Below are 56,594 nucleotides of genomic sequence, written 5' to 3'. Positions count from 1 at the left end.
CATTTCCTTCACGAGCGCGATACCGTGCTCGATCGTCTTTCGCGTGCCGCCGCTGTCCTGAATCGTGAAGCTGCGCAGCCTCTCGCCGTCCTTCAGCCCGCTCGATTCGAGCACGCCCGAAATCTGGTTCGTCTCGCATCCGAGGCCGACGAACAGCACCGAATGAAAGTTCGGATGCACCGCGTACCCCGCCAGCGTGCGGCGCAGGATGCCGAGACCTTCGCCCTGCATGTCGATGCCGCATCCGAGACCATGCGTTAGCGCGATCACGCCATCGACGTTCGGATAGTCCGCAAGTGCTTCCGGATGCACGTCGCGCCGGAAGTGATCGGCGATCGCGCGTGCGACCGTCGCCGAGCAGTTCACGCTCGTCAGCACGCCGACGAAATTGCGTGTCGCCACGCGGCCATCGTCGCGACGGATGCCCATGAACGTCGCGGGTTTATCGACGAACGGCGTCGGGTGCAGGTCGACGCCGAATTCGTGCTCGCGCGCGAAATCGGCCATCGACAGATTGTGCGTGTGCACGTGCTGCCCGCGCGAAATCGCCTCGCGCGCCACGCCGATGATCTGGTTGTAGCGCTTCACGGGTTGGCCCGCGGCGATGTCGCGCGTCGCGATCTTGTGACCCGGCGGAATCAGGCCGGCGACGACGAGATCCTCCGACGCGATCCGCGCGCCGGAGAGCAACTGACGCGTCGCGATGACGACGTCGTCGTTGGGATGCAGCCGGATGACCGCATGGTCGGTGGATGTGGTGGACATGGTTTTATTCTCAGACCGTTGAAGGTGCGCGGCCGTCGTCGCGCCGGGCTTGCTCTTCGTCGGCGCGATTCAGCGGCTCGATCTTGCCGACAATCACAAGATAGCTGAACGCACCGAGGAAGCAGAAGCCGCCCGCGACGCACAGCGGAATCACGAACGAGCCCTTGGTGATCGCGAGCATCACGCCGGTGAAGGTCGTGATCACGATACCGGCCAGGTTCGACGCGAAGTTCTGAATGCCGCCGATCGATGCGACGTGATCGGGCGTCGGCGCGACGTCGCTCGGCAGCGACCAGATGCTGGCGGCGGCGAACGCAAGGCTCGCGTAAGCGATGCCGAAGAACGCGAGCATCAGATAGATATTGGTCACGAAGGCGCACAGCGTGATGACCGACGACAACAGCATGCCGCCGACCATGCAGGTCTTGCGTGCCGCCGTCAGGCTCCAGCCGCGCTTGAAGAGCGAGTCCGACACGACGCCGCCGAGCCAGCCGCCGGGAATCGACATCAGCGCGGGAATCGTGCCGAGCGTGCCGAGCGACTTGAGCGAGAAGCCGTGCGCTTGCACGAGATAGCTCGGGAACCAGGTGATGAAGAAGTAGATCACGAAGTTCAGGCAGAAGAAGCCGAGCATCATGCCCCACAGCGTGCGGTACTTGAAGAGCGACGCCCAGGACACCTTGTTTCTCGGCGCGACCGGCACCGGCGCGACATCGGTTTCGCCCGTCAGATCGCCTTTCGACTTGTTACGGTAGATCAGGAACCAGCCGAGAATCCACACGAAGCCGATCACGCCGGTGATGACGAACGACGCTTCCCAGCCGAACGAACTGATGATCAGCGCGACGACGGGAATCGACAGCGCGGAACCCACGCGAGAGCCGGAATCGAAGATGCTGGTCGCGAATGCGCGTTGCGATTTCGTGAACCATTGCGACACGAGCTTCGCGCACGACGGATACGCCCCCGCCTCACCGATGCCGAGCATCAGACGGCAGCCGAACATGCCGACGACGCTCGTCGCAACCGCGGTCAGCGCTGTGAACACCGACCACCAGCCCACTGCGAGCGGCAGCGCAATGCGCGCGCCGACGCGATCGACGAACCAGCCGAACGGCATCTGCATGAGCGCGTAGCTCCAGAAGAAGCCGCTCAGGATGAAGCCCATTTCGGCCGGGCCGATGTTGAGCGCTTTCTCGATCTGCGGTGCGGCGACCGCGAGGTTGGCGCGATCGATGTAATTGATCGCGATAGCCAGAAAGGCCAGAAATATCACTACCCAACGCATTTTGCGCATCGTTTGTCTCCTCAATGGGGCGGCACTTCGTTTCATTCCGGCTTGATCCGCGATGCCGGCGCGGCGAGCCGTGATTGCAAAAACGTGGTTTCGTTCTTCAGGCGGATTCGAGAGCGTCGCGCAGCCGCTTCTGCTCGATGTCGAGCTTCAGCTCGCGCGCGAGTCCGATGACGGGCTGGAAGCGCCGAACCTTCTTCTCGTCGTGATTGCGCGCGATATCCGCGAGCCGATGCACGAGAAACGGGTTCTCGAAGCGGTCTCGCACGCTCGCGACGTATTCCGTCGCGACGTCGCGCTGGCCGAGCGCCGCGAAAACCGGCAGCACTTCGTCGCGCCACGTCGCTTCGAGCGGATCGCGATAGGCCGGATCGCGCATTGCGTCGAGCACGGTCATGTCGGGCGAACCGTCGCGCGTGCGCCAGAGCTGCGCGAGCATCGTGTGGCCGAGATTCAGCAGCAGAAGCTTGAGACGTTCGTAATGCGCGAGATCGTCCGTGACGACGATGTCCTCGTGCTCGCACGGCAGCACCATGCCCGCCTGCCGCTCGATCGCCCACAGCGCGTACGGTTCGGCGATCGCGCCAACGGGCTGGATCGGCTCCGCAACGATGCGGTCGACGAGCGAATTCACCCACACGCAATCTTTCCTCAGATAGCCGATGAACGTGTCGTCGGCATTCCATCCGCGCGCAACGCCGACGACCAGATCGCGCAGCGTGTCGCCGTTGCGCGAAACCAGCTCGCACGGCAGGAGCGTGATCGGCGCCGCGCCCGCCTGGAAACGCGCGTGCAGCAGCACCGCGAGCTTCGCCGCGAAACCGCGCGGCGTGCGCTGGCCAGCGAGCAGATCGGCGGTGTCCTCGTCGAAGAGGGCGTAGCCTGCGTCGGCCGTATTCGAGACGATCACCTTCACGTCGCGCTTCGCACGCTCGATCAGCAATGGCCAGTCCTCGTTCGCGTGCAGCGCTTCGGTGATCGAATCGCACTCGACGGTCGTATCGATGGTTTCGTCCCAGCGGCGCCCGCGAATGCGCACCGGATAGCGCCCGGCGGAGCGCAACGCGTCGATGCGCGCGCGGCTGTCCGCGCTGGACGTGGTCTGCACGACCGTGATCTTGCCGAGCGCCGACGCCGGATCGCGGCGCGCCGCAACGGCCACAAAGAAATCGACGTGCGCCTGAAGGAAACGGCTCGTGCCGAATTGGAGAATCGGATTGCTCATCGTCGCGCGCTATGGGGAAAATCGAGTGGAAACGGTTCCAGATGGCCGTAAAAAAATGGGCCACCTGGCCTTACCGGATTGCATACTAGTGTCTTGAAATAGAATTGGTCAAGCCACTTATAATCGGCTGAGGAACGGCAAATCCGCGCTGCCCGGAGCGTTCGCCCTCCTGCTGATTACAATCCACGTTTTCCCCGACACAAAAAGCAGGAGCCAGCACGTGAGCGTGAAACCAGCCGAGACGCGCCGCCTCTATCTACAGATCGCCGACAAGCTGCGCGGCTTGATCGAGCAGCAGGATTTCGCGCCGAACGGCCGGTTGCCGTCGGAGCGTGAACTGGCGCAGACGCTCGGTGTGTCGCGGCCGTCGGTGCGCGAAGCGCTAGTCGCGCTGGAATTGGAAGGGCGCGTCGAAATCCGCATGGGTTCGGGCGTCTATATCGTCGCCGCGCCCGCGTCCAAACCAGCGGCGGCCGAAGCGGAACTGGGCGAAAGCCCGATCGAGATCATGAACGCGCGCAGCGTGATCGAAGGCGCGATCGCGGCGAGCGTCGCGCCGTTCGCGAGGCCGAAGGAACTGAAAGCGCTGCGGGCCGTGTACGAGACGATGGCGCGGGAAGTCGAACACGGCCAGGTGCCGATGGCCGCCGATCGCGCGTTTCACATCGCGATCGCGCAGATGACGGGCAACGACGTGCTGGTGCGCACGGTCGGTAGTCTGTACGACGAACGGCACAGCCCGCTGTCGTCGACGCTGCGTGGACACTTCGAAGGGGAGGAAACGTGGGCGGCTGCGCTCGGCGAGCATCGCGAGATTCTGGAAGCTCTGGAAGCGCGGGACGCAGTCTGGGCGCAGGCCGCCATGCAGCGGCACATGCGTCAGTCCGCGGCGCGCCTGATGACGAGACGCAAAAGCTGAGCACGGCGCGCGCCCGGAGCACGCGCCGGCGTCGAAAGGATGACCGCGTCAGCCCGGATAGGCTTCATCGACCTTCAGACCCGCCAGCTTGAAGATCACGCGCAGCGTTTGCGGCGCGATATCCCGGCGCGAGGCGAGCGTCGTCAGGACGAAGTCCATCACTTTGGCGTACTTCAGCATCGTCAGGCACGATTCGATGTCAGTGGAGCCGTCGCGCATCGACTCGGCGAGGCGCAGCATCTCCACGGAAATCTCTCGGGCCATTTCGAGTTCGAGTTGCTGCTTTTCACTCCACGCGGGCATCGCGGTCAGTGCCGCGAGCATCTCCTGGAATTGTTTCTCTGCTTTCTTGTCCGGGATCGCATCCATCGCCGTCCTCTCATGTTCATGGCGCCGGCGAGTCGCATTCGCCGCGCTGTGCGTTAGGTGTTACGTAACAAATACCGGGCGCGGGTGACGACGCTTTGCGTGTCGAGGCGCGGGATCGTTACCAGCTTGTTGCTCCTGCTTGCTGCATCGGTACGTAGCCCGAAGCCACGTCGTGTCGTCTTTTCCAATGGCCTATTGTCGGGACGATGCACAAACCGTTCCATGCGTTCCATTCCACGCATTCGCCGATGAGCCGGTCATGGGAACAAAGAGCGTCTTTGCGCTTTTGGGTAAACTTCCTCTTTTGAGACGGCAGAACCAGCGGTTAGCGCACATTCGGCGCGAACATGCTCCGCTTTTTTATTCGACACACCTTCACGATGACCAGGAATTCTTCCGCGTCGGCTCCGGGCACACCCGACCCCTCCACCAAACACGACATCCGTCCAGGCCAGTCGATCGAACTGCTGAAGGAACTTCACATCCTCACGCGCGACGGCAAGATGAACCAGGACAGCCGTCGCAAGCTGAAACAGGTCTATCACCTCTATCAGTTCATCGAACCGCTTCTCTCCGAAGTGCATACGCGCCAGGGGGCCGTATCACTCGTGGATCATGGAGCGGGGAAGTCCTATCTTGGGTTCATTCTCTACGATCTCTTCTTCAAGACTCTGCGCGATCGGTCACACATCTTTGGTATTGAGACGCGTGAAGAACTCGTAAGAAAATCCGAAGAATTGGCGGAGCGCCTCGGGTTTACCGGGATGTCGTTTCTGAATCTGTCGGTGGCCGAATCAATCGGTTCGGATCGTTTGCCGGAATCGATCGATATCGTCACGGCGCTGCACGCGTGCAATACCGCAACCGACGACGCCATCCACTTCGCTCTGCAAAAGAATGCGAAGTACATCGTCGTGGTGCCGTGCTGTCAGGCGGAAGTCGCTTCGGTGCTGCGCAAGAACAAGGGGCATTCGCTCTCGAAGAATGTGCTGACCGAGATGTGGCGGCATCCGTTGCACACGCGCGAGTTCGGGAGTCAGATCACGAACGTGCTGCGCTGCCTGCAACTCGAATCGCACGGCTATCAGGTGAGCGTGACGGAACTCGTCGGCTGGGAGCACTCGATGAAAAACGAGCTGATCGTCGCGCAGTTCAAGGACCTGCCGCGCGGACGGCCCGCGCAAAGGCTCTCCGACGTGCTCGAAACGCTGGGACTCGACGAATTGCGCGAGCGCTTCTTCACGCCCGCGCATTGATCAGCGTTTGTCCATCCATGCCTTGAAGCCGTCGTGCCCGAGGCGGCGGAGCGTTTCGATATTGCGTTCGTAGATATCGGACGCATCGGGAAACGCGGCGACGGCGCGATCGATGCTCGCTTCGCGAATCAGATGGAACGTCGGATACGGCGCGCGGTTCGTGTAGTTGTCGATATCGTCAGGCGCGCTGCCTTCGAACTGGTAGTCCGGATGAAAGCTCGCGATCTGCAATTCACCCGCGAGCCCCAACTGATCGAGCAGGCGCTCGGCGAAGAAGAGGGCGTCGTTGTAGTCGGCAAAGTTCGGGAACGCGTGCGGCGTGATGAAGAGCGTCGTGTCGATGACTTCCGGATCCGTGTCACGCAGCAGGCGAAGTTCGTCGGTCAGTTCCACGACCAGATCGTCGACACCGCGCGCCTCGCTTACCACATAGCGAATCTGCTTTTTGACATGCACGCTCTTCGCGAACGGGCACAGGTTCAGGCCGATCACCGCGCGGGTGAGCCAGTGTTCGGTCGCCGCGATCACGTCGTCGCGGGTGCTGCTGTCACTCATGAATCTTCCTGTTTTCGATGCGCGGGGCAGGCCGCCGCGATCAGGGTTCGCGCGATGCGCGGCGCTGCGAGCAACGGGCCGGAGCCGGGGCCGTAAGTCTGGCTCGTCGCGTAAATGCCGTCGACCAGCAGCGCCAGCGATTCCGCCAGCTCGGCGGGTTTATCCGCTTTCGCCGCCGTCGAAATCTCGACGAGGCGCGTCATCAGATAACTCTTGTTGCGATCGACCGATTGCCGCGCGGGATGCGCCGGATCGCCGAATTCGCACGCGATGTTCACGAACGGGCAGCCGCGATAATCCGGCGCCGACGCCCGCTTCACCAGATCTTCCAGCGCCTGAACGATCTGCTTTGCCGGGTCGTCCGGATGCTTCGCGACGCTCGCCTCGAAACGCTGCCGGAAACCTTCGTCCATGCGATCCAGATACGCGACGACGAGCTCGTCCTTCGACGCGAAACGCCGATACAAGCTCATCTTGTTGACGCCCGCGCGCTCGACGACGGCATCGACACCGATCGCGCGGATGCCGTCGCGATAAAACAGCTCCTGCGCGGCGTCGAGCAATTGCTCCTGCGCCGTCGCGCCGTCGGTGCGGACACTGCGGCGGGCGTTGGGTTTCGGCTGGTCGTTCGTTGATCGTGCCAAAGTCAGTTCCTCGAATTCTTGCTACATGCTTGACATGTTACCGATCGGTAACTAAGCTCGCAACTCTGATGTGACAGAGCGGTAACGTCGCGGGACAAAAATCAACGGAACGGAGCAGCGATGAATTGGGTAGCGAGACGGCTGAACGGCCGGATGCATTACGGCTGGATCGCGGTGGGCGTCGTGTTTTTCGTCTTGCTCGCCGCCGCCGGCACGCGCGCGACGCCGAGCGTCATGATGCTGCCGCTCGAAAAGCAGTTCGGCTGGTCGCGCGGCACGATTTCGCTGGCGATCTCGATCAACCTCGCGCTGTACGGTCTCGCGGGCCCGTTCGCCGCTGCGGCGATGCAGCGCTTCGGCGTGCGTCCGACGGTGCTCGCCGCGCTCGCGACGCTGGCGGCGGGCGTCGGCATTTCGTCGATGATGACCGAGCCGTGGCAAATGGTGCTGGTCTGGGGCGTGATGGTCGGCAGCGCGACGGGCGTTGCGGCGCTCACGCTGTCCGCGACGATCGTGAACCGCTGGTTCACTACGCATCGCGGTCTCGCGATGGGCATTCTCACAGCCAGTTCCGCGACCGGCCAACTCGTGTTCCTGCCGTTTCTGGCGTCGATTTCCGAGCGCTTCGGCTGGCGGCCGGTCGTGCTTCTCGTCGCGGCGGCGGCGGCGATCGTGCTGCCGCTCGTTGCGTGGCTGCTGCCCGAGCGTCCGGCGGATCTTTCGCTGCGTCCCATCGGCGAAAAGGCCGATCTGCCGCCCGGCGCGATTCCGCCGCCGAAGAATCCGATCAAGCTAGCGTTCAGCACGCTCGCGTCGGCCAGCAAGACGCGCGATTTCTGGCTGCTGTTTTTCAGCTTCTTCGTTTGCGGCGCGAGCACGAACGGTTACGTCGGCACGCATCTGATCGCGATGTGCTCCGACTACGGCATGACGCAAGTACAGGGCGCGACGCTGCTCGCCGCGATGGGCATCTTCGATCTGTTCGGCACGACGTTGTCCGGCTGGCTGTCTGACCGCTTCAATGCGCGCGTGCTGCTGTTCTGGTACTACGGTCTGCGCGGGCTGTCGCTGATTTATCTGCCGTACGCGTTCGGTATCGATTTCTTCGGCCTGCCGCTCTTCGCCGTGTTCTACGGGCTCGACTGGATCGCCACCGTGCCGCCGACCGTGCGCCTCGCCACCGATGTCTACGGCAAGGAATCGGCGCCGATCGTGTTCGGCTGGGTCGTCGCGGGCCATCAGCTCGGCGCTGCGTTCGCGGCGCTCGGCGGCGGAATGCTGCGCTCGAGCCTCGGCAGCTACACCGTCGCGACGATGATCTCGGGCGGCCTGTGCCTCGTCGCGGCCGTGACCGTGCTGCGCATCAATCGCGCGGGGCGATCGGTGGGCGTCGCCGCGACGTGACATAACGTGACGCGATCTGCACGCGGGCGTGGGCTTGCTATCCTGTCGTTCTTTTATCCATCGAACAAGGAAACATGCCATGTCCGCGAAGCCCGCTCCGACCGATGTCGACATCCACGAACTGATCGCCGGCCGCTGGAGCCCGCGCGCCTTCTCCAATGCGCCGATCGAGCGCGCGCAGTTGCATCGGCTGCTGGAAGCGGCGCGCTGGGCGCCGTCGTCGAATAATCAGCAGCCGTGGCGCTTCGTCGTGTTCGACCGTCAGCGCGACGAAGCTGCGTTCAAACGCGCATTCGACACGCTCATGCCGGGCAATCAGAAGTGGAACGTGACCGTGCCGCTGCTCATCTGCGTGACGGCGTCGACGCTCACGCCGAAGGGCGAAACGAACCGCACCGCCAGTTACGACACCGGCGCGGCCGCGATGGCTCTCACGCTCCAGGCGCATGCGCTGGGACTGGCGACGCATCAGATGGGCGGCTTCGATCGCGACGCGTTCCGCCAGGCGTTCTCGATTCCCGCGGACATCGAAATCATCGCGATGATGGCGATCGGCCATCACGGCGACGCCAGTCAGCTCGACGAAACATTGCGCGAGCGTGAAGTGGCGCCGCGCGCCCGCCGGACGCTGGGCGAAACGGTCTTCGAAGGCGCCTGGGACAAAAGCTTCGAATAAGAAGCGTCAAAGCTCGTCCGCCGCCGAAAGCGGACGAGCGACATCTTCGAGCGACTTGCGCTCGGCCGCGACGCCCCAGATTCCGGCGACGATCGCGGCCGCGATCATCAGGAACGAGCCGATCAGATAGCCCGCGAACACGGGCCCGCGCTGATGCGTATCGATCAGTTGCCCGAACAGCGTCGGCCCGATGATGCCGCCGAGCGCCGTGCCGAACGCGTAGAACACAGCGATCGCGAGCGCGCGAATCTCCAGCGGGAAGGTTTCGCTCACCGTCAGATAGGCCGAGCTCGCCGCCGCCGACGCAAAGAAGAAAATCACCATCCATGCGATGGTTTGCGTCGTCACGCTGAGCATGCCGTGCATGAACATCCAGCCGCTGATCGTCAGCAACACGCCGGACATCGCGTACGTGAACGCGATCATCCTGCGCCGGCCGAGCACATCGAAGAGTCGGCCGAGCAGCAGCGGACCGAGAAAATTGCCCGCCGCAAACGGCAGCACGTACCAGCCGATGTGATCGCCGGGCACGTGATAGAAATCCGTCAGCACGAGCGCGTAGGTGAAGAAAATCGCGTTGTAGAAGAACGCCTGCGCGGTCATCAGCGTGAGCCCGACGAGCGAGCGGCTGCGATGCGCCCTGAAAAGCGTATGAAAGACCTCGCGCAGCGGCGTCGCGTCGCGCGCATGCAGGCGCAGCAGCTTGACCGGTGTATCCGGAATCTCGACGCCGTGCTCCCGGAAATGCGCCTCGATTTCGTCGACGATCTGCCGTGCTTCGTCCGCGCGATTGTGCGTGATGAGCCAGCGCGGGCTTTCCGGCACCCACATCCGCATGAGGAGAATCGTCAGGCCGAGCAATGCGCCGATGAGAAAACACGCACGCCATCCCCAGTCGGGCGGAAGCAGGCCGGGATCGAGCAGCACGATCGAGCCCGCCGCGCCGATGCCCGCGCCGACCCAGAACGTGCCGTTGATCGCGAGATCGGTCCAGCCGCGCAATCGGGCGGGCGTGAACTCCTGAATCGTCGAATTGATGGCGGTATATTCGCCGCCGATGCCCGCGCCCGTCAGAAAGCGAAACAGCACGAAGGTCGCGAGATTCCACGAGAAAGCGGTGGCGGCGGTGGCCGCGACGTAGAGAAAGAGCGTGATGAAGAACAGCTTGCGGCGTCCGAGCCGGTCGGTGAGCCAGCCGAAGCCCAGCGCGCCCAGCACCGCGCCCGCGATATACGCGCTGCCCGCGATGCCGACATCGGCATTGGAAAACTGCAGTGCGGGGCTCGACTTGAGTGCGCTCGCGACCGCGCCCGCAAGCGTGACTTCGAGCCCGTCGAGCAGCCAGGTGATGCCGAGCGCGAGTACGATCAGCGTGTGAAAGCGCCCCCACGGCAGACGATCGAGACGCCCAGGCAGATCGGTTTCGATGATGCCCGGCCGCGCGCTGGCTTTATCGCTCAAACGGTTCTTCTGTTGCGCGTCGGTTTCGCTCATGGTCTGAAGCGTGCTTCACTGCGACTGCGCACGCAAAAAAGTAAAGAGATTGCCGCGGGTCGAGCAAACTGCATTCCGCTTTTGATGAATAAACTCAGTGGTTTAAAAATATCTGAAACGCGGTTGATACGCTTGCCGGAACATGTTAAAAACGCCGTCCATGTTTGAATGCGGCGTCCTCAAACGACACCGCCGATGCCCATGACTTATTGCGCAATCGATTTCGGCACGTCGAATTCCGCTGTTGCGCTGCCGGACGGTTTGTCGGTCCGGCTGGCGCCCGTGGAAGGCGACGCGACCACGCTGCCCACCGCCGTTTTCTTCAACACCGACGAGAATAACCAGTCCTACGGCCGCGCGGCGCTCGAGGCGTACATCGATGGCTTCGACGGCCGCCTGATGCGCTCGATGAAGAGCATCCTCGGCTCGCCGCTCGCGGACAACAGCACCGATCTCGGCGACGGCTCGGCCATCAAATACACCGATGTCATCACGCTCTTTCTGCAGCATCTGAAGCAAAAGGCGCAGGCCATCGCCGCCGAGCCGCTCACGCGCGCGGTGCTCGGCCGCCCGGTCTTTTTCGTCGACGACGATCCGCGCGCGGACCATCTGGCGCAGAAGCAATTGGAAGCCTGCGCGCACGCCGTCGGTCTGCGCGAAATCCACTTCCAGTATGAGCCGATCGCCGCCGCTTTCGACTACGAAGCGGGCCTGACGAACGAAGGTCTCGTGCTGGTCGCGGATATCGGCGGCGGTACGTCGGACTTTTCGCTCGTGCGCGTCGGGCCGGAGCGCGCGCGTCATCTGGAGCGCAAGGACGACGTGCTCGCGCATCACGGCGTGCATGTCGCGGGCACGGACTTCGATCGCCGCGTCGAACTCGTGACCGTACTGCGCGAGCTCGGCTACCAGTCGCTCGATCCGAAAGGGCGCGAACTGCCCAGCCCCGTTTACTTCGATCTCGCGACCTGGCATCTGATCAATACCGTCTATACGCCGAAACGCGTGAGCGAATTGCAATTGATGCGCCATCTCTACACGGATACGCGTCAACACGACCGGCTGATGCGTGTCGTGGATCGACGGCTCGGTCATGCGCTGACGGCGCACGCGGAAGAAGCGAAGATCGATGTCGCGGCGGGCGGCACGACGGAAATCGACATGGAAGAGGTGGAAGAGGCGCTGCGCGTGGCGTTCGACGAGACGCAACTGATCGCGGCGGGCGCGGATGAAACGCGGCGGATCGTCGAGGCGGCGCAGGAAACGCTCAAGCGCGCTGGTGTGGCGCCCGCCGACGTGAGCGCCGTCTATTTCACCGGCGGCACGACAGGGCTGCGGTTCCTGTCGGAAGCGCTGTCGACAGCATTTCCCGATGCGCAGCCGGTGTTCGGCGACCGCCTGGCCAGCGTGGCGAAGGGACTTGGGATCTACGCGCAACGCGTATTTGCCTGACGCCGCACGTTGGCCGTAGCCGCAAAAGAAAAGCCCCGCCGAGGCGGGGCTTTCTCATACGAATTCTAGCGGTGCGCTGAGACTTAGACCGGCTTGATGTTCGCTGCTTGCTTGCCCTTGGGGCCAGTCTTCACTTCGTAGGAAACCTTTTGGTTTTCCTGAAGCGTCTTGAAGCCTTCGATGCGGATTTCCGAGAAGTGCGCGAACAGATCTTCGCCGCCGCCATCCGGAGTGATGAAGCCAAAGCCCTTTGCGTCATTGAACCACTTGACGGTACCGGTTTCCATGTTACTTGTTCCAAAAAAATGATGAATAAGGCCGAAGCCCAGGGGTGCGGAAAATCAAGGAAGGGGCAATGGGACCAACCGGAGTACCGTGATGGCGAACTCGAAAGAACCAATTCACTCGCCACTTGAAATCCTGCAAGAAGGTTTATACGGCGAAACAGTATCCCGGTCAATTAATTTCCGACAACTCTGAGGGGATATTTTCGAGATGCGTAAGCAAAGATTACATAACTTGCAATTCGCGTTTCGATTTGCCTCAAAAAAGTGCCTTTCAGGATCATTTTCTTCCCCGTAAGCGCTGCATTCGAAAGGTGCAACCGTTACACTACGCGCCGACCTAAGGGTTGCACCGGCATCGCCGGATCGTCAGACAGGTTTGCTGCTCGCTCGCGCGGTGGCGCCGGGCCTTTTTCGTCCCGGCGATGGGAGACATTTGGAGGAAATGTGACAGAGAAGTCGATTCAACGAAACATCGGTCCGTTGGCGCTGATGCTGACAGGCCTCGGGTCCATCATCGGATCGGGATGGCTGTTTGGGGCGTGGAAGGCGTCCCAGATTGCCGGGCCCGCAGCAATTTGCGCGTGGATCATAGGCGCCGCGGTCATTCTGGCGATCGCGCTGACTTACGCGGAACTCGGCGCGACGTTCCCCGAATCGGGCGGCATGGTGCGTTACGCGCGCTACTCACACGGCGCGCTGGTCGGATTCATCAGCGCGTGGGCGAACTGGATCGCGATCGTCTCGGTCATTCCGATCGAAGCGGAAGCGTCCATCCAGTACATGAGCACGTGGCCATACGAATGGGCGCACGAGTTGTTCGTCGGCCATACGTTGACGACGACCGGCCTCCTCTTGTCGGCCTTACTCGTCATCGTTTATTTCCTGCTGAACTATTGGGGCGTGAAGCTCTTCGCGCGCGCGAACTCGATCATCACGATCTTCAAGTTCCTGATCCCGGGTCTGACGATCGCCGGCCTCGTCTTCTCCGGTTTCCACACGGAGAACTTCGGCACGACGTCCAGCTTCGCGCCGTTCGGATGGTCCGCGGTGCTCACCGCCGTGGCGACGAGCGGCATCGTGTTCAGCTTCAACGGTTTCCAGAGCCCGGTGAACCTGGCGGGCGAGGCGCGTCATCCGTCGACGAGCATTCCGTTCGCCGTGATCGGCTCGATTCTGATCGCGCTCGTGATCTACGTGCTGCTTCAGGTCGCGTACATCGGCGCGGTGAATCCGGCGGACGTGGCGAAGGGCTGGCAGCATTTCAATTTCGCGTCGCCGTTCGCGGAACTCGCGATCGCGCTCAATCTGAACTGGCTCGCGATCCTGCTCTATATCGACGCGTTCGTCAGTCCGAGCGGCACCGGCACGACCTATATGGCGACGACCACGCGCATGATCTACGCGATGGAGCGCAACAACACGATGCCGAAGATCTTCGGCAACGTGCATCCGTTCTACGGCGTGCCGCGTCAGGCGATGTGGTTCAACCTGTTCGTGTCATTCGTGTTCCTGTTCTTCTTCCGCGGCTGGGGCACGCTCGCGGCGGTCATTTCGGTGGCGACGGTCATTTCGTATCTAACCGGTCCGGTCAGCCTGATGGCGTTGCGTCGCGCCGCGCCGGATCTGGATCGTCCGGTCAATATTCCGCTGATGGGCCTGGTCGCGCCGTTCGCGTTCGTATGCGCATCGCTCGTGCTCTACTGGGCGAAGTGGCCTTTGACCGGCGAGATCATTCTGCTGATGGTCGTCGCGTTGCCGGTGTACTTCTACTTTCAGGGCAAGACCGGTTTCGCGGGATGGGGGAAGGACCTGAAAGCGGCGTTGTGGCTCATCGCGTACTTGCCGTCGATGGCGGTCCTGTCGCTGAACGGCAGCCACGAATTCGGCGGCAACGGAATTCTGCCGTACGGCTGGGATATGGCCGCGGTCGCCGTGCTCGCGCTGATCTTCTACTACTGGGGCGTGCATACGGGCTATCGCACGTCGTATCTCGACGAACGCGAAAGTCGCGAGGACATTCTTCACGAAATCGGCGCCTGACGATTTCGTGTTCCGCGAGTGAAAACCGCCTGAGCGATCAGGCGGTTTTTTTGTTTAGTCGTCCGCGAACACGTAGTTCGTCATCGCGAGCGCGCGCTGGAAGGTGCCGAGCGACTGGATCGCAAGCCGATAATTGTCCGCCGCCGCGCCCAGCGCACTGAAGACCGGCAGCAAATGCTCGTCGGTGGGATGCATCAGCGCCGCATGCGGCGCGCGGGCGCGATAGTCCAGCAGGGCGTCGATGTCGCGTTCGGCCATGCTTCGCTCGAACCAGTCGGTGAATTCGGTCACGCGCGGATCGGCGTCTTCCGGGCGCGCGCTGAAATCGGCCATGCGCAGGTTGTGCGTGATCTGGCCCGAGCCGACGATCATCACGCCGTCATCGCGCAAATCACGCAGCGCTCGGCCGATCCGGAAATGATGTGCGGCGTCGAGACGTGGCTGAATCGAAAGCTGCGCGACCGGAATGTCCGCGTCGGGGAACATCAGCAGCATTGGCACCCACGCGCCGTGATCGAGCCCGTGATCCGTCATGGCGGCAGGAATGCCCTGAGCGCGAAGCAGCGCGGCGGCACGCTTCGCGAGATCGGGCGCGCCGGGCGCCGGGTAGCGCAGTTCGTAGAGCGCGCGCGGGAAGCCGTAGAAATCGTGAATCGTTTCCGGACGTTCGGCCGTGCTCGCGACCGGCTGCGCCGTGCCCCAGTGCGCGGACAACATCAGAATCGCGCGCGGACGCGGCAGGCTTTGTCCAAGCGTGGCGAATTCAGCGGAGGGCATCGACGGGTCGATCGGCAGCGTCGGCGCGCCGTGGGAAATGAAAACGGTAGGCAGTCGGCTCATGGCGGCAAATTCCTGTGGTATCTGCCATCCAATGTAAGGCCGCGAGCCGCGTTGATAAACAGTCCGCGCGGCAACGAATTGTGTCGCCGGTGTTGTTAATCCGAGGCTTCGCTGCGCAGTCCGCGCCACGCCGGAGCGACGGGCTGAGCGAGACCAAAGAGATCGATGACGCGCGCAACGGTGTGATCCACCATCTCGTCGATGCTCGCAGGCTTTTGATAGAACGCCGGCAGCGGCGGAAAGATCACGCCGCCCATTTCGGTGACGGCCGTCATGTTGCGCAGATGCGCGAGATTGAGCGGCGTTTCTCGCACGAGCAGCACGAGACGGCGGCGCTCTTTCAGCACGACGTCTGCGGCGCGGGTGATGAGATTATCGGAAAGGCCGTGCGCGACGCTCGCGAGCGTGCGCATGGAGCAGGGCGCGATGACCAAGCCGTCGGTCGCGAAGGAACCCGATGCGATGCTCGCGCCGACATCGCGCACGCTATGGACGACATCGGCCAGCGCGTGGACGGTGGCTTTGTCGAGATCGAGTTCGTGCTGGATATTGAGCCAGCCGGCGCTGGAGACGAGCAGATGCGTCTCCACGCCGCCCAGCCGGCGCAGCGTCTCGAGCAGACGCACGCCGTAGATGGCGCCCGTTGCACCGGTAATCGCGACGATGAGCCGTCGCTTCGCGGCAGCGGGCGCGCTCACGTGCGGATAAGACTCAGGCCGCGGCGAAGAGCTGTTGCAGTTCGCCCGACTGATACATCTCCATCATGATGTCCGAGCCGCCGATGAACTCGCCCTTCACGTAGAGCTGCGGAATGGTCGGCCAGTTCGAGAATTCCTTGATGCCCTGGCGGATCGCGTCGTCTTCGAGGACGTTCACGGTCATGATCTGATCGGCGCCGCACGCCTTGAGCACTTGAATCGCGCGGCCGGAGAAGCCGCACATCGGGAATTGCGCCGTGCCCTTCATGAAGAGGACGACCGGGTTTTGATCGACGATCTGCTTGATGCGTTCTTGCGTGTCCATGTCTTTCCTGCGCTTGAGATTTCGGTGAGAGTTCTTGAAATGATAGCGGATTTCGAATACGCGAGCGGAGGCGGCTCACGCGATGAAAAGACCGCCCGAGCAGCGTTCGATGCCGGCGAGATCGCGCATCGAACGGACATCGGTGAAGCCGCGCGCCTCGAGCAGGCCGCGCACGGCCTGGGCCTGATCGTAGCCGTGCTCCAGCCACAACGCGCCGTGGCTCGCGAGCAGAAGCGGCGCAGTCTCGATGATCGTGCGAATCGCCGACAGACCGTCGGCGTCATCGGTGAGCGCGCCGCGCGGCTCGAAGCGCAAATCGCCTTGTTCAAGGTGCGGATCGTCGCTCGCGATATACGGCGGGTTGCTGACGATCGCCTCGAAGCGCAGCGATGGATCGATATTCGCGGTCCAGTCGCTCTGGATGAACGTGACTGCGCTTTTATCCAGAAGGCGCGCGGCGTTATCTCGCGCGACTTGCAATGCGGCGGCTGAGCGATCCACAGCCCACACACGCGCGTCGGGCCGCGCATGCGCAATCGACAGCGCAATCGCACCCGTGCCCGTGCCGAGATCGAGCACGCGCGCATTCGGTGTATCGACGATGGCTTCGAGCGCGAGTTCCACCAGCAATTCGGTTTCCGGGCGCGGAATCAGCACGTCCGGCGTCACGTCGAAATCGAGGCCGAAGAATTCGCGCTTGCCCGTCAGTTGCGCGATGGGTTCGCCTGCCAGACGTCGCGCCGACAACGATTCGAACCGCGCAACAGCATCTTCCGCAAGCGGCAGAAGATCGCGCGTGATGAGTTCCGTGCGCCGCCAACCGAGCACGTGCATCAACAGAATGCGCGCTTCGAGCTGCGGCAGCGACGACGCACGCAGCAAATCGGCAACCGTCACTCCGCTTCCCCGAGCGCCGCGAGCTGCTCCGCCTGATGCTCGGACACAAGCGCGCCGATGAGCTCGTCGATATCGCCGTCCATGATGTATTCGAGCTTGTAGAGCGTCAGATTGATGCGGTGATCCGTCATGCGCCCTTGCGGGAAGTTGTACGTGCGGATGCGCCCCGAGCGGTCGCCCGAGCCGATCAGACTCTTGCGCGTCGCGGCTTCCTTCGCGTGCTGCTCGTGATACTGCTTGTCCTTGATGCGCGCGGCGAGCACCTTCAGCGCGCGGTCCTTGTTCTTGTGCTGCGAGCGGTCGTCCTGACATTCGACGACGATGCCCGTCGGCAAGTGCGTGACGCGCACGGCGGAATCCGTCTTGTTGATGTGCTGCCCGCCCGCGCCCGACGCGCGGAACGTGTCGATGCGCAGATCCGCCGGATTGATCACGACTTCGCTGATTTCATCGGCTTCCGGCATGACGGCGACCGTGCACGCCGACGTGTGGATGCGCCCCTGCGTTTCCGTCGCCGGGACGCGCTGCACGCGATGCCCGCCCGATTCGAACTTGAGCCGCGAAAACGCGCCTTGCCCCGCGATGCGGACGATCACTTCCTTGTAGCCGCCGAGATCGGAGACGCTTTCCGACATCGTTTCGGCCGTCCAGCGATTGCGTTCCGCGTAACGCAGGTACATGCGCAACAGATCGCCCGCGAACAGCGCCGACTCGTCGCCGCCCGTGCCCGCGCGGATTTCGATGAAGATGTTGCGCTCGTCGTTCGGATCTTTGGGCAGCAGCATCGTCTGCAAGTCGCCTTCGATCTTCACCATGCGCTCGCGCGCCTCGCCGATTTCCTCTTCGGCGAAATCGCGCATCGACGGATCGGCGAGCAGTTCCTGCGCGGTCGCTTCGTCGGTGAGCGCCTGACGCCAGAGCGCGTATTGATCGACGATCGGGCTGATTTCCGCGTGCTCGCGCGTGAGCTTCCGGTATTGATCCATATCGGCTGTCACGTCTTCGCGGCTCAACAAATCGTTGAGATCGACCTGCCGTTTTGCAAGCTGGTCGAGCTTGCTTTGCATGCTCGTTTTCATCGGACGGAGAAGGAGCTCGGTGCTCCTGAGAAACTGCGAATTCGGGGACGCCGCCGCGCTAACCGCGCGTGGCATTGGAGAATAGCAAACGGAGGGCCGCTAACGTTCCGACGAATCGGACGGCGAGCCGTGGCGGTAGAAGCCGCTCATCAGGTCGATGAGCTGGCCGCGCTCTTCGCGCGTCGCGCGGTTGAGCGCGTGCGTCGGGCCGTGAATCAGCTTGTTGGTCAGCGATTGCGACAGTGCTTCCAGGACGGCGGCGGGATCGTCGCCGCGCGCGAGCAGCTTGCGCGCGCGCTCGACTTCGGCGCGGCGCAGCGCGTCGGCCTGCGTGTGCATATGGCGAATCACGGGCACAATGCTGCGTGCGTCGAGCCACTGCATGAAATTCGCGACGCGCGTCTCGATGATCGCTTCGGCCTGCGCGACCGCCGCCTGACGCGACGCGTTGCCTTCGCGCACGATCGCGCCGAGGTCGTCGACGGTGTAGAGGAACACGTCTTTCAGGTCGCCGACTTCCGGTTCGATGTCGCGCGGCACGGCGAGATCGACCATGAAAATCGGCCGATGACGGCGCGCGCGCACCGCACGCTCGACCGCGCCGAGGCCGATGATCGGCAGCGTCGACGCCGTACACGACACGATGATGTCGAACTCGTGCATGCGCGCGGGCAGTTCGGAGAGCGGAATCGCGCGGCCATTGAAACGTCCGGCGAGCTTCTCGCCACGCTCGGCGGTGCGGTTCGCGACGACTAGCTCACGCGGATTCTGCGCGGCGAAGTGCGTCGCGCAGAGCTCGATCATTTCGCCCGCGCCGATGAACAGCACGCGCTGGCTCGCGACGTCTTCGAAGATGCGCTGCGCGAGACGCACGGCGGCGGCGGCCATCGACACGGATTGCGCGCCGATTTCGGTCGTCGTGCGCACTTCCTTGGCGACGGCGAACGTGCGCTGGAACAACTGGTTGAGATACGTGCCGAGCGCGCCGGCCTCGGAGGCCGTCCGCACGGCATCCTTCATTTGTCCGACGATCTGCGTCTCGCCGAGCACCATCGAATCCAGTCCGGACGCGACGCGGAACGCGTGGCGCACCGCTTCCGACTGCGGCAGCGCATAGACATGCGGCGCGAGCTCGGGAACGGGAATGTGGTGATACTTCGAGAGCCACTGGAGTGCGGCTTCGCGGGCGGCGGAGTCGTCAGTGGCGCAGTAGAGTTCGGTGCGATTGCAGGTCGAGAGGATCGCCGCCTCGGGCGATACCTTCGCGAGCGGCCCCAGCCAGATGTCCTTCAGCGCGCCCAAGGCGGGCTTGATCTGCTCGAGCGGAAACGCCACGCGTTCGCGCAGGGCGACAGGCGCAGTGTGGTGATTGATTCCGATCGTGAGGAGCTGCATTGTTTTGGACTGATGCTTTGGGCCTAAGCCGATGGCCATTCAGATAGCCCAATATTATAGCCTTTTGCGTTTTTGTTCATTTATAGGTGGCATTTGGGGCGCGAACGCTGCCTTCTTACGCACAGGCCGGTGCGTCGGGCGGTGGATGCGAGGCAACGAAAACACGGCGCGCGGCCTGTGACAGAAGGCCGCGGCGTGTTCTCAGCCAAAATATTTCGACAACTCGGCCGCGCGCGCTTCCAGTTCGTCGATCGGTATCTCGCCTGTGCGAAATGCTCGTTGCCGGTTCTTCGCAATGTCTTCGTCGTCGAGGGACAGCTCGCGGGAAGCGGAGTCGTGATTCAGATGAAACAGAGCCGCATGGGCGCCGGTAAACGAATGCCAGCGTACGCCGAGACGTCCGGCGCGAAGCAGCAGATCGTCGTCCTCACCGCCCCATCCGATGAAAGCCGGGTCGAGTCCCCCGACGCGGACAAATTCCGCGCGCCTGAAAAGATTGATCGCGCCCGGGGTGTTGTCGTACAGCAAATTGATGTCAGCGGGTAGCTCGCCATCGAGAAACGGCGACAGTTGATTGAAATCGCCCGATTCGATGAACGACTTGCGCGGATCGCCAGAGACGTTCAATACACGCATGAACGGGCAAAGCACGTCGCTTTTATCTTCATCCATGAGCGCATTGACCGCGGCGCTGAAATAAACCGGATTCGCGATCATATCGGCGTCGTGCATGCAGATAATCGGGCTTTTCGCCATGAGCGCGCCGAGATTGACGAGCCGCGCTTTCGGGAACGGGCCGCTGTCGTGCAGGAATACATGCCTGATCTTCGGATCGTGGAATTCAGACCAAACGAAGGTCGGCGCGGCGTCAGCCTCCATTAGCCAGACCTGATAATCCGAATAGGTATGGTGCAGGTGTCGCAGCACGCCGCGCAGATTGTCTCGCCTCTCCTCGCTGCGACCGCGATACGTAATGATCAACTCGAGGCCACGCAGCGAAATAAGGTTGGATTCTGTCATATGGAAAATCAAGCCTCGAAAACGCTAGTCCGCTTTCACAGCGATCAGGCGATATTGATAAGGAACGCGATTGAGATATGAGACCCAAATTCGAGGCCGAAGTTTATTTATGCCGCGTTCATTCAAGTCTCGAAATGAATGAGTACGGCATTTTTGGGAAAAATCCTAGCAGTCGAATCGATTCGCGGAAATCGGGAGGTTCGCAGATCGATCTTGAACGGCTCCTTGCCGAAGTCAACACACCCGAGCGGCACGCAAAGACCGAGTCTTGCCTTCCCCATATCCGGCCCCTAAACTCATCCGCTACGCTGGCGCGCGCCTGCAACCATCCGGAATTGCCCAACCCATGTCCGTTACGCCGAATGTCCCACGCCGAAGAGAACTCAGTCCGATGAGGCGCGGCCGCTGATGGGCTGGATGGGGCTGATTTTCCTCGGCGCGGTCATCGGCGCGGCGGGCTGGTGGCTGCATCCGTTGCGGCGTGCGGGACGCGTCGCACGCGGTCCGGCCGGCCGCATCTGGACGGCCATCGCCGCTGGCATACTGGCGACGGTCGTCGCGCGCATGCTGGGCAATATCGTCGATGTCTATCACGACGGCGATACGCTCGAATGGCTGGCATGCTCGGTCTTCGCGTTCCTGGTTGTGACGACGACCGTCGGACTGGCGGTGCGCCGCTGATCTCTTTATCTGACGGGCGATGAGCGATCCTCGCCGCCCGCCGTGCTCTTCGCGCCCCACGCGGGCCTTCACGCAGGTGATTTCATGAACGATCGCATCGCAGATTCAGCCATTCCAGAGCCCGCCATGTTCGCACGACGAATCGAGTCGCTGCGCGGCCAGATGGCGCTCGAAAAGCTCGCCGCCGTGCTCATTCCGTCGGCGGACCCGCATCTTTCCGAATATCTGCCCGAACGCTGGCAAGGACGTCAGTGGCTTTCGGGCTTCACCGGCTCGGTCGGCACTCTCGTGGTGACGGCGGATTTCGCGGGCGTCTGGGTCGACAGCCGTTACTGGATGCAGGCCGAGACGCAGCTTGCGGGCACCGGCATCGAATTGATGAAGATGATGGGCGGCCAGCAGACCGCACCGCACATCGACTGGCTCGCGGACAACGTGCCGGCGGGCGCAACCGTCGCGGTCGATGGCGCCGTGCTCGGCGTCGCGGCGGCGCGCGCATTGTCCGATGCGCTGACCGCGCGCGGCATCGTGTTGCGCACCGACCTCGATTTGCTCGATTCCGTGTGGCAAGCACGCCCCGGCTTGCCGGAAGCGCCCGTCTACGAACATGCTGCACCGCACGCGAGCGTCGCACGCGCGGAAAAGCTCGCGACCGTTCGCGAGACGATGCGCGCAAAAGGCGCGCAATGGCACTTCGTGTCCACGCTCGACGATCTCGCATGGATCTTCAACCTGCGCGGCGGCGACGTGAGCTACAACCCGGTGTTCGTCGCGCACGCGCTCATCGGGCTGGATAACGCGACCCTTTTCGTCGCCGATGGCAAGGTTCCCGCCGAACTCGTCGAATCGCTCGCGCGCGATGGCGTGCGCGTCGCCGCTTACGCCGGCGCGCCCGACGCGCTCGCGTCGCTACCCGCGGGCTCGACGCTTCTGGTCGACCCGCGCCGCATCACGCACGGCCTGCTGGAAAAAGTGCCCGCAACGGTTGCGATCGTCGAGGCGGTGAATCCGTCGACGTTCGCGAAATCGCGCAAGACGGCGGCGGAAGCGGAGCACATTCGCGCGACGATGGAGCAGGACGGCGCCGCCCTCGCCGAATTCTTCGCGTGGTTCGAAGAGGCGCTCGGCCGCGAGCGCATCACCGAGCTGACGATCGACGAAAAGCTCACCGCCGCGCGTGCGCGCCGGCCGGGCTTCGTCACGCTGAGCTTCGGCACGATCGCCGGTTTCAACGCCAACGGCGCGATGCCGCACTACCGTGCGACCGAGGCGTCGCACGCGGTGATCGAAGGCAACGGCCTGCTGCTGATCGATTCCGGTGGTCAGTATCTGAGCGGCACGACGGACATCACGCGGGTTGTGCCCATCGGCACGATCACGGCTGAACACAAGCGCGATTTCACGACGGTTCTGAAAGGCACGATCGCGCTGTCGCGTGCGCGCTTTCCGCGCGGCATCCGTTCGCCGATGCTCGATTCGATCGCGCGCGCGCCGATCTGGGAAGCGGGCGCGGATTACGGCCACGGTACGGGACACGGCGTCGGCTACTTCCTGAACGTGCACGAAGGGCCGCAGGTGATCTCGCATTACGCGCCGGCCGAACCCTGGACGGCGATGGAAGAGGGCATGATCACGTCGATCGAGCCGGGCATCTATCGGCCGGGCAAGTGGGGCATCCGCATCGAGAATCTCGTGATGAACCAGTCGGCTGGCAAGACCGAATTCGGCGATTTCCTCGAATTCGAGACGCTGACGCTGTGCCCGATCGATACGCGCTGCATCGACTTGACGCTGTTGCGCGACGACGACCGTGCGTGGCTCAACGCGTATCACGCGACGGTGCGTGCGCGCGTGTCGCCGCATGTGTCGGGCAAGTCGCTGGCGTGGCTCGAAGAGCGGACGAAGGCGATCTGACGCAATGATGCAAAGGAGCGGCACGCAATGACCATCAAGGCAGTCGTGTTCGATTTCGGCGGCGTGCTGATCGACTGGAATCGCGAGTATCTCTACAAACAGCTGATTCCGGAGGAGACCGAGCGCCGCTGGTTTCTCGATAACGTCTGCAAGATGGAATGGGTCGTGCAGCAGGACGGCGGGCAGACCATCGAGGAAGGCACCGCCGAACTGATCGCGCTTCATCCCCAGCACGAAGCGCTGATTCGCGCGTTCTATGCGCGCTGGCCGGAGATGGTGTCGGGCGTGCTGGAAGAGGGCGTTGCGCTCGTCGACCGGCTGGAGGCCGCGCACGTGCCGCTCTTCGGCCTCACGAACTGGTCGGCGGAGACGTTCCCGTACGCGTGGGAACGCTTCGACGTGTTGCGCAAGTTCAGGGAGATCGTCGTGTCGGGGCGCGTCGGCCTCGTGAAGCCCGATCCGCAGATTTTCGGGTTGATGCACACGGAAATCGAACGGCATCTGCCGGGCATTCGGCCGGCCGAACTCGTCTTTATCGACGACAACCTGAAGAACGCGCAGGCCGCTACCGCGCTCGGCTGGCACGGCGTTCACTACACCGGCGCGCTGGAAACGGAAACGAAGCTGCGGGAACTGGCGCTGCCGATTTGAAGGGCGCTACTGGCCCAGCAGGTTTTTTAGCGCGTTGCCGATTCCCCGCACCGTATCGCCTGCGCCGCGCGCGACGCCTTCCGCGCTCACGCCGAGCGCCTTCGCGAAGCCCGCCGCGAGCTTCTTCGAAAGACTTTCGTTGAGCGAAAACTTCGGATCGCGCAGATCGCCGTCGAGCACGAAATCGAGCTTGATCTGCTCTTTTCGGTTGCTGAGCGCGGCGATCGCCGCCTTGGTCGGAATCGAGAGGAACGTGTCGAGCGCATTGCCGGTATCGCTGATCTGCAGGTGATTCAGCGTGAGCGTGCCCGGCGCGTGGATGCGATAGTCCTTCACGGTGGCGTCGACGACCATATCGATGGTGCCGCCCGTCACAGCCGCTTTCGCGCCGGCTTTCTTCAGCAGATACGGATCGAGCGTCGCGACATCGACATTGCGCAGCGTCGCGCGCGTCTGCGAATCCTTGTTGGCGATGATCATCCAGCCGCCCCACGTCACGGTGCCCGTGTGCGACGGCCCTTTGATGGAGCCGGTCATCGCGAGGTCGGTGCGGCCGGTGAGGGCCGGCAGATGAATATGTTCGACGGTCGCGCGCGCATCGCCGATCAACACGCGATACGGCGGGTCCTGCACGGTGCTGTCGTAGAACTCCATCGAGCCGCGTTCGAACGACACGCGATCGATCAGCTTTTCCTCTCGCGCGTGCTCTTCGCGCTCGGTGCGCTCCTTGCTGTCGGGCTTGGCGTCGGCTTCGCGCGCGGTTTCCTTGAGTCCCGGCAGGATGCGCACGCGGCCATCGGCGGAGCGGACGATCGACAGATAGTAGTTGTCGACGCTCACGGTACGCAGATGGATCGGCCGGGCGATGAGCGAATGCATGTCGACGTCGAGCACGATGCGTTCGGCGCGCATCGCATCGGCGGCGGGCCAGTCTTTCGGGCCGCGCAGCCGCACGCGCGAGAGCGTCACATGACCGAAGCCGACATCGATTTCCTCGACCGAACCGTTCGGGCCGAGCGTCTCGATGATGCGCTCTTTCATCTGGTGCACGACGAAGAGCCAGCCGCCGGTCGCCACGACGACGAGCGCCACGACGATCCCGATTGCCCAAAGCGCTCCCCTCCGCGCGCTCGATCCCGCCATCTGCGTGTGTCTCCTTATCGAAGTCCGCTCGAAAAAAAAGCGGCGACTGCGTCGTACACAGTCGCCACTTTTGTGCCTGATGTCGGTGCGCGCGCCCGCATAGGCTTTTACTTCAGAGCTTAGCGCGTGATCGGCTTGTAGCGCAGACGCTTGGGCTTCGCGGCTTCTTCGCCGAGACGCTTGCGCTTGTCGGCCTCGTATTCCTGATAGTTGCCGTCGAAGAACTCGACGTGCGAATCGCCTTCGAACGCGAGAATATGCGTCGCGATGCGGTCGAGGAACCAGCGATCGTGCGAGATGACCATCACGGAGCCGGCGAATTCGAGCAGCGCGTCTTCGAGCGCGCGCAGCGTTTCGACGTCGAGATCGTTCGACGGCTCGTCGAGCAGCAGCATGTTGCCGCCCGCGATGAGCGTCTTCGCCAGATGCAGACGCCCGCGCTCGCCGCCCGACAGATTGCCGACGAGTTTCTGCTGATCGCTGCCCTTGAAGTTGAAGCGGCCGATATACGCCCGCGACGGCGTTTCATATTTGCCGACTGTGAGCACATCTGCGCCGCCGGAGATTTCCTCGAAGACGGTCTTATCGGCGGCGAGCGCGTCGCGGCTCTGATCGACGTACGCAAGCTTGACCGTCGGCCCCTTGATGATTTCGCCCGAATCCGGCTGCTCCTTGCCGGTCAGCATGCGGAACAGCGTGGACTTGCCCGCGCCGTTCGGCCCGATGATGCCGACGATCGCGCCCGCCGGAATCTTCATGTTCAGATTGTCGATGAGCAGACGATCGCCATACGCCTTGCTGACGTTCTTGAACTCGATGACTTCATTGCCGAGCCGGTCGCCGACCGGAATGAAGATTTCCTGCGTCTCGTTGCGCTTTTGATATTCCTGGCTGTTGAGCTCCTCGAATCGCGCGATACGCGCCTTCGATTTCGCCTGACGTCCCTTCGGATTCTGGCGCACCCATTCGAGTTCTTTCTTGATGGCTTTCTGGCGGGCGGATTCGCTCGCTTCTTCCTGCTTCAGGCGGTCTTCCTTCTGATCGAGCCAGCTCGAATAGTTGCCCTTCCACGGAATGCCGTGGCCGCGGTCGAGTTCGAGAATCCATTCGGCGGCGTTGTCGAGGAAATAGCGATCGTGCGTGACCGCGACGACGGTGCCCGGATAGCGCGTCAGGAACTGTTCGAGCCATTCGACGGATTCGGCGTCGAGGTGGTTGGTCGGCTCGTCGAGTAGCAGCATGTCGGGCTTTTGCAGCAGCAGCTTGCAGAGCGCGACGCGGCGTTTTTCACCGCCCGACAGATGTTCGATTTTCGCGTCCCACGCGGGCAGGCGCAGCGCGTCGGCGGCGACTTCGAGCTGTTGCTCGGGGCTGCCGCCGTCGCTCGTCGCGAGGATGGCTTCGTACTTCGCCTGCTCGGCGGCGAGCTTGTCGAAGTCGGCGTCGGGTTCGGCGTAGGCGGCGTAGATTTCGTCGAGTTTCTTTTGCGCCTGGAAGACATCGCCGAGACCTTGCTCGACGGCTTCACGCACGGTCTGCTGCGGATCGAGCTGCGGTTCCTGCGGTAGGTAGCCGATGTTCAGGTTGGGCATCGGCGTGGCATCGCCTTCGATGTCCTTGTCGACGCCGGCCATGATCCGGATGAGCGTGGATTTGCCGGAGCCATTGAGGCCAAGCAGGCCGATCTTCGCGCCGGGAAAGAAGGAGAGCGAGATGTCTTTCAGGATCTGACGCTTCGGCGGTACGATCTTGCCGACGCGGTTCATGGTGAAGACGTATTGGGCCATGTTGTCCGTGATTGAATGTATGAACGCGGTGCGCCGGATGCGGCGCGCGAGGATATTCGGTGGCGCGACTTCGCGCTTACCCGGTGCCGCGCGCGCGGCGCGGGCGGGGTCACGCATCATTGTACTTCGCGGTGCGATCCGTTACTGCCAGCTCGCGACGCCGCCGTGGCGCGAGCACGTGCCGCTGTGGTGCTGGCTGAAGCTGTAGGTGCCGTCGCGACATTGGGCGGTCGCGCCGGTGGGAACGGTGCCCGAGCGGGAGTGCGCGGGTGAGTGGACCGTGTTGCCGTCGCGGTTGATGTAGTGGCCGTGGTTGTCGAGGTCGGATTCGTCGGGTTGGGGTTGGTATTGGTAGGAATTGCCGTGGTACGCGAATGCGCTGGGCGTCCCCGCGGCATTGGCCACGACGAGCGCGGCGACGGCGAACGCGCGTAGCGTGCGCATCGGCGTGAGTCTCTGCATTTCTTGTTCTCTTGTTGTTCTTGTTGGTCGCGCGGTGCTGCGCCTCGTCCGTTAAAAAAAAGCAGAGTTCCTTTTAGCGGGTACTCCGCTTTGCGAGGCAAGCTGCGTTGACGGTTTTCTTGACGCTTACATATGCATTCTGACTTGCTCGCCTCCGCGCGCTCCATGCGAATGGTCTTTCCGATAAGTCAAATCGAACATCATGTCCGTCAGATCGCGTCTGAAGCTCGGGTTGTCGCTGAACTGCTTGAACAGTTCGGTGTAGTCAGACACTAGTTCCAACATGACGCGGTTGAGCGCCTTGTCGTGCTCCAGCCTGGCGTTCTGACGGTCGGAGTTCGCCTGGGCGTTCTGATAGGCCTTGTCCTGCGCCACACTCACTGGAATGTCTTCTGCGATAACCTTGGCGATCCTGTCAGCATCCTTCCAGTCGATATTGCCGAACAAGTCGTTGAAAATCTTGAGGATATTCGACAGCGTGTCGATGTCCGGTTCGCTCTTGCCGTTGCCACCGCCCGAAGGAGCCGCTTCGACCGCCGCATCGGTGTCATCCATCGCCATCTTGAGCGCGGCCTGCGCTTCGACGCGGTAGCTGTCCATGTCGATGGATTCGAGCACGCCCTTTGACAGGTCTTGTTCCTCCGGCGCGGGCAGCTTCGAAATCAGGAAGTTCAGGAAAATCGACAGCTTCTCCCACGCCGGATGACCATAGCTCAGAATCGCGGCGAGGAAGCCGTAGCTGCGCACGAAAGTTTTGGCCTTGCCCTTGAACTCGACCTGGTTGTTCTCGTCCAGGTTTTCTCGGTACACCCCGACGCAGCTGTCGAGGATGGGATCGAGCTCGTCGCGCTCAGCACCGCTGAGATACAGCGCAACCAGGTCCTCCACCTGCTGCCAGTCATACACCTGCTTACCGTCGAGGTCGGCTTTCAGGTCGTGCAACTTGTTCGGGTCGGTTTCGCCGATCTGGACTGTTGCGCGGTAGTAGTCCTGAAACGCCGCTCTGACTGCTTCCGCGTTGTTGGCGAAGTCCAGCGCGAAGGTATCGTGCTTCTGCGGATGCGCACGATTCAAGCGCGACAGCGTCTGCACCGCCTGTACGCCCGCGAGCTTCTTGTCTACATACATTGTGTGCAGAAGCGGCTCGTCGAAACCAGTGACAAATTTGTTGGCGACGATCAGGAAGCGATACGGGTCTTGTCTGAACCTGTCCGGAATGTCCTTGCTTGGGAAATCGTTGAGGTTGGCCTCTGTTTTCGTCTCGAACTCGCCCGAGTATGCAACGATCGCTTTGAACGGACTCTTGATCTCTTCGAGATAGGTTGACACCTGGCGCCAGTAGTCGACGGCTCGCGAGATGCCATTGCATACGATCATTGCTCGCGCCTTGCCACCGATCTTCTTTGCCGCGATCACTTGCGCAACGAAGTGATCGACCATGATCTCTGTCTTGCTGCGGATGGCTCTATCGTGTGATTCGACATAGTGGCGAATTTTCTTGAGCGCCCGCACCTTGTCGAAATCCGGATCGTTTTCGATTGTTTTTGCGACGTGGTAGAAGCTGGCCACCGTGGTGTAGTGAGCGATAACGTCGAGAATGAACTTTTCCTGAATCGCCTGCTTGGTGGTATAGGTCAATTCCTCCGGCGATCGAAAGCGCACCTCGTCGCCGATTACTGTCCGCTCGCCGAACAACTCCAGCGTCTTGTTCTTCGGCGTGGCAGTGAAGGCGAAGTAGCTGGCGTTGGACAACATCCGCCGCGAGCGGATACGCTTCTCGATTTCCCCGTTCACCGCGTCCTGCGTAGCATCTTCCTCGAAAGCTTCCTCGTCGGTTTTGCCGGATAGGGCTTGGTGCATCTTGGCCGTAGTCTTGCCGCCCTGGCTGGAGTGAGCCTCGTCGATCAATAGTGCGAAATTATTTTCAGACAAGTCACCCAGTTCTTCGAGGATGAAGGGGAATTTCTGCACCGTCGTGACGATGATCTTCTTGCCTCGGCGCAAGTACTCGCGTAGCTCCTGCGCATTGTCGGAATGACCGAAGATCGAGGCCATATGGTCATAGGCCTTGATAGTGCGTGCGATCTGGCTGTCCAGCGCACGGCGATCGGTGATGACGATGATGGAATCGAACAGCGGAACGGTCGGATCGCTGCTAGTACGAAACTCAACCAACTGGTGTGCGAGCCACGCAATGGTGTTGCTCTTGCCGCTGCCGGCCGAGTGCTGGATCAGATAGCGTTTGCCTACACCGTCCTCGCGGACGCGGCGAAGCAGGGCGCGTACTGTGTGCAACTGGTGGAAACGCGGAAACACCGGCCTGCGTTTTTTCTTCTTTCGGCCTGTGTCGGCGTCGGTTACTTCTTCCAATACCACTTGCGCGAAGCTCTCGATGATGTTGGCCAACGATTGCTTCGTCAGTACCTGCTTCCAGAGATAATCGGTCTTCAATCCATTCGGCTGGGGCGGATTGCCCGCACCACTGTTCCAGCCTTGATTGAACGGTAGGAACCACGACGTTTTGCCTTTCAGTTCGGTGCAAAAGTACACATCGGCGTCGTCCACTGCCATGTGCGCAATGCACCGTCCCGGCTGAAACAGCAATTCCTGCGGGTTGCGCGTAGTCTGATATTGAACGATGGCATCGGAGACCGTCTGTTTGGTCAGCGAGTTCTTCAACTCGAAGGTCAGCACCGGCAGGCCATTGATGAAAATCACCAGATCGAGTTCGTTGCCGGAGTCATTGCTGTAGCGCACCTGCCGGGTGACGCTGAAGATGTTCTTGTCAAAAGCCTCGGCGGCATTGCTGTTTCCCGGCGTTGGCAGCAGCTTGTAGAGATCGATTGTGACCGGCCCATGGCTCGCACCCTTGCGCAAGACGTCCACTACGCCCCTCTTGGTAATTTCGCCCTGTAGCCGGTGCAGGAATTGCGTTCGCTTGATGCCCTCGCGCGCCAATTCCAGCGTTTCCGTCGCTTCCGGTTGTGTGGCTTGCAGAAAGGCCAGCAATTGCGCGGTGTCCAACGCCACATCGCGATTGAAATCGGAGGCGCGTCCCAGCACATAGCCGCCAGATTCATACACGGCCACCGGACCCAAGGTATCGGTGGGAGCAGGGGCATGCTCACTGATACCCGCCAGATGGCGGACGATCGACCGTTCCAGCGCTGTCTCGCTGGTGTCGGAAGGTTTCATATGCTCTCCAGGAGACGGGCGATGGCCTCGGGCGACGGCAACTGGTTCTTCAGCTTCTTCGGCAGTGTCTTGGTGATTTCGTAGGTTGCCACGCCGATGGGCTTGCGCGCGTCGAGCAGGGCATACTCAACAATGGTCCGCCTCTTTTCCTTGCACAGGATGATGCCGATGGAGGGGTTCTCGTCCTCCTGCCGAACCTGCGCGTCCAGCGCGGCAAGGTAGAACTGCATCTTGCCGACGTACTCCGGCTCGAACTCGCCGATTTTCAGCTCAATGGCCACCAGCGCACGCAGGCGCCGGTGGAACAGAAGCAAATCAATCAAGTATTCCTTATCTTCGACCTCCAGCCGATACTGGCTGCCCATGAAGGCGAACATGCCGCCCATTGCGCGCAGGAAGTCCTCGATGCGGGTGATCAGTGCGCGCTCCAGATCCCGTTCGCTGTGCCGTTCGCCCAGTTCGAGAAAGTCGAAGGCGTATTCGTCCTTCACCGCCAGCTTCGCCTGTGCGCGCAGGTTCGGGGTCAGCGTCTTGTCGAAGTTGGTCTGGCCCAGCAGCGATTTTTCGTAGCTCTGGTTGTCGATCTGGTGCGCAAGCACGTTCTTCGACCAGCCGAATTTGCGCGTCATACGCAGATAGAACTCGCGCTCCGGTGGGTCCTTGCAGCGTTCGAGGATGATCAGGTTGTGGCTCCAGCCGATTTCTCGCACCAGTGGTGCGAGTTTTTCCGTGCCGCTGTAGGTCTCGAAGAAACCCCTCATTCGCCACAGGTTAGAGGCCGAAAATCCGCCCGTTTCTGGGAAGTCCGCTCGGAGGTCGGCGGCAAGCCGCGCCACCACGGCCTTGCCCCAACCTTCGCTTCGCTGGCGTTCCACGATTAGCCGTCCGATGTCCCAGTACAGGCCGATCAACTCCTTGTTGACCGCGCGTAGCGCCGCGTACTGTGCGGCCTGAATGCGTGTCTTTATGTCGGCCAGCAAAGCCGGGTAGTCCGTCGTCGCGCTGGTTTCTCGCACTGCTGGTGCGAGTTTTTTTTGAGAGGATTTCTTACTCGTTGCCATCGGTGTCGTCCTCGTCTTCGGTGCTGCCCGCCTCATCGTCACCGAGCGCGGCAAGATCGTCGTCGCTGACGTCGTCGTCCGGGCCGGGGCGCCAGCCGCGCAGGTCCACTTGGCCGGTGATGGCGTCGGCGATCAGACGGTCGCGGTATTCGCGGATGAGGGTGATTTCGTCGTGGGCGCGGGCAATGGCTTCGTCGAGGGGCTGGCACTCGTCGGCAATCCAGCGGCAGATGGCTTGTTGTTCTTTGATCGGTGGAACTGTGAACGGGACAGTCACAAGCTTTTCGCGGGTCAGGTGAGCGATGCTCACTCGATTGACGATGGCGTTGAATTGACCGCAATTGCCATAGACGAACAACTGATGAAGTAAGAAGTCCGGCCGCATGACAGGCTTCGTCGCTACGCGGTGCACAGAGTTCTGGATGTAGCACTCTGGCAGTTCGTCATGCCACTGACACGCTCGGCCTACCTCTCCTCCTTCACTGACCAGCAAATCACCCTTACGGACACGAAGCTGTTGCATTTCTGAACGGGTGATCCACATTTCTTTGACGTCGCGCACATCAGGTTTGAGCCATTGCACATTCGTCGAGCGCAGATAAGGCCTGAACTCGCCTTCGCCCTTGGCCTCCGTTGTCAGCATCTTTCCCAAGACCACGTGCGCGATATTCTTTAGGCGCTGAACTTCCCAATGCTCCGGCACCTCGCCCACCCACTCGATTCCGGAAGGTTTGAACTTAACGGATGCATTGATACCGCGCGTGACGGCGTGGTCGATGAGGCGCAGCTTCTGCTCGGTCAACAGCGCAATGAGATCGCGCTTGGCTTTAATAAAGCGGGCGATATGCGCGTCCTGCACGCGCAGGTAGGCGACGATCTGGTCTTGCTCCGGACGCGGGGGAACCAGCGACGGCATCTGCTTGAAGGATTCCCAGTACAGCCGATTACGGTCAGCCACGATGCCGCGCGAAAACTTATTGACTTCGCGCTTGTACATGGCGGTGCGGAACAAGTAGCTGAAGTAGGCGCTGTTGGCTTCGGCATAGGGCTTGACCACGACATAGGCTGGACTGACCAAACCATCGATCGGTGCGGGGCCAACCGCACCTTGCCACATGCGCATCATGTTGTAGGCGATATCACGCTTGACCGCGCGCTTGTACTTCTCCTTGTGATTCATTACCTGCTTGCGCTTCAGGTTTTCCATGTCGCGCACGCGCACACCGGTGCGCAGCGATACTTCCAGAATGGGCAGATTGGGAAAACCTGTTTCCACCCGGTGACCAAAGAGCCGAGCGTTGCGTAGCACTTGCCAGCCTTCGGGCACTTGCGGAACCCAAGGCAAGCCGGATGCGCGATAGCTCGAATACCCCACCTTCGTCATCACGCCACCCCCACGATCTTGTCTAGCAAGCCTTCCGTCTGCCTCTCAATCTTCAAAATGTCGGCCCTGATCGCTTCCAGCGAACGCAGCGGCACCGGCTGGTAGAAAAAGCGAGCGAAGGAAATCTCGTAGCCGATCTGGGTCTTTTCACCATCGATCCACGCATCCGGCGCGTGCGGCAGCACTTCGCGCTCGAAGAAGGCGCCGATGCCGCCCGGTTCCTTCAGCGGTACCTGCTCCGTATCGCGCAGGTCGCTGTCAGGTTCGTACTCGACCGTGAAGCGATCCTTGCCCACGGTTTCCATATACACGCCGTCGAAACCGGGTTCAAAGTTTTCATCCTTTTTCAGCTTCATACGCCTGGCGACCACTGGCGGCGCGGCCTCGTCGCGCCAACTCACGGCTTTGAAGATGGCTTTCCTGTCCGCAGCGCTAAGTTTTTTGTCGTGCACTTTCATCGCCGCGTCGAACTTCGCTCGCAAGACGTTGTGGTCGTCGAACATCGCTTGCCCTAACTCTTTCTGCGCCAGCCGCGCCAGATCGAGCAGCGCCTTGTCGCGCAGCCAGGTCGTATCATCAAGCAGCTTCTTGCGGTTTTTTTCGGACACCGCCTTCCTACCTGTTGCGCCGCCCTCGTCGCTGTCCTCGGTGGCGTCTTCGTCCTCGCCGTCGCCCTTGAGCCACGCCTCTATCTCAGGTTTCAACTTGGCGAAATCGGTGTAGAGCGTGTCGCCGTGCAGGGCGTAGATTTCGGCACGCAAGACTTCATCGCCGCTGGCGTAGCGCAGGGTGTCGATCGCACTGGTTTTCAATTGGCTTTTCAGGCGCAGCGGGCGCTCGACGGTGATCTTCCAGTAGCCGAAGTCCTGTGTGTCGAACCATTTGGACTGCGCTGTTTCCTGCTTCTTACCCAAGTAGAGGTCAAGAATGCGCTGAATGTCGGTCTCGGCTAGCTCGCAATTCTTCTTGCCAAGATTGCGCCGCATTGGTGCGTACCACTTGCTGGCATCGATCAACTGCACCTTGCCCTCGCGATCCTTGGCCTTCTTGTTGGCCAGCACCCAGATGTAGGTCGCGATGCCGGTGTTATAGAAGATGTTGAGCGGCAAGGCGATGACGGCTTCAAGCCAGTCGTTCTCCAGCACCCAGCGCCGGATGTTGCTCTCGCCCTGACCTGCATCGCCGGTAAACAGAGCCGAGCCATTGTGAACGAGGGCGATGCGGCTGCCGAGCGCGGTGTCGTGTTTCATCTTCGACAGCTTGTTCACCAAGAACATGAGTTGCCCGTCGCTTGAGCGGGTGATGAGCTTGAATTCGGCGTCGCCACCGTGCTTGACGAAAAAGCGCGGATCGTTGAATTCCTTTTTCCCGCCCATGCGTTCCAAATCCGTCTTCCAGCTTTTGCCGTAAGGCGGATTCGAGATCATGAAATCGAAGTCGCGGCTGCGAAACTGGTCGGCCGACAGCGTGGACTTGTCCGCACCGCCTACGATGTTCCCCGCTTCCGCGCCTTCGCCCTTTAACAACAGGTCGGCCTTACAGATGGCGTAGGTTTCGTCGCTGATTTCCTGTCCGAACAGATGGATGGAGACATCCTTACCGTGCTGCTCGGCCAACTGCTTCAAGGCTTCTTCCGCAACGGTAAGCATTCCGCCAGTGCCGCAGGAGCCGTCATAGAGCGAATAGGTGGAAGATTCGATGCGATCTTCCACCGGCAGAAAGAGCAATTTGGCCATGAGCATGACCACATCGCGCGGCGTGAAGTGCTCGCCCGCCTCTTCGTTGTTCTCTTCATTGAAGCGGCGGATCAACTCCTCGAACACCGTGCCCATGCCGTGGTTGTCGAGCGCCGGCAGCTTGACACGTCCGTCAGCGTCCTTGACCGGCAGCGGCGAAAGATTGACCTCGGGATCGAGAAAGTCTTCAATCAGGTAGCCCAGGATGTGGGCATCGACGAGCTTCTGGATCTGGTTACGGAAATTGAACTTGGTCAGGATTTCCCCCACGTTGGGAGAGAAGCCATCCAGATAGGCGATAAAGTCTTCGCGCAGGCGCTGCCCGGCGGCGCTGGCCTTGAGTTTCGCTAACGTGAAATCAGAAACGTTGTAGAAGGCTTGTCCGGCAGCGGCCTGTAGTGCGCCGTCCTGGTTCGCCACTCCGGCGCTGTCCAGCAGTTTTTTGCGTGCCAAGAGCGCCTGTTTCGTTGGCTCCAACACCGCATCGATCCGCCGCAGCACGGTGAAGGGGAGGATCACGTCGCGGTACTTGCCACGCACGTATACATCGCGCAGGCGGTCATCGGCTATGTTCCAGATGAAATCGGCTACCCACTTGATTTGGCTTTGATCTTGCTGTCGTGCGTGCGTCATCAGCGCTTTAGTTCTTAGTTCTGAATTGGTCTTTCCAGCGGAGTCAAGGTTGACTTGACCATCTCGCCAACCGCGATTTTCATAGCAATACTAAATTTATTGAAAATCGTGAATCTCAGCATATTTTTGATTGTCTTTAGCTACCGCTTGTTTGAGCAAGCCTGCTCAACGGTATGAATTAGCGTGTGAGTTACTTCTTGATCGAAGGTCCTCCGCAGTCGTCGCTTCGATGTTTCGTGGCATCGAAGCGACGAGCTGAAAATTCTGCTGCGCTTCAACAGCAAGAAATGGCGACAAAAAAAAAAGCGGAATCCCCTTTATCAGGGAACTCCGCCTATCACCGCAACCCAATTAACTAAATTTGACGCTTACACGTTGAACAAGAAATTCATGACATCCCCGTCATGCACCACATACTCCTTACCCTCGGCCCGCATCTTCCCGGCTTCCTTAGCCCCTTGCTCGCCCTTGAACGCGATGTAGTCATCGAACGAAATCGTCTGAGCACGAATGAACCCGCGCTCGAAATCCGTATGAATCGCGCCAGCCGCCTGAGGCGCCGTATCGCCGATATGAATCGTCCACGCGCGCACTTCCTTCACGCCCGCCGTGAAATACGTCTGCAATCCAAGCAACTTGAACCCCGCGCGAATCACGCGATTCAGACCCGGCTCGTCCATGCCCATGTCGGCGAGAAATTCGAGCTTGTCGGGATCCTCGAGATCGGCGATTTCCGCTTCGATCGCCGCGCACACCGCGACCACCGGCGCGTTCTCCGCTTCCGCGTGCTTGCGCACCGCGTCGAGATACGGGTTGTTCTCGAAGCCGTCGTCCTTCACGTTGGCGACGTACATCGTCGGCTTCGACGTGATCAGGCAGAGCGGTTTGATCGTCAATTGCTCTTCGTCCGAGAGCGAAAGACCGCGCACCGGCTTCGCCTGATCGAGCTGCGCGCGCACTTTTTCGAGCACGGCGACGAGCTTCGCGGCTTCCTTGTCGTTGCCTGACTTCGCGGCCTTCGAGTAACGCGTGTAAGCCTTCTCGACCGTCGCGAGATCCGCGAGCGCAAGTTCCGTGTTGATGACTTCGATATCCTCGATCGGATCGATCTTGCCCGCGACGTGAATGACGTTCTCGTCTTCGAAGCAGCGCACGACGTGCGTGATCGCATCCGTCTCGCGGATGTTCGCGAGGAACTGGTTGCCGAGGCCTTCACCCTTCGACGCGCCCGCCACGAGTCCCGCGATATCGACGAATTCGACCACCGCCGGCAGGATGCGCTCGGGCTTCACGATTTCGGCGAGCGCCGTGAGGCGCGCGTCGGGCACTTCGACGACGCCGACGTTCGGCTCGATCGTGCAAAACGGGTAATTTTCGGCGGCGATGCCGGCCTTGGTCAAAGCATTGAAAAGCGTGGACTTGCCGACGTTAGGCAAGCCGACGATGCCGCATTGGAGGCTCATGGAATCCTTCGAACTGGTGAGACGGCGCTTCGCCGCGCGGGTTTCGTCAAAAATGGTGCGCGATGGGCGGGCCGCAAACGCTCAGGCGCGCCCCGGCTGTGGCCGCATCGGGCGGCCGGGCAAACCGCTATTGTAACGCCGGTCCCGACGCCCTAACTCCGCTTGCGCGCGGCGGACAAACCCGTTCGTACCCCACGGCTATAATGCCCGGATGACTCCGCATCCCCTCAAATTTCACGCTGTCGTCGTCGGCGGCGGGCTCGTCGGCAAGACGGCCGCGCTCGCGCTCGCGCAATCCGGGCTGCGCACGGCGCTCATCGCGTCGCGGGCCGCGGGGCTGCCGCCGGGCGCCGCGTTCGATTCGCGCATCTACGCGCTGTCGTCGAGCTCGCAGACGCTGCTGGAACGACTGCGCGTCTGGCAGGCGCTCGATCGCTCGCGTCTCGGCCCCGTATTCGACATGCGCGTCTTCGGCGATGCTCACGCGGAACTGCATTTCTCGGCGTTCCAGGCGTCCGTGCCGCAGCTCGCGTGGATCGTGGAATCGTCGCTGATCGAACAATCGCTCGATACTGCGCTGCGCTTTCAGCCGAGCCTGTCGTGGTTCGAATCGCGCGCGCAGGGCATGACGGTCGAACCCGACGCGGCGCACATCGCGCTCGCGAGCGGCGAAATGCTCGAAACGGATCTGATCGTCGGCGCGGATGGCGCGCATTCCTGGGTGCGCGCGCAAATGGGCGCGAAGATGAATCGGCGCGACTACCGGCAAACGGGCGTCGTCGCCAATTTCAAGGCCGAAAAGCCGCACGGCGAGACGGCGTATCAATGGTTCCGCGATACCGAAATCATCGCGCTGCTGCCGTTGCCGGGCGATCACGTATCGCTCGTCTGGTCGGCGCGCACGGAGCACGCAGACGAATTGCTTGCGCTCGATCCGGCGCAGCTCGCAGCGGAAGTCGAGAACGCGACGCAAAACATGCTCGGCACGCTCGACTGCGTGACGCCCGCGCAGGGCTTTCCGCTCGGGCTGCAAACCGTCGACAAGCTGATCGCGCCGCGCGTCGCGCTCGTCGGCGATGCCGCGCATCTGATTCATCCGCTCGCGGGGCAGGGCATGAACCTCGGCCTGCGCGACGTCGCCGCGCTCGCGGATGTCATCGCGAACAAGGAGTCGTTCCGCGATCTCGGCGATCCCATTTTGCTGCGCCGCTACGAACGCGCGCGCCGCGAAGACATTCAGAAGCTCATGTTCGCAACCGATGGCCTGCAGCGGCTCTTTGCCGTGCCGGGCACGCTTGCGCGCGCGATCCGCAACACCGGCATGGCGTTCGTCGGGGCGCAGCCGCTCGTCAAGCGCTGGCTGGTGTCGGCGGCGCTCGGCTGAAACAGTCCGTTGATATTCCACAGACGCGACGCACGCGTTACGCTCAGGCGACTCACAGGAAATCCGCATGAAAACCACTTTTCGCTTTGCCCTCGCGACGGCCGCGGCGCTCGCCGTGACGCTCGGCATGGGCTGCTCGGCGCAGGCCGATCAGACTACCGACAAGCTCAAATCGACGCTCGAATCGCGCATGGGCGACGCGACCATCAAGAGCATCCAGAAGACCGACATTCCCGGCCTCTACGAAGTGAATCTCGGCTCGCAGATCGTCTATAGCGATGCAACCGGCAACTACGTGCTGATCGGCGATCTCGTCGATACGCGCAACAGCAAAAATCTGACCGAAGCGCGGCTCGCCGAAACCAACAAGATCGATTTCGCGAAGCTGCCGTTCGAGAATGCGGTAAAGGTTGTGAAGGGCAACGGCAGCCGCAAGATCGCCGTGTTCTCCGATCCGAACTGCCCGTATTGCAAGCAGCTCGAATCGACGCTGAAGTCGATCGACAACGTGACCGTCTACACCTTCCTGTATCCGGTGCTCTCGCCCGATTCGACGGCCAAGTCGAAGTCGATCTGGTGCTCGAAGGATCGCGGCGTGACGTGGGAAAGCTGGATGCTCGATCACAAGGCGCCGAGCACGGCCGCGTCGTGCGACACGACCGCCATCGACAAGAACCTGAAGCTCGGCCGCTCGATGAACGTCAGCGGCACGCCGACCGTGTTCCTCGCCGATGGCCGGCGTCTGCCGGGCGCCGTGCCCGCCGACCGGCTCGAAAAAGAACTGTCCGCCGTGCGCTGAGCGCGGCGCGAAACGAGGAAGGGAGGCGCGTCATGCGCCTCCTGTGTTTTACGGCCTTGCTTTTGCGAAAGCGCAGCGTAATGAAGCAAGGCGCCGGGCGCGCTTATTCGTACGGGCCGCCCAGAACAAGAACAAGGACATCGAGATGACACCGCTCATGCAAGCCGCGCAGCCCGTGCGCTACAGCATCGTTCCGAAAAATCCCGCCGCGCATCTCTTCGAAGTGACGCTGACGGTCGCCGAGCCCGATCCCGCCGGACAGCGCTTCATGCTGCCGGTCTGGATTCCGGGTAGCTACATGATCCGCGAGTTCGCGCGCAATATCGTGACGCTCCAGGCATTCAACGCAGCGGGCCGAAAGGTCGCGATCGAGAAGATCGACAAGCACGCGTGGCAGGCCGCACCGGTCGAGGGCCCGATCACGCTGCGCTATGAGGTCTACGCGTGGGACGTGTCGGTGCGCGCCGCGCATCTCGACGATACCGTCGGCTTCTTCAATGCCACGAGCACGTTTCTCGCCGTGGAAGGGCAGTCGGGCGCGCCTTGCATCGTCGATATCCAGCCGCCGCAGGGCGGCGCGTACCGCAACTGGCGCGTCGCGACGGCGCTCGCCGAGGCGCGCGGCACGAAGCGCTACGGCTTCGGCATGTATGAGGCGGCGAACTACGACGAACTCGCCGATCATCCCGTCACGCTCGGCGAATTCGCGCTCGGCAGCTTCACCGCGCACGGCGTGAAGCATGACATCGTGATCTCGGGGCGTGTCGTCAATCTCGACATGAACCGGCTCGCGACCGATCTCAAGCGTGTATGCGAAGCGCAGATCGCACTGTTCGAGCCCCGCACGAAGAAAGCGCCGATGGACCGCTACGTGTTCATGACCGTCGCCGTCAGCGATGGGTACGGCGGGCTTGAACACCGCGCATCGACGGCTCTGATCTGCAATCGCACGGACCTTCCGGTGCAGGGCCGTCCGGAAATGACCGATGGTTATCGGACGTATCTCGGCCTGTGCAGCCACGAGTATTTCCATACGTGGAATGTGAAGCGCATCAAGCCTGCGACCTTCGCGCCGTACGATCTGTCGCAGGAAAATTACACGTCGCTTCTGTGGCTCTTCGAAGGCTTCACGTCGTATTACGACGATCTGATGCTCGTGCGCAGCGGCCTCATCTCGACGGGCGATTACTTCAGCCTGGTCGGCAAGACGATCGGTGGCGTGCTGCGCGGCAGCGGGCGGCTCAAGCAATCCGTCGCGCAGAGCTCGTTCGACGCGTGGGTGAAGTACTACCGCGCCGACGAAAACGCGCCGAACGCGATCGTCAGCTACTACCAGAAAGGCTCGCTCGTTGCGTTGGCGTTCGATCTCTCGATCCGCGCGCAAACGGACAACCGCAAATCGCTCGACGATGTGATGCGCCTTCTGTGGCAGCGCTACGGCCGCGACTTCTACAACGGCAAGCCGCGCGGCGTGCGGGAAGAAGACGTCGAGCCGCTTTTCGCCGAAGCGACTGGCGCCGACCTGCGCTCGCTCTTCCGCGATGGCGTGCGCGGGACGCGTGACCTGCCGCTCGACGCGCTCTTCGAGCCGTTCGGCATCGCGCTCGCCCCGGATCTGCCGGGCAACGGCGCGTCGCTGAAACCCACGTTCGGCGTGCGCGTGCGCGGCGGCGCGGATTGCACGCTCGCCGTCGTCCACGAAGGCAGCGCGGCGCAGAAGGCGGGATTGTCGGCGGGCGACGTGCTCGTCGCGATCGACGGGCTGCGCGTCACCGGATCGAATTTCGACGCGCTGATGTCGCGCTATTCGCCGGGCGCGAAGGTGGAAGTGCACGCGTTCCGCCGCGACGAACTGCGCCGCACCGAACTGAAGCTCGACGGACCGGAAGTCGCGCGCTACGTGCTGACGGCCATCGACGGGCGCGGGCCGTCGAAACAGTGGCGCGAGCGCTGGTTGCGGGGCTGACTGAGACGCTGATCGCGGGAAAGGGTGACGGATTGTTCTACCGATGCAACGATCCGTCACGAGCGCACGGCTTTTTCCCGAGGGTCGAAATGAGAAGAATGCTTCCTAAGCCGGACGCAGAGAGCGCCCGAAACCTGACAGAGATAGGAAGCCATCATGACGACGATTCTGCAAATCAACTCCGCCGCCCGTTCGCAAGGCGCTCAATCGACGCTGCTCGCCGACGAACTGACGGCGAAACTGCAACAAAGCAACCCGGGCGCGAACGTGGTCGTGCGCAATCTGCTGGGCGACGCCCTCCCGCATCTTGACGACGCCACGCTCGGCGCGTTCTTCACGCCCGCCGATCAGCGCAGCGCGGAACAAGTCGCGATCAACGCAAAGAGCGAAGCGCTGATCGCCGAGCTGCAAGCTGCGGATATCGTCGTGATCGCGGCGCCGTTGTACAACTTCGGCATCTCGTCGCAATTGAAGACGTATTTCGACTGGATCGCGCGTGCCGGCATCACGTTCCGCTACGGCGCGAGTGGCGCGGAAGGTCTGGTGACGGGCAAGAAGGTGTATGTCGTGTCGGCGCGCGGCGGCAAGTACGCGGGCACGCCGAACGATTCGCAGACGCCGTTCCTGACGACGTTCCTCGGCTTCCTCGGCATGACCGACGTGAGCTTCATCTACGCCGAAGGCCTGAACATGGGGCCGGATGCGGCAGGCGCGGCGCTGGCGTCGGCGCGTGAGGCGATCGCGGCGGTTTGAGTAGTCTTTCGGACGCCGTCGAGAAAAAACCCCGCTGAGATTCGGCGGGGTTTTCGCATTTCAGGCCAGCAATTCCGGCTCGGCGGGCAAACGCCAGTCGATCGGCTCGCGGCCGTGCTCCGTCAGATAGTCGTTCGCGCGCGCGAAATGTCCGCAGCCGAAGAATCCGCGATACGCAGACAACGGCGAAGGATGCGCGGATTCGAGCACGCAGTGCGACTTGTCGGTTCCTTCGATCAGCGCGCGCTTCGCCTGCGCGTGCGCGCCCCACAGCATGAACACCAGCCCGTCGTGGCGCTGCGCCATTTCGTGGATCAGCGTATCCGTGCATTGCTCCCAGCCGCGCTTCGCGTGACTTCCGGCTTTATCGCGCTCGACGGTCAGCGACGTGTTCAGCAACAACACGCCTTGTTTTGCCCACGAATCGAGGCAGCCGTGCGCGGGCGCCGGAAAACCGAGGCTCGCGTGAATTTCCTTGAAGATATTGCGTAGCGACGGCGGCGGCCGCACCGGCGCGGGCACCGAAAACGCGAGTCCGTGCGCTTGCGGCGCGCCTTTGTCTTCGCCGTGATAAGGGTCTTGGCCGAGAATCACGACTTTCACGTCGGCGGGACTCGTGAGGCGCAGCGCCCGGAAGACATCGGCGGGATAGACCGTTTTGCCGGCGGCGCGCTCGGCATCGACGAACGCACACAGCGCCGCGTAGTGCTTGCTGTCGATGAATGGCTTCAGATGTTTGCGCCAGTCGGCGGGAAGGGCGTCGAACTGGCTTTCGAGCGTCGTCACATTAGACGGCGTGTTCGCGGCTTCGTTATCCGCGAAGAGGGAAGGCTGTCGGCTCATGCTCAGGCGTCGCGCGTCTTGCTTGCGGGTTGTTCGCGCAGAAGATACCCGCGCTGGGCCTTGCTGAGATCCTCGGGAACGAGTTCGGGAAACGCGCCACGCAGTTCCGCCGCGAGCATCGAAAGCGCGCTTTCTTCGCCCGATTTCAGTTCCAGTTCGAGCTCGCTGATTTCCGCGCGACGCGTCTTGCCGTCGACCTCCGCGGTGATTTCGCCGAGATCCAGCGCCACTTCGATCTGCGATCCCTCGCGCTCGATATCCCACACGATGCGCCTCACGTCCGTCTTGAAGAGCGCGATGAGATCGGGCGCGGCGCGTTTCAGCGCATCACGCGCGGCGTCGCTTTCGCAGGCAGCGAGGAGCGCGTCGATTTCGAGCGCTTCGCCCGCGACGGGCAATTCCCACTCGTGCCGGTTGCTCAGGCCTCCGACTGTCTTGCCGAGCGTCTTGTACGTCTGTAGCCATTCATCCGGCGTGCGGCGCAGGCGCAGCGCGGATTTCGCCTTGGCGAGCGCACACTCCGGCGTATCGAAATAGACGTTGGCGAGCTCGATCGGCTTGCCCGCGCCGGTGCGTTCGTCGAAGAAACGCGCGACGTCGTCGTGTTGCGACGGCGCCAGCGCGAGCTTGAGTTCCTGTTCGATGCCCAAGGTACGGTCCTTTCGATGAATTCAGAAGAACATGCGCGCGAGCTCGGTGCCCGGATCGTCGGCGCGCATGAACGCTTCGCCCACCAGGAACGTATGCACGCGCATGGCGCGCAGCCGCTCGACATCGACACGCGACAGAATGCCCGACTCCGTGACGACAATGCGGTCGTCCGGCACTTGCTCCAGCATGCCGATGGTCGTCTCGATGGTCGTCTCGAACGTACGCAGATTGCGATTGTTGATGCCGATGAGCGGCGTCTTCAGCGTAAGTGAATCGCGCAGTTCGTCGGCGTCGTGCACTTCGACCAGCACCGCGAGCCCGAGCGAATGCGCGTACGCTTCGAGGTCCTGCATCTGCGAGAGTTCGAGCGCGGCCGCGATCAGCAGGATGCAGTCCGCGCCCATCGCGCGCGCTTCCATGATCTGATACGGGTCGATGATGAAGTCCTTGCGCAGAAGCGGCAGGCTGCACGCGGCGCGCGCCTCCTCCAGATACGCAACGCTGCCCTTGAAGAACTGCACGTCGGTGAGCACGGAAAGACATGCGGCGCCGCCCTTTTCGTACGAACGCGCGATGTCGGCAGGCACGAAGTGTTCGCGCAGCACGCCTTTCGACGGGCTCGCTTTCTTCACTTCCGCGATCACGGCGGCCTGATTCGCCGCATGTTTCGCGCGCAATGCGCCGACGAAATCGCGCAGGTCGCGCGCGCTGGCTTCGAGCTTCAGCTCTTCGAGCGGCGCGCTTTGTTCGGCGGCGCGAATTTCCTCGCGCTTGACCGCGATGATGCGATCCAGAATGTCACTCATGTTGGCTTCCGGTTATTTCTTCGCGAATTGCTGCGTGAACTTCACGAGCACGTCGATCTTCTCGCGCGCCGCGCCGCTTTCGATCGCCTCGCGCGCGGCGGCCATGCCGGCTTCGATCGTATCGACGACATCGGCAGCGTAAAGCGCCGTGCCCGCATTCAATGTGACGATCTCGCGCGCGACGCCCGCCTTGTTGTTCAGCGCGCCGAGCAGCATCGCCTTCGATTCCTGCGCGTCCTGCACTTTCAGCGTGCGGTTCGACACCATTTGCAAGCCGAAATCCTCGGGATGAATCTCGTACTCGGTGACTTCGCCATGCTTCAGTTCGCCGACTTTCGTCGCGGCGCCCAGCGAAACTTCGTCCATGCCGTCCTTGCCGTACACGACGAGCACGTGTTTCGCGCCGAGACGCTGCATCACGCGCACCTGAATGCCGACGAGGTCTTCATGGAACACGCCCTGAAGCTGATTCGGCGCGCCGGCCGGATTCGTCAGCGGCCCGAGAATGTTGAAGATGGTGCGCACGCCGAGTTCGCGGCGCACGGGCGCGATGTTCTTCATCGCCGGATGATGGTTCGGCGCGAACATGAAGCCCATGCCGGTCTCATGAATCGACGCGGCCACTTGCTCCGGCGTCAGATCGATGTTGACGCCGAGCGCTTCGAGCACGTCCGCGCTGCCGGATTTGCTCGATACGCCTCGATTGCCGTGCTTCGCGACCTTCGCGCCCGCCGCCGCCGCGACGAACATCGACGCGGTGGAGATGTTGAAAGTATGCGAGCCGTCGCCGCCGGTGCCGACGATATCGACGAAATTCGAGTTGTCCTCGACTTCGACGTGATTTGCGAACTCGCGCATCACGGTCGCGGCCGCGGCGATCTCGCCGATGGTTTCCTTCTTCACGCGCAAGCCGGTGATGATCGCGGCGGCCATCACGGGCGACATCTCGCCGCGCATGATCTGACGCATCAAGTGCAGCATTTCGTCGTGGAAGATCTCGCGATGCTCGATCGTGCGCTGCAGCGCTTCCTGTGCGGTGATCATGTTTTACGCTCGCTTTCCGGTCGTGGTGTTCTTGACGAAGTTTTCGAGCAGCGCGTGGCCATGCTCGGAAAGAATCGATTCCGGATGGAACTGCACGCCTTCCACTTCCAGTTCACGGTGACGAACACCCATGATCTCGCCGTCCGGCGTCCATGCGGACACTTCGAGACAGTCGGGCAAAGACTCGCGCTCGATGGCGAGCGAGTGATAGCGCGTCACGTTGAAGTGTTTCGGCAGATCGGAGAACACGCCTTTACAGTCGGTTTCGATCTGGCTCACCTTGCCGTGCATGATGGTCTGCGCGCGCACGACGCGTCCGCCGAACGCCTCGCCGATCGCCTGATGGCCAAGGCACACGCCGAGAATCGGCAGCTTGCCGGAGAACTCGCGCAGCACGTCGAGCGTGATGCCCGCGTGCTGCGGATTGCTCGGTCCCGGCGAGAGACAGATGCGTTCGGGGTCGAGCTTCGCGATTTCATCGAGCGTGATTTCGTCGTTGCGATACGTGCGCACGTCACAGCCGAGCTCGCCGAAGTACTGGACCAGGTTGTAGGTGAAGGAATCGTAGTTGTCGATCATCAGCAGCATGGTCTTGTCTCCTCAGAAGTCGCTGTCGAGGCCGTCTTGCACTTGCTCGGCGGCGCGCAGCACGGCGCGCGCCTTGTTCTCCGTTTCCTGCCATTCGGATTCCGGCACGGAATCCGCGACGACGCCCGCCGCTGCCTGAACGTAGAGATTGCCCTTGTGGATGAGGCCGGTGCGGATCGCGATGGCCAGATCCATTTCGCCGCTGAACGAGAGATAGCCGACTGCGCCGCCGTACAAGCCGCGCTTGATGGGCTCCAGTTCGTCGATCAGTTCCATCGCGCGGACCTTCGGCGCGCCGGACAGCGTGCCGGCCGGGAACGTCGCGCGCAGCACGTCGAAGTTGTTCATGCCTTCCCTGAGCTTGCCTTCGACCGAACTCACAATGTGCTGCACGTGCGAATACTTCTCGATGACCAGTTTGTCCGTCACCGAGACCGAACCCGTCTGCGCAATGCGGCCGACGTCGTTGCGCGCGAGGTCGATCAGCATGACGTGCTCGGCGACTTCCTTCGGATCGTTCAGCAGTTCGGTGGCGAGCTCGGCGTCGCGCTCCGGCGTATTGCCGCGCGGACGGGTGCCTGCGAGCGGGCGAATCGTCACGATGCGATCCTCGGCGCGCTTTTCCTGACGCACGAGAATCTCCGGCGACGCGCCGACCACGTGAACGTCGCCGCCGAAGTTGTAGTAGTACATGTACGGCGACGGATTCAGCGAGCGCAGCGCGCGATACAGCGAAAGCGGGTTGTCGCGGAACGGCTTGATGAGACGCTGGCCGACCTGCACCTGCATCAGCTCGCCCGCCGCGATGTATTCCTTCGCCTTGCGCACGGCGTTCAGATAGTCGTCCTTCCTGAACTCGCGGAACGTCTCGGTCCGCACGCTCGACGATGTCACCGGCGGCTGCACCGTCACGCGCAGACGGGAGCGCAGTTCGCGCAGACGATGCTTCGCCTTTGCATACGCTTCGGGCTTCGTCGGATCGGCGTAGACGATGAGATAGAGCTTGCCCGCGAGGTTGTCGATGACCGCGACTTCTTCCGTCAGCAGCAGTTGAATGTCGGGGAGATTGAGATCGTCGGGCGGCGCGGTGTGCGCGAGCTTCTTCTCGATATAGCGCACCGCGTCGTAGCCGAAGTAACCGGCGAGACCGCCGCAGAAACGCGGCAGACCGGGCCGCGTCGCGACCTTGAAGCGCTTTTGGTAGGTCTCGATGAACGCGAGCGGATCGCCTTCATCCGTTTCGACGACGTTGCCATCGGTGAGAACCTGCGATTTGCCGTTCTGCACGCTGACGACTGTACGCGCCGGAAGGCCGATGAACGAGTAGCGCCCGAAGCGCTCGCCGCCCACGACGGATTCGAGCAGAAACGAGTTTGCGCCGTTGCGCTCGGTCTGCGCGAGCTTGAGATAGAGCGAGAGCGGCGTTTCGAGGTCGGCGAGGGCTTCGGCGATCAACGGAATGCGGTTGTAGCCTTCGTTCGCCAGGGATTGGAATTCGAGTTCGGTCATGTTGCGATCCTTTATCGACACGCGCTTTCTTGGGCGGCGCGGCATCGGGGAGAGCTGGGACGCTGCGGGCGGCCGTATCCCGTGATCATCGCATACGACGGCCTCGCCGCTTCGCGTGAGGAAAGCGGTTGAGACTGCGCGAGTCGCTCAAGCGACGCGCGCACGAGCAGAATTCGATGAAATGCGATTCGACGGAAACGGCGCAGGAACGCGCAGCGAAACAAAAAACGGATGCTGAAGCGCGATCGGGAAGATGGCTTCAGCGCACCTCGGGCGAGGTCAGCGCGACCAGCGACGCCAGGGCCAGGCTCCCCGGTCGATGCTGCTCAGACTCCGTTTTCTGTTGAGAAACATGAATGGATGGACTTATTCGGTCAGTGTGGTGTCCGGCGGCGCCAATGTGGCGGCAATCGCCAGCGCTGCAGTGCGCAGCGAAGAAACTATACCATCCGATTTCACGGACTGTACAGGCTTGCCGTGGTTGTAGCCGTACGGAACGGTCAACGTCGCGAGGCCCGCCGCGCGGCCCGCGAGCGCATCGTTCTCCGAATCGCCGACCGCCACGGTTTCGCGCGGCAATACGTCCAGTCGTTCGCATGCGGTGAGCATCGGCAGCGGATCGGGCTTCTTCGCGGGCAGGGAATCGCCGCCGAGAATCACCTTGAAGAAATCCGCGATGCCGAAGTGCGCGAGCAGCTCCACGGCGAACCGATGCGGCTTGTTCGTCACGCACGCGAGCGCGATGCCGCTATCGCGCATCGCTACGAGGCCTTCCTTCACTTCGGGAAAGAGCGCCGAATGCTTGCCGTTGACCTTCGCGTATTCGCTCTGATAAATCGCGAGCGCGTCGTCGAATTGCGCGGCCGCTTGCGACGGCGACAGACGCATCGCCAGCACGCTGCGAATCAGATTTTCCGATCCCTTGCCGACATAGTTCGTGACTTCGTCACGCGTGACCGGCTGTTCGATACCGACACGCGCGAGCATCGCGTTCAGCGCGGCCACGAAATCGTCCGCGGTATCGACCATGGTTCCGTCGAGATCGATGATCGCCGCGCGGATCGGGCGGTTCACGAAAGGCGACTGCGCCGCCGCGATTTCACTCATGCCTTCGCTCCCGATTCGGCCTTCGCCAGTTCCGCGCGCATCGCGTCGATGACCTGCTTGTAGTCGGGCTTGCCGAAAATAGCCGAGCCCGCGACGAACGAGTCGGCGCCGGCCGCCGCGATTTCCGCGATGTTGTCCACCTTCACGCCGCCGTCGACTTCGAGATGGATCTCCCGTCCCGTGCGATCGCGATACGCATTGATGCGCGCACGCGCCTCGCGCAGCTTGTTGAGCGCTTCGGGAATGAACGACTGGCCGCCGAACCCCGGATTAACCGACATGATCAGCACGAGGTCGATCTTGTCCATCACGTGGTCGAGGTAATTGAGCGGCGTCGCGGGATTGAACACGAGGCCCGCCTTGCAACCGTGATCGCGGATCAGCGACAGCGTGCGGTCGATGTGATCCGAACCTTCCGGATGGAAACTGATCACATTGGCGCCGGCCTTCGCGAAATCGGGCACGATGCGGTCGACCGGGCGCACCATCAGGTGCACGTCGATGGGGACGTCTACGTGCGGGCGGATGGCTTCGCACACCAACGGGCCGATCGTCAGATTTGGCACGTAGTGGTTGTCCATGACGTCGAAGTGGATCCAGTCGGCGCCAGCGGCGACGACGTTGCGGACTTCCTCGCCAAGGCGGGAGAAATCCGCGGACAGGATGCTGGGAGCGATGTGGAATTGCGTCATGGACGTATGCGGGTGGCGGCCTAAAGCCGTGATTTTAACCCGCGTTTTTGCATCGGGTCCGTCGTCCGAACGGCCAATGGATGACGCGCGGATGTGACGCCGACGCGCCAATCGTGTTGCGGGCACGGCCTGCATCAAGCAGAATGCCAGACGAATAGCGGCGCGCCCGCGTGCTCGTGTCCGGCAGCGCAGCGGCCGATCGAATGGGAATTGGAACAACGATGAGCCAGTACGAATTCAGCGTTTCCGTGGAGACGCGGTATTTGCCGGAACAGTCCGACCCCGATAGTCGCCAGTACGCGTTCGCCTATACGCTGACGATCCGCAATACTGGCCAGGTCGCGGCGCAGTTGATTTCGCGGCACTGGATCATTACCGACAGCAACAGTCACGTGCAGGAAGTGAAGGGGCTCGGCGTCGTCGGGCATCAGCCGCTCCTGCCTCCGGGCGAGCAGTTCGAATACACGAGCTGGGCCGTGATCGCAACGCCGGTCGGCACGATGCGCGGCGAGTATTTCTGCGTGGCGGAAGATGGCGAGCGCTTCGAGGCGCCCATAGCGGAATTCGCATTGCACATGCCGCGCACGCTCCACTAAGCGGAAGCCTGCGGCACGCGGCGCAACTCAGCGCCGGTCGGCTGGATCGTTCGTGCGATTCTGGTTTTTCTTCTTGCCCGATGCCGTCCACACGACGATGAAGATCAGCAAGGCGAGCGCCACGAGCGATTCGAGCGCAAAAATAAGCATTGGATATTCGTCGAACAGATCAGACATGGCGGTTCCCATCAAGAACGAGCATTGTATGCGTTTCGCGCGGCCCACCGCGCGGCTGGCGGCCTGGGCCGCATCGATTGCAACGGCTGTCCTGCTCGCCTCGTGCGGAGGCGGCAGTTACGTGAAGCCGGGCCCCGCCACGGCAACCACCACGCCGGTCATAACCGGGCAGCGCGCCGCGTCGCGCCTGACGGCGGTGAGCTGGCAGCAGGTGCCGGGCTGGCAGGACGATTCGCTGATCGGCGCGACAGCCGCGCTGCGTCAGAACTGCAACCGGCTCGCGCGTCAGGCCAACTGGCAGAAGGCGTGTGCGGCGGCGCTGCGACTGGACGACCTCGACATGTCGGCGGCGCGCAGCTTCTTCGAAACCTACTTCACGCCATTTCAGCTCGCCAATACCGACGGCACGCTCGACGGTCTCGTGACCGGCTATTACGAGCCGCTTCTGCGAGGCTCGCGCACGCGCCACGGTGTGTATCAGTACGCGCTTTATCGCTGGCCGTATCGGTACAAGCCTGGTTCGGCACTGCCCGCGCGAGCGCAACTCGAACGTTCGGGCGTGTTGAGCGGCAACGAACTCGTATGGGTGGACGATCCGATCGAGGCATTCTTTCTGCAGGTGCAAGGTTCGGGACGCGTCACGATGGAAGACGGCAGCGTGATGCGCGTCGGCTTCGGTGGCACGAACAATCAGCCGTATCGGTCGATCGGAAAGGAACTGCTCGATCGCGGCGAACTGACGCCCGCGCAGGCGACGATGCAAGGCATCAAGGCATGGGCGAAGGCGAATCCGGCGCGCGTCGACGCGCTACTCGACGTGAATCCGCGCTTCGTGTTTTTCCGCGAAATGCCCGCGAACGACACGGTGACCGCGAGCCAGGGCGATGGTCCGGTGGGCGCGCTCGGCGTGCCGTTGACGCCAGAACGATCGATCGCGGTCGATCCTTCGGCGATACCGCTCGGCACGCCCGTGTTCCTGCAGACGACCCGTCCGCTCAGCAATCAGCCGATGAACCGTCTCGTGTTCGCGCAGGACACCGGCTCGGCGATCAAGGGCGGCGTGCGCGCGGATTACTTCTGGGGTCTCGGCGACGATGCCGGCGATCTCGCGGGCCGCATGAAGCAAGGCGGCAGGATGTGGCTGCTGATGCCGAATTCCTGATTCGACTTGCTTAGTCTTTGAGAAGCTCGCGGCCCGCAAGGCCCGCGAGCTTTTTTACGTCAGGACGGCTTGTTGCGCCGGTCGATCACGCGCCGCGCCTTGCCGACCGAACGTTCGATGCCATTCACCGCGAGCACGTTCACCACGGCGCTCACACCGATCAGCGCCTTGATGTCGTAAGCGAGCGCGGCCTTCGCGCTGTCGAGTGCGGTTAGGTCGGGCGCCGACTCCGGGCAAGGCTCGACGTTCAGCGTCAGAACGTCGAGCGGGCCCTCCTTGGTGAGCACGATCTGATAGTGCGGCGCGAGCACGGGCCGCTTCAGCAGCAACTCTTCGATCTGCGTCGGAAAGACGTTGACGCCGCGCACGATCATCATGTCGTCGGAGCGGCCGGTGATCTTCTCCATGCGGCGCATCGTGCGCGCGGTGCCGGGCAGAAGGCGCGTCAGATCGCGCGTGCGATAGCGGATGATCGGCAGCGCTTCCTTCGTGAGCGACGTGAAGACGAGCTCGCCGAATTCGCCGTCGGGCAACACTTCGCCGGTCTCGGGATCGATGATCTCGGGATAGAAGTGGTCTTCCCAGATCGTCGGGCCGTCCTTGGTTTCCGCGCATTCCGACGCGACGCCCGGCCCCATTACTTCCGAGAGTCCGTAGATGTCGACTGCGTCGATGCCCATGCGAGTTTCGATCGCACGGCGCATGTCGTTCGTCCACGGCTCCGCGCCAAAAATGCCGATGCGCAGCGAGCAGGCCGCCGGATCGAGGCCTTGGCGCTCCAGTTCGTCGGCGATCGACAACATGTAGCTCGGCGTCACCATGATGATGTCGGGGCGGAAGTCCTGAATCAGTTGCACCTGCTTCTCGGTCTGGCCGCCGCCGAAAGGAATGACCGTGAGACCCGCACGCTCCGCGCCGTAGTGCGCGCCAAGACCGCCGGTGAAGAGTCCGTAGCCATAGCTCACGTGAACCTTGTCGCCACGGCGCGCGCCGGCCGCACGGATCGAGCGTGCGACGAGGTTCGCCCAGTTGTCGAGATCCTGCGCCGTGTAGCCGACGACCGTCGGCTTCCCCGTCGTTCCTGATGATGCATGAATGCGCGAGACACGCTCCTGAGGCACCGCGAACATGCCGAACGGATAGTTGTCGCGTAAGTCCTTCTTCGTCGTGAAGGGAAAGCGCGCGAGATCCGAAAGCGATGTGACGTCGTCCGGATGGACGCCCGCCTCGTCGAACTTGCGCCGATAGACCGGCGAGTTCTCGTAGGCGTGTTTGAGCGTCCATTTGAGGCGCTCGAGTTGCAGCGCCGCGAGTTCGTCGCGGCTCGCCTTTTCGATCGGCTCGAGCGGCAGCGGTGTGGTCATTGCTGTCTCCTTGATGCTGACTATGCGGCGCGGCCTTTACATGCCGCGTCCGTTCGATGAACTATTTCCGTCACGCGGGGATCACAGTGCCCCGTATCTGAGCGGACTTTCCGCGGAACATTGCTACCGCCTCGCCGTCGCGATTCGTCACGCGGATATCGTAGATGCCGGTGCGGCCGCTCAACGTCTGCTCGATCGCCTCCGCGGTCAGACGATCACCACCTTGCACGGGTCGCAGAAACTCGATCGAGCAGCCTGCCGCGACCGTGCTGATGTTGTATGAGTTGCATGCGAAGGCGAACGCAGAGTCCGCCAGGGTGAACATCAGGCCGCCGTGGCAAATCGCATGACCGTTGAGAAAGTCGGGGCGCACGTCCATTTGCAGCCGCGCATAGCCCGGCCGCACTTCGATCAGTTCGATGCCGAGCGCGCGCGAGCATGCGTCGCCTTCATACATGGCCTTGGCCGTGGCTTCCGCCAGTTGTTGTGGCGTCACGGGTGTCTCCGGTTTGATTGGGTTCTCACAGACCTTCGAAGCGCGGTGCGCGCTTTTCCTTGAATGCTGCTACGCCTTCGATGTAGTCGGGCGACGCACCCAGTTCGCGCTGCAGATCGCGTTCGAGGTCGAGTTGCTGGTCGAAAGTCTTATTCGCGCTCGCGCGGATTGCCTGCTTGATCGCGACGACCGCGCGCGCCGGCTGTTGCGCGAGTTGCGCGGCCAGTTGCGCTGCCGCTTGCTGCAGTTCGCCGTCATCGACGACACGCCACACGATTCCCCAGGCTTCGGCTTTTTCCGCGCTGAGTTTTTCGCCCGTCAACGCGAGGCCGAGCGCGCGCGCCTCACCGACGCGACGCGGCAAAAGCCACGTGCCACCGGAGTCCGGCACGAGGCCGATCTTCACGAACGCCTGTATGAAACTTGCCGATCGTGCCGCGATGACGAGATCGCACGCCATTGCGAGGTTCGCCCCGGCCCCGGCCGCCGTGCCGTTCACTGCGGCGATTACCGGCAGCCGCATCGCCTGCAGTCTGCGAACCAGCGGATTGAAGTACTCGTCGATGAGATTACCGAGATCCGACATCGAGCCGGGCGTGAAATCCAGATCCGCCAGGTCTTGACCCGCGCAAAAACCGCGGCCTGCGCCGGTAATCACCAGCGCGCGCGCCCTGCTCGCCTCGATTTCACTGAGCGCCTCGTTCAACTCGCGATGCATCTCGCGCGTGAAGCTATTCAGCTTGTCTGGGCGATTGAGCGTCAGCGTCGCGACACGCGTTTCGCCATCGATGCGGAACAATACGGACTTCTCTGTCATTGCTTCTCCTCTGTCGCCGATCCGGCCGCGCCGGCCACGACTGACCGGTTCCCTTACATTCCGATACTAGCCGCGCGGCGCACCGCTTTCCATCAGGCCGAATGGCATAAGCCGTTTGCACGGCTCTTCGGCCTTCGCATCTTTCGTTGTCGCTTTGGCTTATGCCGTTTGGCCAGCTACCGCCGGCGCGGCCGTCGGAGCAACATGGACTCGGCTCTGCACCACGCGGAAGCGGTTCGCGACGAAGGCGGCGTCGGACAGTGCGGCGTTCGCAGCCGGATTTGCGCCCGTGCCGTGGAAGTCCGAGAACGCTGCGGTTTGATTGACGAACACACCGCCAGTAAGGTTGATCGAAAGCGCAACGCCGCCCTCGATGGCCGCTTCGTGCGCAGCTTCGATCACCTTTTCGTCGGTGCTGTAGGCCGAGAGCGTCAGTGCGCCGTGCGTGCGCGCGATGGAGCCGGCGAGGTCGAGCGATTGCGCGGTCGAGTCGGTCGCCACGACGAAGGAGATCGGGCCGAACCATTCCTTCGTGAATTTGGCTTCATCGGTTCGCGCGTCGAGCTTGAGCACGAGCGGGGAGAGCACGCGGGCGTCAGGAAACACCGGGTGCGCCAGGGATTGGCTGTCGAGCAGAATTTCGCCGAGCGCTCGGGCTTCGTCGACGCGATTCGCGACGCCATCGTTCTGGATCGCGCCCGTGAGTTCGACGGCACGCGCCGGATCGGATGCCAGTTTCTGGACGGCGCCCGCGATGGATTTCGCGACATCGTCGAAGCTGAGATGGCCTTCAGCTGTGCTGATGCCATCGCGCGGCACGTAGATGTTCTGCGGCGCCGTGCACATCTGGCCGGAATAAAGCGCGAGCGAGAAGGCGATGTTGCGCGCGGCGGCTTTCATATCGTCCACGGAATCGATGACGATCTGATTCACGCCCGCTTTTTCGGTGTACACCTGCGCCTGATGTGCATTGCGCTCGAGCCAGGTTCCGTTTTGCGTGCTGCCCGTGAAGTCGATCAGCTTGATCTCCGGGCGGACGGCCAGATCCTGAACGAGGGCGCCGTCGTTGGGCTCGGTCGCGAGCAGGGTGACGACGTTCGGATCGAAACCGGCTTCACGCAGCACTTCGCGCGCGATGCGCACGGTAATGGCGAGCGGCAGGATTGCGCCGGGGTGTGGTTTGACGATGACGGCGTTGCCTGTGGCGAGATCGGCGAACATGCCCGGATAGCCGTTCCACGTCGGGAATGTGCAGCAGCCGAGCACGAGTCCGGTGCCGCGCGGGACGATGGAGAAGCGCTTTTGCATCGCGAGCGCCGGGTTCTTGCCTTGTGGCTTTTCCCAGTGCGCTTCGGCGGGGATGCGGCGCAACTGGTCCCATGCATAGACGACGGCTTCGAGCGCGCGGTCCTGTGCGTGCGGGCCGCCGGCCTGGAAAGCCATCATGAATGCCTGTCCGGTCGTGTGCATGACGCTGTAGGCGATCTCGAAACTGGCACGATTCAGACGCGACAGAATCTCGAGGCTAACGCCGACCCAAGCCCGCGGTCCGGCGGCGCGCCAGCCGGCTTGCGCATCGGCGGCGGCCCGGACGAGCGCATCGGGATCGGCTTTCGGGTAACGGATGTCGAGTGCGATACCGAAGGGCGAGCGTTCCTTGCCGACAGTGTCGCCGGTGGAAGGCTGATCGAGTTCGAATGTCTTGCCGAAGTGCGCCTTGAACGCGGCTTCGCCATCGGCATTGGCCGTTTCCCCGTACACTTTGGGACTCGGCATTTCGGCAAACGGGCTCCAGTAGCCGCGCGTTTCGATGGCTGCGAGCGCTTTGTCGAGCGTCGCTTCGTGCTTCGTGAATAGCGGATGTGTCATGGTCGCGAAAAGAGTACGAGGAAGAGAGATGTTGGGTCTAATAATTAACCGACCGGTTGGTTGGCGATGTTAGCATTATCGAGATGCTGTGACGATGTCTTTTCATTAGGGCTTACCTGAGGGTAGAGAGGGAGGAGTGAATGGCTTACGAGAATCTGCTGGTCGAAACGCGTGATCGGGTTGGACTCATCACGCTAAACCGCCCCAAGGCGCTGAACGCGCTGAACGACGCGCTCATGGACGAACTGGGCTCCGCGCTCAAGGCGTTCGACGCCGACGAGAACATCGGTGCAATCGTGTTGACCGGCAGCGAGAAGGCGTTCGCCGCGGGGGCGGACATCGGCATGATGGCCAGCTATTCCTATATGGATGTCTATCGGGGCGACTACATCACGCGCAACTGGGAGACGATTCGCACGATCCGCAAGCCTGTCATTGCCGCGGTGGCCGGTTTTGCGCTTGGCGGTGGTTGCGAGCTTGCCATGATGTGCGACATCGTCATTGCTGCCGACACGGCGAAATTCGGCCAGCCCGAGATAAAGCTTGGCGTCATCCCGGGTGCGGGCGGCACGCAGCGTCTGCCTCGCGCCGTTTCGAAGGCCAAGGCGATGGACATGTGCCTGACCGCGCGAATGATGGACGCGAACGAGGCCGAGCGCGCGGGGTTGGTGTCGCGTGTGGTGGGGGCGGAGCGTCTCCTCGACGAGGCCGTCGAGGCCGCGACGATCATCGCAGGATTTTCGTTGCCGGTCGTGATGATGGCCAAGGAGGCAGTCAATCGCGCGTACGAGACGACGCTTGCGGAAGGCGTGCATTTCGAGAGGCGGCTGTTCCATTCGCTGTTTGCTACGGAGGACCAGAAGGAAGGCATGGCCGCCTTCGTCGAGAAACGTAAGCCGGTCTTCAGGCATCGATGATTTTTATTTGGGAAAGCGCTTGCGCTTCCTGATGCCACTTACTAGAATTCCGTTCCTTCGCGCATCGATGAGCGCGAAGGGAGCGGGAGAGGGGAATCGGTGGTGCGCCTGGAGTAGGTTGTAGAAGGTTCCAGGCGCGATCAGCAAGTAAAGATCTTCGAAATTCTTGTTGACAGTAACCGAGTCGTTCTTCATAATCTCGTTTCTCTGCTGCAGACAACGCAGCGACGCAGGACGGTAGTGAAGTTTGACGGTCTTGCGATGTGCTCTTTAAAAACTAACAGCCGATAAGTGTGGGCGCTTGATGGCG

Annotated in this window: 52 protein-coding genes (1 of these 52 running past the window's edge); 17 read left to right on the top strand and 35 right to left on the bottom strand. The window is 62.2% G+C overall.

The window, feature by feature from the left end; genetic code table 11:
* The 3 genes from AWB74_RS34175 to AWB74_RS34165 all read right to left on the bottom strand — a co-directional run.
* Positions 1-765, bottom strand: partial view of a UxaA family hydrolase gene (locus AWB74_RS34175; RefSeq protein WP_061151040.1) — the beginning only. Its footprint begins 777 nt before the window's first position; only the first 765 of its 1,542 coding nucleotides appear in the window; its start codon is at positions 763-765; the stop codon falls past the left edge of the window.
* Positions 766-775: 10 nt separating this feature from the next.
* Positions 776-2,062, bottom strand: coding sequence for an MFS transporter (locus tag AWB74_RS34170; protein ID WP_061151039.1), 1,287 nt, complete (start codon positions 2,060-2,062; stop codon positions 776-778).
* A 97-nt stretch (positions 2,063-2,159) separates the two neighbouring features.
* Entirely contained in the window at positions 2,160-3,284 is a 1,125-nt protein-coding gene (locus AWB74_RS34165; protein WP_061151038.1) for a mannitol dehydrogenase family protein, read from the bottom strand.
* Positions 3,285-3,504: 220 nt separating this feature from the next.
* Here AWB74_RS34165 and AWB74_RS34160 point away from each other — a divergent pair, with 220 nt between their 5' ends.
* Entirely contained in the window at positions 3,505-4,203 is a 699-nt protein-coding gene (locus tag AWB74_RS34160) for a FadR/GntR family transcriptional regulator (protein WP_061151037.1), read from the top strand.
* Positions 4,204-4,251: 48 nt separating this feature from the next.
* On the opposite strand, the gene AWB74_RS34155 is transcribed toward AWB74_RS34160, so the two are convergent.
* Positions 4,252-4,572: a hypothetical protein gene (locus AWB74_RS34155; protein WP_061151036.1), complete on the bottom strand. Its 321-nt coding sequence runs from the start codon at positions 4,570-4,572 to the stop codon at positions 4,252-4,254.
* Positions 4,573-4,952: 380 nt separating this feature from the next.
* On the opposite strand from AWB74_RS34155, the gene AWB74_RS34150 reads away from it, so the two are divergent.
* Positions 4,953-5,828 carry a class I SAM-dependent methyltransferase gene (locus AWB74_RS34150; RefSeq protein WP_061151035.1) on the top strand — a complete coding sequence of 292 codons (876 nt, stop codon included), beginning with the start codon at positions 4,953-4,955 and terminating at the stop codon, positions 5,826-5,828.
* Here AWB74_RS34150 and AWB74_RS34145 read toward each other — a convergent pair whose 3' ends face one another.
* Positions 5,829-6,383 (bottom strand): DUF1415 domain-containing protein, encoded by a 555-nt coding sequence (locus AWB74_RS34145; protein ID WP_061151034.1) that lies wholly within the window; start codon positions 6,381-6,383, stop codon positions 5,829-5,831.
* Complete coding sequence (locus tag AWB74_RS34140; protein WP_061151033.1) at positions 6,380-7,027, bottom strand: TetR/AcrR family transcriptional regulator; 648 nt, start codon at positions 7,025-7,027, stop codon at positions 6,380-6,382. Before AWB74_RS34140 ends, AWB74_RS34145 begins: the two co-directional genes overlap by 4 nt.
* A 120-nt stretch (positions 7,028-7,147) precedes the next feature.
* On the opposite strand from AWB74_RS34140, the gene AWB74_RS34135 reads away from it, so the two are divergent.
* Together AWB74_RS34135 and AWB74_RS34130 are read left to right on the top strand one after the other, a co-directional pair.
* The gene (locus tag AWB74_RS34135; protein ID WP_061151032.1) at positions 7,148-8,431 is read left to right on the top strand and encodes an MFS transporter; all 1,284 of its coding nucleotides are present in this window, start codon (positions 7,148-7,150) and stop codon (positions 8,429-8,431) included.
* Between the two features lie 79 nt (positions 8,432-8,510).
* Complete coding sequence (locus AWB74_RS34130; protein WP_061151031.1) at positions 8,511-9,107, top strand: nitroreductase family protein; 597 nt, start codon at positions 8,511-8,513, stop codon at positions 9,105-9,107.
* Between the two features lie 6 nt (positions 9,108-9,113).
* Here AWB74_RS34130 and AWB74_RS34125 read toward each other — a convergent pair whose 3' ends face one another.
* Complete coding sequence (locus AWB74_RS34125; protein WP_061151030.1) at positions 9,114-10,601, bottom strand: MFS transporter; 1,488 nt, start codon at positions 10,599-10,601, stop codon at positions 9,114-9,116.
* Positions 10,602-10,802: 201 nt separating this feature from the next.
* On the opposite strand from AWB74_RS34125, the gene AWB74_RS34120 reads away from it, so the two are divergent.
* Positions 10,803-12,053, top strand: a complete 1,251-nt coding sequence (locus AWB74_RS34120; RefSeq protein ID WP_061151029.1) for an Hsp70 family protein — start codon at positions 10,803-10,805, stop codon at positions 12,051-12,053.
* Positions 12,054-12,136: 83 nt separating this feature from the next.
* Here AWB74_RS34120 and AWB74_RS34115 read toward each other — a convergent pair whose 3' ends face one another.
* Complete coding sequence (locus tag AWB74_RS34115) at positions 12,137-12,340, bottom strand: cold-shock protein (RefSeq protein ID WP_007000074.1); 204 nt, start codon at positions 12,338-12,340, stop codon at positions 12,137-12,139.
* Between the two features lie 489 nt (positions 12,341-12,829).
* Between AWB74_RS34115 and AWB74_RS34110 the strand changes: the two genes are divergently transcribed.
* A complete protein-coding gene (locus AWB74_RS34110) occupies positions 12,830-14,380 on the top strand; it encodes an APC family permease (RefSeq protein WP_061151044.1) in 1,551 nt (516 codons plus the stop codon).
* Between the two features lie 54 nt (positions 14,381-14,434).
* Here AWB74_RS34110 and AWB74_RS34105 read toward each other — a convergent pair whose 3' ends face one another.
* The 7 genes from AWB74_RS34105 to AWB74_RS34075 form a co-directional block, all read right to left on the bottom strand.
* Positions 14,435-15,220: a DODA-type extradiol aromatic ring-opening family dioxygenase gene (locus AWB74_RS34105; RefSeq protein WP_061151028.1), complete on the bottom strand. Its 786-nt coding sequence runs from the start codon at positions 15,218-15,220 to the stop codon at positions 14,435-14,437.
* Positions 15,221-15,315: 95 nt separating this feature from the next.
* Positions 15,316-15,918 (bottom strand): UbiX family flavin prenyltransferase, encoded by a 603-nt coding sequence (locus AWB74_RS34100; protein WP_061151027.1) that lies wholly within the window; start codon positions 15,916-15,918, stop codon positions 15,316-15,318.
* A gap of 13 nt (positions 15,919-15,931) precedes the next feature.
* Positions 15,932-16,243 (bottom strand): Grx4 family monothiol glutaredoxin, encoded by a 312-nt coding sequence (grxD, locus tag AWB74_RS34095; protein WP_035509911.1) that lies wholly within the window; start codon positions 16,241-16,243, stop codon positions 15,932-15,934.
* A gap of 75 nt (positions 16,244-16,318) precedes the next feature.
* On the bottom strand, positions 16,319-17,140 hold the full coding sequence (prmC, locus tag AWB74_RS34090) for a peptide chain release factor N(5)-glutamine methyltransferase (RefSeq protein WP_061151026.1): 822 nt from the start codon (positions 17,138-17,140) through the stop codon (positions 16,319-16,321).
* Complete coding sequence (prfA, locus tag AWB74_RS34085; RefSeq protein WP_061151025.1) at positions 17,137-18,219, bottom strand: peptide chain release factor 1; 1,083 nt, start codon at positions 18,217-18,219, stop codon at positions 17,137-17,139. Before prfA ends, prmC begins: the two co-directional genes overlap by 4 nt.
* 99 nt (positions 18,220-18,318) lie before the next feature.
* Positions 18,319-19,614 (bottom strand): glutamyl-tRNA reductase, encoded by a 1,296-nt coding sequence (gene hemA, locus AWB74_RS34080; RefSeq protein ID WP_061151024.1) that lies wholly within the window; start codon positions 19,612-19,614, stop codon positions 18,319-18,321.
* Positions 19,615-19,815: 201 nt separating this feature from the next.
* Positions 19,816-20,634 (bottom strand): glycosyltransferase family 2 protein, encoded by an 819-nt coding sequence (locus AWB74_RS34075; RefSeq protein WP_061151023.1) that lies wholly within the window; start codon positions 20,632-20,634, stop codon positions 19,816-19,818.
* A gap of 408 nt (positions 20,635-21,042) precedes the next feature.
* Here AWB74_RS34075 and AWB74_RS34070 point away from each other — a divergent pair, with 408 nt between their 5' ends.
* The 3 genes from AWB74_RS34070 (at position 21,043) to AWB74_RS34060 (ending at position 23,880) form a co-directional block, all read left to right on the top strand.
* Positions 21,043-21,315, top strand: a complete 273-nt coding sequence (locus AWB74_RS34070; RefSeq protein WP_061151022.1) for a hypothetical protein — start codon at positions 21,043-21,045, stop codon at positions 21,313-21,315.
* 126 nt (positions 21,316-21,441) lie between these two features.
* Positions 21,442-23,229 carry an aminopeptidase P family protein gene (locus tag AWB74_RS34065; RefSeq protein WP_235024780.1) on the top strand — a complete coding sequence of 596 codons (1,788 nt, stop codon included), beginning with the start codon at positions 21,442-21,444 and terminating at the stop codon, positions 23,227-23,229.
* A gap of 27 nt (positions 23,230-23,256) precedes the next feature.
* Positions 23,257-23,880, top strand: coding sequence for an HAD family hydrolase (locus AWB74_RS34060; protein WP_061151020.1), 624 nt, complete (start codon positions 23,257-23,259; stop codon positions 23,878-23,880).
* Positions 23,881-23,886: 6 nt separating this feature from the next.
* Here the strand turns inward: AWB74_RS34060 and AWB74_RS34055 are convergent, their stop codons facing one another.
* The 8 genes from AWB74_RS34055 to ychF form a co-directional block, all read right to left on the bottom strand.
* Complete coding sequence (locus tag AWB74_RS34055; RefSeq protein ID WP_061151019.1) at positions 23,887-25,023, bottom strand: DUF748 domain-containing protein; 1,137 nt, start codon at positions 25,021-25,023, stop codon at positions 23,887-23,889.
* Between the two features lie 119 nt (positions 25,024-25,142).
* The gene (ettA, locus tag AWB74_RS34050) at positions 25,143-26,810 is read right to left on the bottom strand and encodes an energy-dependent translational throttle protein EttA (RefSeq protein WP_061151043.1); all 1,668 of its coding nucleotides are present in this window, start codon (positions 26,808-26,810) and stop codon (positions 25,143-25,145) included.
* A gap of 141 nt (positions 26,811-26,951) precedes the next feature.
* Positions 26,952-27,272 carry a DUF3761 domain-containing protein gene (locus tag AWB74_RS34045; RefSeq protein WP_061151018.1) on the bottom strand — a complete coding sequence of 107 codons (321 nt, stop codon included), beginning with the start codon at positions 27,270-27,272 and terminating at the stop codon, positions 26,952-26,954.
* A gap of 126 nt (positions 27,273-27,398) precedes the next feature.
* Positions 27,399-30,467: a type I restriction endonuclease subunit R gene (locus AWB74_RS34040; protein WP_061151017.1), complete on the bottom strand. Its 3,069-nt coding sequence runs from the start codon at positions 30,465-30,467 to the stop codon at positions 27,399-27,401.
* The gene (locus AWB74_RS34035) at positions 30,464-31,528 is read right to left on the bottom strand and encodes a PDDEXK nuclease domain-containing protein (RefSeq protein WP_061151016.1); all 1,065 of its coding nucleotides are present in this window, start codon (positions 31,526-31,528) and stop codon (positions 30,464-30,466) included. Before AWB74_RS34035 ends, AWB74_RS34040 begins: the two co-directional genes overlap by 4 nt.
* Positions 31,515-32,912: a restriction endonuclease subunit S gene (locus AWB74_RS34030; protein ID WP_061151015.1), complete on the bottom strand. Its 1,398-nt coding sequence runs from the start codon at positions 32,910-32,912 to the stop codon at positions 31,515-31,517. Before AWB74_RS34030 ends, AWB74_RS34035 begins: the two co-directional genes overlap by 14 nt.
* Complete coding sequence (locus tag AWB74_RS34025) at positions 32,912-35,281, bottom strand: type I restriction-modification system subunit M (RefSeq protein ID WP_061151014.1); 2,370 nt, start codon at positions 35,279-35,281, stop codon at positions 32,912-32,914. The genes AWB74_RS34030 and AWB74_RS34025 overlap by 1 nt, the downstream gene beginning before the upstream one ends.
* 368 nt (positions 35,282-35,649) lie before the next feature.
* A complete protein-coding gene (ychF, locus tag AWB74_RS34020) occupies positions 35,650-36,744 on the bottom strand; it encodes a redox-regulated ATPase YchF (protein ID WP_061151013.1) in 1,095 nt (364 codons plus the stop codon).
* On the opposite strand from ychF, the gene AWB74_RS47510 reads away from it, so the two are divergent.
* The 5 genes from AWB74_RS47510 (at position 36,743) to AWB74_RS34000 (ending at position 41,646) form a co-directional block, all read left to right on the top strand.
* Positions 36,743-36,880 (top strand): hypothetical protein, encoded by a 138-nt coding sequence (locus AWB74_RS47510; RefSeq protein ID WP_235024779.1) that lies wholly within the window; start codon positions 36,743-36,745, stop codon positions 36,878-36,880. The genes ychF and AWB74_RS47510 overlap by 2 nt on opposite strands.
* 75 nt (positions 36,881-36,955) lie before the next feature.
* Positions 36,956-38,128, top strand: coding sequence for a UbiH/UbiF family hydroxylase (locus tag AWB74_RS34015; RefSeq protein WP_061151012.1), 1,173 nt, complete (start codon positions 36,956-36,958; stop codon positions 38,126-38,128).
* A 67-nt stretch (positions 38,129-38,195) separates the two neighbouring features.
* A complete protein-coding gene (locus AWB74_RS34010; RefSeq protein ID WP_061151011.1) occupies positions 38,196-38,927 on the top strand; it encodes a DsbC family protein in 732 nt (243 codons plus the stop codon).
* A 145-nt stretch (positions 38,928-39,072) separates the two neighbouring features.
* On the top strand, positions 39,073-40,893 hold the full coding sequence (locus tag AWB74_RS34005; RefSeq protein ID WP_235024778.1) for a M61 family metallopeptidase: 1,821 nt from the start codon (positions 39,073-39,075) through the stop codon (positions 40,891-40,893).
* 156 nt (positions 40,894-41,049) lie between these two features.
* On the top strand, positions 41,050-41,646 hold the full coding sequence (locus tag AWB74_RS34000; RefSeq protein WP_061151010.1) for an FMN-dependent NADH-azoreductase: 597 nt from the start codon (positions 41,050-41,052) through the stop codon (positions 41,644-41,646).
* Positions 41,647-41,706: 60 nt separating this feature from the next.
* Here AWB74_RS34000 and AWB74_RS33995 read toward each other — a convergent pair whose 3' ends face one another.
* From AWB74_RS33995 to rpe, 8 genes are all read right to left on the bottom strand, one after another.
* A complete protein-coding gene (locus AWB74_RS33995) occupies positions 41,707-42,489 on the bottom strand; it encodes a uracil-DNA glycosylase (RefSeq protein WP_061151009.1) in 783 nt (260 codons plus the stop codon).
* 2 nt (positions 42,490-42,491) lie between these two features.
* Complete coding sequence (locus AWB74_RS33990; protein WP_061151008.1) at positions 42,492-43,139, bottom strand: CYTH domain-containing protein; 648 nt, start codon at positions 43,137-43,139, stop codon at positions 42,492-42,494.
* A gap of 21 nt (positions 43,140-43,160) precedes the next feature.
* Positions 43,161-43,946, bottom strand: coding sequence for an indole-3-glycerol phosphate synthase TrpC (gene trpC, locus AWB74_RS33985; RefSeq protein ID WP_061151007.1), 786 nt, complete (start codon positions 43,944-43,946; stop codon positions 43,161-43,163).
* 12 nt (positions 43,947-43,958) lie between these two features.
* The gene (gene trpD / locus AWB74_RS33980) at positions 43,959-44,990 is read right to left on the bottom strand and encodes an anthranilate phosphoribosyltransferase (RefSeq protein ID WP_061151006.1); all 1,032 of its coding nucleotides are present in this window, start codon (positions 44,988-44,990) and stop codon (positions 43,959-43,961) included.
* A gap of 3 nt (positions 44,991-44,993) precedes the next feature.
* Entirely contained in the window at positions 44,994-45,578 is a 585-nt protein-coding gene (locus AWB74_RS33975; RefSeq protein WP_061151005.1) for an aminodeoxychorismate/anthranilate synthase component II, read from the bottom strand.
* A gap of 12 nt (positions 45,579-45,590) precedes the next feature.
* Positions 45,591-47,087, bottom strand: coding sequence for an anthranilate synthase component I (trpE, locus tag AWB74_RS33970; protein ID WP_061151004.1), 1,497 nt, complete (start codon positions 47,085-47,087; stop codon positions 45,591-45,593).
* 366 nt (positions 47,088-47,453) lie between these two features.
* Positions 47,454-48,194, bottom strand: a complete 741-nt coding sequence (locus AWB74_RS33965; protein WP_061151003.1) for a phosphoglycolate phosphatase — start codon at positions 48,192-48,194, stop codon at positions 47,454-47,456.
* The gene (gene rpe / locus AWB74_RS33960; protein ID WP_061151002.1) at positions 48,191-48,886 is read right to left on the bottom strand and encodes a ribulose-phosphate 3-epimerase; all 696 of its coding nucleotides are present in this window, start codon (positions 48,884-48,886) and stop codon (positions 48,191-48,193) included. The genes AWB74_RS33965 and rpe overlap by 4 nt, the downstream gene beginning before the upstream one ends.
* A 221-nt stretch (positions 48,887-49,107) precedes the next feature.
* Here rpe and apaG point away from each other — a divergent pair, with 221 nt between their 5' ends.
* Positions 49,108-49,482: a Co2+/Mg2+ efflux protein ApaG gene (gene apaG / locus AWB74_RS33955; protein WP_061125736.1), complete on the top strand. Its 375-nt coding sequence runs from the start codon at positions 49,108-49,110 to the stop codon at positions 49,480-49,482.
* A gap of 97 nt (positions 49,483-49,579) precedes the next feature.
* Complete coding sequence (gene mltA, locus AWB74_RS33950) at positions 49,580-50,821, top strand: murein transglycosylase A (protein ID WP_200822074.1); 1,242 nt, start codon at positions 49,580-49,582, stop codon at positions 50,819-50,821.
* A gap of 59 nt (positions 50,822-50,880) precedes the next feature.
* Here mltA and paaK read toward each other — a convergent pair whose 3' ends face one another.
* From paaK to paaN, 4 genes are all read right to left on the bottom strand, one after another.
* Positions 50,881-52,185: a phenylacetate--CoA ligase PaaK gene (paaK, locus tag AWB74_RS33945; protein ID WP_061151000.1), complete on the bottom strand. Its 1,305-nt coding sequence runs from the start codon at positions 52,183-52,185 to the stop codon at positions 50,881-50,883.
* Positions 52,186-52,255: 70 nt separating this feature from the next.
* Positions 52,256-52,642 (bottom strand): hydroxyphenylacetyl-CoA thioesterase PaaI, encoded by a 387-nt coding sequence (gene paaI, locus AWB74_RS33940; RefSeq protein ID WP_235024781.1) that lies wholly within the window; start codon positions 52,640-52,642, stop codon positions 52,256-52,258.
* 64 nt (positions 52,643-52,706) lie between these two features.
* On the bottom strand, positions 52,707-53,498 hold the full coding sequence (gene paaG, locus AWB74_RS33935; protein WP_061150998.1) for a 2-(1,2-epoxy-1,2-dihydrophenyl)acetyl-CoA isomerase PaaG: 792 nt from the start codon (positions 53,496-53,498) through the stop codon (positions 52,707-52,709).
* Positions 53,499-53,657: 159 nt separating this feature from the next.
* Positions 53,658-55,367 (bottom strand): phenylacetic acid degradation protein PaaN, encoded by a 1,710-nt coding sequence (gene paaN, locus AWB74_RS33930; RefSeq protein WP_061150997.1) that lies wholly within the window; start codon positions 55,365-55,367, stop codon positions 53,658-53,660.
* Between the two features lie 140 nt (positions 55,368-55,507).
* On the opposite strand from paaN, the gene AWB74_RS33925 reads away from it, so the two are divergent.
* The gene (locus AWB74_RS33925; RefSeq protein WP_061150996.1) at positions 55,508-56,284 is read left to right on the top strand and encodes an enoyl-CoA hydratase; all 777 of its coding nucleotides are present in this window, start codon (positions 55,508-55,510) and stop codon (positions 56,282-56,284) included.
* The last annotated feature ends 310 nt before the right edge of the window (positions 56,285-56,594 follow it).

The organism is Caballeronia arvi (genome assembly GCF_001544695.2).
Classification (GTDB): domain Bacteria; phylum Pseudomonadota; class Gammaproteobacteria; order Burkholderiales; family Burkholderiaceae; genus Caballeronia; species Caballeronia arvi.
The sequence above is the reverse complement of the archived record's forward strand: the minus strand, read 5'-3'. Positions and strand labels throughout refer to the sequence as shown.

Bases quoted from the DNA above. Each gene is read 5' to 3' on its own strand.
- AWB74_RS34170 (WP_061151039.1), bottom strand. From the start codon at position 2,062: ATGCGCAAAATGCGTTGGGTAGTGATATTTCTGGCCTTTCTGGCTATC.
- AWB74_RS34165 (WP_061151038.1), bottom strand. From the start codon at position 3,284: ATGAGCAATCCGATTCTCCAATTCGGCACGAGCCGTTTCCTTCAGGCG.
- AWB74_RS34155 (WP_061151036.1), bottom strand. From the start codon at position 4,572: ATGGATGCGATCCCGGACAAGAAAGCAGAGAAACAATTCCAGGAGATG.
- AWB74_RS34150 (WP_061151035.1), top strand. From the start codon at position 4,953: ATGACCAGGAATTCTTCCGCGTCGGCTCCGGGCACACCCGACCCCTCC.
- AWB74_RS34145 (WP_061151034.1), bottom strand. From the start codon at position 6,383: ATGAGTGACAGCAGCACCCGCGACGACGTGATCGCGGCGACCGAACAC.
- AWB74_RS34135 (WP_061151032.1), top strand. From the start codon at position 7,148: ATGAATTGGGTAGCGAGACGGCTGAACGGCCGGATGCATTACGGCTGG.
- AWB74_RS34130 (WP_061151031.1), top strand. From the start codon at position 8,511: ATGTCCGCGAAGCCCGCTCCGACCGATGTCGACATCCACGAACTGATC.
- AWB74_RS34125 (WP_061151030.1), bottom strand. From the start codon at position 10,601: ATGAGCGAAACCGACGCGCAACAGAAGAACCGTTTGAGCGATAAAGCC.
- AWB74_RS34120 (WP_061151029.1), top strand. From the start codon at position 10,803: ATGACTTATTGCGCAATCGATTTCGGCACGTCGAATTCCGCTGTTGCG.
- AWB74_RS34115 (WP_007000074.1), bottom strand. From the start codon at position 12,340: ATGGAAACCGGTACCGTCAAGTGGTTCAATGACGCAAAGGGCTTTGGC.
- AWB74_RS34110 (WP_061151044.1), top strand. From the start codon at position 12,830: ATGCTGACAGGCCTCGGGTCCATCATCGGATCGGGATGGCTGTTTGGG.
- AWB74_RS34105 (WP_061151028.1), bottom strand. From the start codon at position 15,220: ATGAGCCGACTGCCTACCGTTTTCATTTCCCACGGCGCGCCGACGCTG.
- grxD (WP_035509911.1), bottom strand. From the start codon at position 16,243: ATGGACACGCAAGAACGCATCAAGCAGATCGTCGATCAAAACCCGGTC.
- prfA (WP_061151025.1), bottom strand. From the start codon at position 18,219: ATGAAAACGAGCATGCAAAGCAAGCTCGACCAGCTTGCAAAACGGCAG.
- hemA (WP_061151024.1), bottom strand. From the start codon at position 19,614: ATGCAGCTCCTCACGATCGGAATCAATCACCACACTGCGCCTGTCGCC.
- AWB74_RS34075 (WP_061151023.1), bottom strand. From the start codon at position 20,634: ATGACAGAATCCAACCTTATTTCGCTGCGTGGCCTCGAGTTGATCATT.
- AWB74_RS34070 (WP_061151022.1), top strand. From the start codon at position 21,043: ATGGGCTGGATGGGGCTGATTTTCCTCGGCGCGGTCATCGGCGCGGCG.
- AWB74_RS34065 (WP_235024780.1), top strand. From the start codon at position 21,442: ATGTTCGCACGACGAATCGAGTCGCTGCGCGGCCAGATGGCGCTCGAA.
- AWB74_RS34060 (WP_061151020.1), top strand. From the start codon at position 23,257: ATGACCATCAAGGCAGTCGTGTTCGATTTCGGCGGCGTGCTGATCGAC.
- AWB74_RS34055 (WP_061151019.1), bottom strand. From the start codon at position 25,023: ATGGCGGGATCGAGCGCGCGGAGGGGAGCGCTTTGGGCAATCGGGATC.
- ettA (WP_061151043.1), bottom strand. From the start codon at position 26,810: ATGGCCCAATACGTCTTCACCATGAACCGCGTCGGCAAGATCGTACCG.
- AWB74_RS34045 (WP_061151018.1), bottom strand. From the start codon at position 27,272: ATGCAGAGACTCACGCCGATGCGCACGCTACGCGCGTTCGCCGTCGCC.
- AWB74_RS34040 (WP_061151017.1), bottom strand. From the start codon at position 30,467: ATGAAACCTTCCGACACCAGCGAGACAGCGCTGGAACGGTCGATCGTC.
- AWB74_RS34035 (WP_061151016.1), bottom strand. From the start codon at position 31,528: ATGGCAACGAGTAAGAAATCCTCTCAAAAAAAACTCGCACCAGCAGTG.
- AWB74_RS34030 (WP_061151015.1), bottom strand. From the start codon at position 32,912: ATGACGAAGGTGGGGTATTCGAGCTATCGCGCATCCGGCTTGCCTTGG.
- AWB74_RS34025 (WP_061151014.1), bottom strand. From the start codon at position 35,281: ATGACGCACGCACGACAGCAAGATCAAAGCCAAATCAAGTGGGTAGCC.
- AWB74_RS47510 (WP_235024779.1), top strand. From the start codon at position 36,743: ATGGAATCCTTCGAACTGGTGAGACGGCGCTTCGCCGCGCGGGTTTCG.
- ychF (WP_061151013.1), bottom strand. From the start codon at position 36,744: ATGAGCCTCCAATGCGGCATCGTCGGCTTGCCTAACGTCGGCAAGTCC.
- AWB74_RS34015 (WP_061151012.1), top strand. From the start codon at position 36,956: ATGACTCCGCATCCCCTCAAATTTCACGCTGTCGTCGTCGGCGGCGGG.
- AWB74_RS34010 (WP_061151011.1), top strand. From the start codon at position 38,196: ATGAAAACCACTTTTCGCTTTGCCCTCGCGACGGCCGCGGCGCTCGCC.
- AWB74_RS34005 (WP_235024778.1), top strand. From the start codon at position 39,073: ATGACACCGCTCATGCAAGCCGCGCAGCCCGTGCGCTACAGCATCGTT.
- AWB74_RS34000 (WP_061151010.1), top strand. From the start codon at position 41,050: ATGACGACGATTCTGCAAATCAACTCCGCCGCCCGTTCGCAAGGCGCT.
- AWB74_RS33995 (WP_061151009.1), bottom strand. From the start codon at position 42,489: ATGAGCCGACAGCCTTCCCTCTTCGCGGATAACGAAGCCGCGAACACG.
- trpC (WP_061151007.1), bottom strand. From the start codon at position 43,946: ATGAGTGACATTCTGGATCGCATCATCGCGGTCAAGCGCGAGGAAATT.
- trpD (WP_061151006.1), bottom strand. From the start codon at position 44,990: ATGATCACCGCACAGGAAGCGCTGCAGCGCACGATCGAGCATCGCGAG.
- AWB74_RS33975 (WP_061151005.1), bottom strand. From the start codon at position 45,578: ATGCTGCTGATGATCGACAACTACGATTCCTTCACCTACAACCTGGTC.
- trpE (WP_061151004.1), bottom strand. From the start codon at position 47,087: ATGACCGAACTCGAATTCCAATCCCTGGCGAACGAAGGCTACAACCGC.
- AWB74_RS33965 (WP_061151003.1), bottom strand. From the start codon at position 48,194: ATGAGTGAAATCGCGGCGGCGCAGTCGCCTTTCGTGAACCGCCCGATC.
- rpe (WP_061151002.1), bottom strand. From the start codon at position 48,886: ATGACGCAATTCCACATCGCTCCCAGCATCCTGTCCGCGGATTTCTCC.
- apaG (WP_061125736.1), top strand. From the start codon at position 49,108: ATGAGCCAGTACGAATTCAGCGTTTCCGTGGAGACGCGGTATTTGCCG.
- mltA (WP_200822074.1), top strand. From the start codon at position 49,580: ATGAAGATCAGCAAGGCGAGCGCCACGAGCGATTCGAGCGCAAAAATA.
- paaK (WP_061151000.1), bottom strand. From the start codon at position 52,185: ATGACCACACCGCTGCCGCTCGAGCCGATCGAAAAGGCGAGCCGCGAC.
- paaI (WP_235024781.1), bottom strand. From the start codon at position 52,642: ATGTATGAAGGCGACGCATGCTCGCGCGCGCTCGGCATCGAACTGATC.
- paaG (WP_061150998.1), bottom strand. From the start codon at position 53,498: ATGACAGAGAAGTCCGTATTGTTCCGCATCGATGGCGAAACGCGTGTC.
- paaN (WP_061150997.1), bottom strand. From the start codon at position 55,367: ATGACACATCCGCTATTCACGAAGCACGAAGCGACGCTCGACAAAGCG.
- AWB74_RS33925 (WP_061150996.1), top strand. From the start codon at position 55,508: ATGGCTTACGAGAATCTGCTGGTCGAAACGCGTGATCGGGTTGGACTC.